The organism is Anaerocolumna sp. (assembly GCF_032079385.1).
GTDB lineage: Bacteria > Bacillota > Clostridia > Lachnospirales > Lachnospiraceae > Anaerocolumna.
This window is the reverse complement of record NZ_DAMAUC010000029.1, coordinates 1-57,230: the sequence shown is the minus strand read 5'-3', so window position 1 is coordinate 57,230 and position 57,230 is coordinate 1. Positions and strand designations below refer to the sequence as shown.

At 36.2% G+C, this 57,230-nt stretch carries 43 protein-coding genes; 13 read left to right on the top strand and 30 right to left on the bottom strand.

Annotated elements, in window-relative coordinates; all coding sequences use genetic code 11:
* Positions 1 to 230: 230 nt before the first annotated feature.
* Both RT261_RS18060 and RT261_RS18055 read right to left on the bottom strand, forming a co-directional pair.
* Positions 231 to 1,415 (bottom strand): iron-containing alcohol dehydrogenase, encoded by a 1,185-nt coding sequence (locus tag RT261_RS18060; RefSeq protein ID WP_313134498.1) that lies wholly within the window; start codon positions 1,413 to 1,415, stop codon positions 231 to 233.
* 263 nt (positions 1,416 to 1,678) lie between these two features.
* The gene (locus RT261_RS18055) at positions 1,679 to 3,394 is read right to left on the bottom strand and encodes a hypothetical protein (RefSeq protein ID WP_313134497.1); all 1,716 of its coding nucleotides are present in this window, start codon (positions 3,392 to 3,394) and stop codon (positions 1,679 to 1,681) included.
* Between the two features lie 376 nt (positions 3,395 to 3,770).
* Here RT261_RS18055 and RT261_RS18050 point away from each other — a divergent pair, with 376 nt between their 5' ends.
* Positions 3,771 to 4,112: a carboxymuconolactone decarboxylase family protein gene (locus RT261_RS18050; protein ID WP_313134496.1), complete on the top strand. Its 342-nt coding sequence runs from the start codon at positions 3,771 to 3,773 to the stop codon at positions 4,110 to 4,112.
* A gap of 325 nt (positions 4,113 to 4,437) precedes the next feature.
* Here RT261_RS18050 and RT261_RS18045 read toward each other — a convergent pair whose 3' ends face one another.
* The 3 genes from RT261_RS18045 to RT261_RS18035 form a co-directional block, all read right to left on the bottom strand.
* On the bottom strand, positions 4,438 to 5,844 hold the full coding sequence (locus tag RT261_RS18045) for an APC family permease (RefSeq protein ID WP_313134495.1): 1,407 nt from the start codon (positions 5,842 to 5,844) through the stop codon (positions 4,438 to 4,440).
* A 369-nt stretch (positions 5,845 to 6,213) separates the two neighbouring features.
* Positions 6,214 to 7,632 carry an FtsW/RodA/SpoVE family cell cycle protein gene (locus RT261_RS18040; RefSeq protein ID WP_313134494.1) on the bottom strand — a complete coding sequence of 473 codons (1,419 nt, stop codon included), beginning with the start codon at positions 7,630 to 7,632 and terminating at the stop codon, positions 6,214 to 6,216.
* Positions 7,616 to 7,963: a PadR family transcriptional regulator gene (locus RT261_RS18035; protein WP_331665528.1), complete on the bottom strand. Its 348-nt coding sequence runs from the start codon at positions 7,961 to 7,963 to the stop codon at positions 7,616 to 7,618. The genes RT261_RS18040 and RT261_RS18035 overlap by 17 nt, the downstream gene beginning before the upstream one ends.
* 338 nt (positions 7,964 to 8,301) lie before the next feature.
* On the opposite strand from RT261_RS18035, the gene RT261_RS18030 reads away from it, so the two are divergent.
* Positions 8,302 to 8,793 carry a hypothetical protein gene (locus tag RT261_RS18030; RefSeq protein ID WP_313134493.1) on the top strand — a complete coding sequence of 164 codons (492 nt, stop codon included), beginning with the start codon at positions 8,302 to 8,304 and terminating at the stop codon, positions 8,791 to 8,793.
* A gap of 124 nt (positions 8,794 to 8,917) precedes the next feature.
* On the opposite strand, the gene dhaM is transcribed toward RT261_RS18030, so the two are convergent.
* The 6 genes from dhaM to RT261_RS18000 form a co-directional block, all read right to left on the bottom strand.
* Positions 8,918 to 9,307 carry a dihydroxyacetone kinase phosphoryl donor subunit DhaM gene (gene dhaM / locus RT261_RS18025; RefSeq protein ID WP_313134492.1) on the bottom strand — a complete coding sequence of 130 codons (390 nt, stop codon included), beginning with the start codon at positions 9,305 to 9,307 and terminating at the stop codon, positions 8,918 to 8,920.
* A gap of 236 nt (positions 9,308 to 9,543) precedes the next feature.
* Positions 9,544 to 10,182 carry a dihydroxyacetone kinase subunit DhaL gene (gene dhaL, locus RT261_RS18020; protein ID WP_313134491.1) on the bottom strand — a complete coding sequence of 213 codons (639 nt, stop codon included), beginning with the start codon at positions 10,180 to 10,182 and terminating at the stop codon, positions 9,544 to 9,546.
* Between the two features lie 73 nt (positions 10,183 to 10,255).
* On the bottom strand, positions 10,256 to 11,254 hold the full coding sequence (gene dhaK / locus RT261_RS18015) for a dihydroxyacetone kinase subunit DhaK (RefSeq protein ID WP_313134490.1): 999 nt from the start codon (positions 11,252 to 11,254) through the stop codon (positions 10,256 to 10,258).
* Between the two features lie 55 nt (positions 11,255 to 11,309).
* Positions 11,310 to 11,876: a glycerol-3-phosphate responsive antiterminator gene (locus RT261_RS18010; RefSeq protein WP_313134489.1), complete on the bottom strand. Its 567-nt coding sequence runs from the start codon at positions 11,874 to 11,876 to the stop codon at positions 11,310 to 11,312.
* Between the two features lie 233 nt (positions 11,877 to 12,109).
* Positions 12,110 to 13,603: a glycerol kinase GlpK gene (glpK, locus tag RT261_RS18005; RefSeq protein WP_313134488.1), complete on the bottom strand. Its 1,494-nt coding sequence runs from the start codon at positions 13,601 to 13,603 to the stop codon at positions 12,110 to 12,112.
* A 47-nt stretch (positions 13,604 to 13,650) separates the two neighbouring features.
* Positions 13,651 to 14,355: an MIP/aquaporin family protein gene (locus RT261_RS18000; protein WP_313134487.1), complete on the bottom strand. Its 705-nt coding sequence runs from the start codon at positions 14,353 to 14,355 to the stop codon at positions 13,651 to 13,653.
* 416 nt (positions 14,356 to 14,771) lie between these two features.
* Between RT261_RS18000 and RT261_RS17995 the strand changes: the two genes are divergently transcribed.
* From RT261_RS17995 to RT261_RS17985, 3 genes are all read left to right on the top strand, one after another.
* On the top strand, positions 14,772 to 14,972 hold the full coding sequence (locus RT261_RS17995; RefSeq protein WP_313134486.1) for a hypothetical protein: 201 nt from the start codon (positions 14,772 to 14,774) through the stop codon (positions 14,970 to 14,972).
* Between the two features lie 103 nt (positions 14,973 to 15,075).
* A complete protein-coding gene (locus tag RT261_RS17990; protein WP_313134485.1) occupies positions 15,076 to 15,585 on the top strand; it encodes a GAF domain-containing protein in 510 nt (169 codons plus the stop codon).
* A gap of 161 nt (positions 15,586 to 15,746) precedes the next feature.
* Positions 15,747 to 17,597: a substrate-binding domain-containing protein gene (locus RT261_RS17985; RefSeq protein ID WP_313134484.1), complete on the top strand. Its 1,851-nt coding sequence runs from the start codon at positions 15,747 to 15,749 to the stop codon at positions 17,595 to 17,597.
* Between the two features lie 163 nt (positions 17,598 to 17,760).
* Here the strand turns inward: RT261_RS17985 and RT261_RS17980 are convergent, their stop codons facing one another.
* From RT261_RS17980 to RT261_RS17915, 14 genes are all read right to left on the bottom strand, one after another.
* A complete protein-coding gene (locus tag RT261_RS17980) occupies positions 17,761 to 19,203 on the bottom strand; it encodes a response regulator transcription factor (RefSeq protein ID WP_313134483.1) in 1,443 nt (480 codons plus the stop codon).
* Between the two features lie 44 nt (positions 19,204 to 19,247).
* Entirely contained in the window at positions 19,248 to 20,924 is a 1,677-nt protein-coding gene (locus tag RT261_RS17975; protein ID WP_313134482.1) for a sensor histidine kinase, read from the bottom strand.
* Positions 20,925 to 21,361: 437 nt separating this feature from the next.
* The gene (locus RT261_RS17970; protein ID WP_313134481.1) at positions 21,362 to 23,074 is read right to left on the bottom strand and encodes an extracellular solute-binding protein; all 1,713 of its coding nucleotides are present in this window, start codon (positions 23,072 to 23,074) and stop codon (positions 21,362 to 21,364) included.
* Between the two features lie 27 nt (positions 23,075 to 23,101).
* Entirely contained in the window at positions 23,102 to 23,998 is an 897-nt protein-coding gene (locus RT261_RS17965; RefSeq protein ID WP_313134480.1) for a carbohydrate ABC transporter permease, read from the bottom strand.
* A 13-nt stretch (positions 23,999 to 24,011) separates the two neighbouring features.
* Positions 24,012 to 24,974, bottom strand: coding sequence for an ABC transporter permease (locus RT261_RS17960; protein ID WP_313134479.1), 963 nt, complete (start codon positions 24,972 to 24,974; stop codon positions 24,012 to 24,014).
* Positions 24,975 to 25,073: 99 nt separating this feature from the next.
* Positions 25,074 to 25,673, bottom strand: a complete 600-nt coding sequence (locus RT261_RS17955; protein WP_313134478.1) for a hypothetical protein — start codon at positions 25,671 to 25,673, stop codon at positions 25,074 to 25,076.
* Between the two features lie 108 nt (positions 25,674 to 25,781).
* Positions 25,782 to 28,970, bottom strand: coding sequence for a hypothetical protein (locus RT261_RS17950; protein ID WP_313134477.1), 3,189 nt, complete (start codon positions 28,968 to 28,970; stop codon positions 25,782 to 25,784).
* A gap of 359 nt (positions 28,971 to 29,329) precedes the next feature.
* Positions 29,330 to 32,371, bottom strand: coding sequence for a family 16 glycosylhydrolase (locus RT261_RS17945; protein ID WP_313134476.1), 3,042 nt, complete (start codon positions 32,369 to 32,371; stop codon positions 29,330 to 29,332).
* Positions 32,372 to 32,783: 412 nt separating this feature from the next.
* A complete protein-coding gene (locus tag RT261_RS17940) occupies positions 32,784 to 34,772 on the bottom strand; it encodes a methyl-accepting chemotaxis protein (protein ID WP_313134475.1) in 1,989 nt (662 codons plus the stop codon).
* 149 nt (positions 34,773 to 34,921) lie between these two features.
* The gene (gene lsrF, locus RT261_RS17935) at positions 34,922 to 35,806 is read right to left on the bottom strand and encodes a 3-hydroxy-5-phosphonooxypentane-2,4-dione thiolase (protein ID WP_313134474.1); all 885 of its coding nucleotides are present in this window, start codon (positions 35,804 to 35,806) and stop codon (positions 34,922 to 34,924) included.
* Positions 35,807 to 36,167: 361 nt separating this feature from the next.
* Positions 36,168 to 37,298 carry a substrate-binding domain-containing protein gene (locus tag RT261_RS17930; RefSeq protein ID WP_313134473.1) on the bottom strand — a complete coding sequence of 377 codons (1,131 nt, stop codon included), beginning with the start codon at positions 37,296 to 37,298 and terminating at the stop codon, positions 36,168 to 36,170.
* 76 nt (positions 37,299 to 37,374) lie between these two features.
* Entirely contained in the window at positions 37,375 to 38,379 is a 1,005-nt protein-coding gene (locus RT261_RS17925; RefSeq protein ID WP_313134472.1) for an ABC transporter permease, read from the bottom strand.
* Complete coding sequence (locus tag RT261_RS17920; RefSeq protein ID WP_313134471.1) at positions 38,372 to 39,385, bottom strand: ABC transporter permease; 1,014 nt, start codon at positions 39,383 to 39,385, stop codon at positions 38,372 to 38,374. The genes RT261_RS17925 and RT261_RS17920 overlap by 8 nt, the downstream gene beginning before the upstream one ends.
* The gene (locus RT261_RS17915; RefSeq protein ID WP_313134470.1) at positions 39,369 to 40,901 is read right to left on the bottom strand and encodes a sugar ABC transporter ATP-binding protein; all 1,533 of its coding nucleotides are present in this window, start codon (positions 40,899 to 40,901) and stop codon (positions 39,369 to 39,371) included. Before RT261_RS17915 ends, RT261_RS17920 begins: the two co-directional genes overlap by 17 nt.
* 421 nt (positions 40,902 to 41,322) lie before the next feature.
* Here RT261_RS17915 and RT261_RS17910 point away from each other — a divergent pair, with 421 nt between their 5' ends.
* The 3 genes from RT261_RS17910 to RT261_RS17900 all read left to right on the top strand — a co-directional run bounded on the left by RT261_RS17910 (position 41,323) and on the right by RT261_RS17900 (position 44,335).
* The gene (locus RT261_RS17910; RefSeq protein ID WP_313134469.1) at positions 41,323 to 42,252 is read left to right on the top strand and encodes a sugar-binding transcriptional regulator; all 930 of its coding nucleotides are present in this window, start codon (positions 41,323 to 41,325) and stop codon (positions 42,250 to 42,252) included.
* A gap of 89 nt (positions 42,253 to 42,341) precedes the next feature.
* Positions 42,342 to 43,910 (top strand): autoinducer-2 kinase, encoded by a 1,569-nt coding sequence (lsrK, locus tag RT261_RS17905; RefSeq protein WP_313134468.1) that lies wholly within the window; start codon positions 42,342 to 42,344, stop codon positions 43,908 to 43,910.
* Between the two features lie 86 nt (positions 43,911 to 43,996).
* Positions 43,997 to 44,335: a cupin domain-containing protein gene (locus RT261_RS17900; RefSeq protein ID WP_313134467.1), complete on the top strand. Its 339-nt coding sequence runs from the start codon at positions 43,997 to 43,999 to the stop codon at positions 44,333 to 44,335.
* Positions 44,336 to 44,463: 128 nt separating this feature from the next.
* Here the strand turns inward: RT261_RS17900 and RT261_RS17895 are convergent, their stop codons facing one another.
* The 3 genes from RT261_RS17895 to RT261_RS17885 form a co-directional block, all read right to left on the bottom strand.
* On the bottom strand, positions 44,464 to 46,413 hold the full coding sequence (locus RT261_RS17895; protein WP_313134466.1) for a fructose-1,6-bisphosphatase: 1,950 nt from the start codon (positions 46,411 to 46,413) through the stop codon (positions 44,464 to 44,466).
* Between the two features lie 102 nt (positions 46,414 to 46,515).
* Entirely contained in the window at positions 46,516 to 47,199 is a 684-nt protein-coding gene (locus tag RT261_RS17890; RefSeq protein ID WP_313134464.1) for an acyltransferase, read from the bottom strand.
* 168 nt (positions 47,200 to 47,367) lie between these two features.
* Positions 47,368 to 49,479: a DNA topoisomerase gene (locus RT261_RS17885; protein WP_313134463.1), complete on the bottom strand. Its 2,112-nt coding sequence runs from the start codon at positions 49,477 to 49,479 to the stop codon at positions 47,368 to 47,370.
* 279 nt (positions 49,480 to 49,758) lie between these two features.
* Between RT261_RS17885 and RT261_RS17880 the strand changes: the two genes are divergently transcribed.
* Genes RT261_RS17880 through RT261_RS17865 form a run of 4 tightly spaced genes read left to right on the top strand, consistent with a single transcriptional unit; the run spans position 49,759 to position 51,690 of the window.
* On the top strand, positions 49,759 to 50,643 hold the full coding sequence (locus RT261_RS17880; protein WP_313134461.1) for a DegV family protein: 885 nt from the start codon (positions 49,759 to 49,761) through the stop codon (positions 50,641 to 50,643).
* A gap of 21 nt (positions 50,644 to 50,664) precedes the next feature.
* Complete coding sequence (locus RT261_RS17875) at positions 50,665 to 51,300, top strand: lactate utilization protein (protein ID WP_313134460.1); 636 nt, start codon at positions 50,665 to 50,667, stop codon at positions 51,298 to 51,300.
* Between the two features lie 27 nt (positions 51,301 to 51,327).
* Complete coding sequence (locus RT261_RS17870; protein ID WP_313134459.1) at positions 51,328 to 51,507, top strand: hypothetical protein; 180 nt, start codon at positions 51,328 to 51,330, stop codon at positions 51,505 to 51,507.
* A 21-nt stretch (positions 51,508 to 51,528) separates the two neighbouring features.
* On the top strand, positions 51,529 to 51,690 hold the full coding sequence (locus RT261_RS17865) for a hypothetical protein (RefSeq protein ID WP_313134458.1): 162 nt from the start codon (positions 51,529 to 51,531) through the stop codon (positions 51,688 to 51,690).
* A gap of 139 nt (positions 51,691 to 51,829) precedes the next feature.
* Here RT261_RS17865 and glyA read toward each other — a convergent pair whose 3' ends face one another.
* Entirely contained in the window at positions 51,830 to 53,068 is a 1,239-nt protein-coding gene (gene glyA / locus RT261_RS17860; RefSeq protein WP_313134457.1) for a serine hydroxymethyltransferase, read from the bottom strand.
* Positions 53,069 to 53,399: 331 nt separating this feature from the next.
* On the opposite strand from glyA, the gene adhE reads away from it, so the two are divergent.
* The gene (gene adhE, locus RT261_RS17855; RefSeq protein WP_313134456.1) at positions 53,400 to 56,024 is read left to right on the top strand and encodes a bifunctional acetaldehyde-CoA/alcohol dehydrogenase; all 2,625 of its coding nucleotides are present in this window, start codon (positions 53,400 to 53,402) and stop codon (positions 56,022 to 56,024) included.
* Between the two features lie 415 nt (positions 56,025 to 56,439).
* Here the strand turns inward: adhE and RT261_RS17850 are convergent, their stop codons facing one another.
* The gene (locus tag RT261_RS17850; protein WP_313134455.1) at positions 56,440 to 56,574 is read right to left on the bottom strand and encodes a hypothetical protein; all 135 of its coding nucleotides are present in this window, start codon (positions 56,572 to 56,574) and stop codon (positions 56,440 to 56,442) included.
* Positions 56,575 to 57,230: the final 656 nt, after the last annotated feature.

Genomic DNA, 57,230 nt, shown 5'->3' with positions numbered 1-57,230 from the left:
ATGGCCGACTAGAGACTCAGTGACGAGTATCGCCCTCTGCGATACTTGTCATGCGTTTTGAGGCTCTACCAAGGCCATGCCGCACGAGGGAAAGGTAGCAAAATTTATCCTATACACCACGTTATCCTTACAAAACATAAATTAAGTCATTATGAAAGCCCCAGTAACACTTTCTGAGTTCTCTATCCCCCCCAAGCAAAGCGTCCTACAGAGATAAATTTTTATTGGGATTATTTATTACTTTCTACGTATATGTTGTAGATATCGTCTTCGTCTAAAACTTTTATGCCACCAATAGTTCTTTTGCCGAAGAAGGTACACTTTACAGCCATTTCTCTCATTTCCTCGTCTGTGGCTTTTCGTCCGATTAACTCCGGTATACTAATTGGCATTCCCAGGGAACAGAAATAGTTTGTGGTAGCCTCTATGGCTGCTAAAGCTGTTTCTTCTGGATTTTCATAGTTTAGATTTAAGTTCCATACATTTACACCATATCGTGCAAATCTCATTACATCTTCTTTATACACATATCCAGCCCAGTCACCCCATATTGCAGCCAGCCCTGCGCCATGTGCTACATCATACTTGCCGCTTAATTCATGCTCCATCTGATGTACCGCCCAGTCTCCCTTACGTCCAAGACCGGTCAAGGTATTATGAGATAAACTTCCTGCCCAAAGAATCTCCGAACGTGCCTCATAATTTTCTGGATCTTTCATACAAACAGTTCCATATTGAATTGTTGTACGTAAAACTGCTTCTGCAATTCTATCTGTCATTTCGTTGATTCCACCTGGTGAAAAATAACGATCCATGGTATGCATCATAATGTCCACAACTCCGCAGGCAGTCTGATATGGCGGTAATGTATAAAGGAGTTCCGGATTCAATAACGTAAAACGAGGGCGGTTAAAATTACAATTATAGCCCTTCTTCAGCCATCCGTCCTCATTCGTAATAACACTGCTTGCACTTGTTTCCGTTCCTGTTGCTGCTAAAGTTATAATATTGCAGTGAGGAAGTCCTGTTTCCGGTACCGCTTTTCCGTCGTATATTTCCCATATATCACCTTTATAGGGAACACCTAAAGCAATTGCCTTAGCAGAATCTATCGCTGATCCGCCTCCTACTCCAAGAACGAAGTCAACACCTGTTTTACGGCAAAGTTCTATGCCTTCTCTTACCAGGGAAAGACGTGGATTGGGCTGCACTCCTCCTAACATAACATAATCAATATTTTCTTTTCTTAAAGAAGCTTCTACACGGTCAAGAAGTCCGCTTTTCTTTGCGCTGCTGCCGCCGTAATGTACTAATACTTTCTTACCGCCCCACTTCCTTATTTCAGAACCTACTCTAAGTTCTACCTCTTTTCCAAAAATAACTTTTGTGGGTGAATAGAATTCAAATTTATTCATTGTTGTCCTCCTTTAAATTAAAAATACTTTGTATGAATTCACATTTTATATGTATTTCTCTGAAACATTTGTGTTTTATACTATCATAATAACATATAAATTAGAAATATAATAATGAATAATAAAAAAAGCCCTGTATCTAGTACTTAGGCGGATTTCGAAGGACCACCGCCCCAACACTTTAACACAGAGCCATCAAAAAACCACAACCTTTTAAAATATCAGCTCTTAAAGGTTGTGGGCTTGTTTGTCACTTATTTATTTTACATATTTTCAAGTAAATAAGAATAATCTTTTATCAACGACTGCAATATCCTATCAAGCTGCTTCTCATCAGAAGATATTACTTCATTTTCATCATAAACATATTCATTGCCGTCTTCATCCCGAACTTGATATTTGTGATTTCCCAATGATAGAAAGCCTGCATTGGCAGAATTATTATATTCCTCTGTATTAGCAAATATGGTTGGTTTCTTAAGATATGGAAATCCCCCTCTTGTACAAAAGGTATGGCAATTATCGCATTCATTGCATCTGTTTTCTATGTGTACAATCTGGTACGGAGCTGCAAAACGGTCATCATATAATTTAATATTGGCACGATTAGGACATACATCCACACACAAACCACAATTTATTTTAAAGCAGTCATAGCAGGGCAGGGTATCTTCCAATATTCTTCCGTCACCCTTATTTTTATAATTTGCATCTGATTTTGCAGCTTCCGCCAATATTTTTATTCCATCTACATCCAGCTGGTCCAATGAAAAAGACTCCACTTTTAATTTACCAATAATATCTTTTGTATTGATATATCCCCGTGGCTTTAAAAGTATGGTAGAAAATGTTACCGGAGCAATGCCTGTTTTTATAACAGGCACTATGTTGTTCTTATCAATACCGCCTGATAATGAAATAGGAATATTACCTTCAAAACTTTCTGCGAATTTTGCTGCTATACCAAGGGCAATGGCATAAAGAGGTTTTCCTGATAAATACATAGTTTCACCGGGTAAAACATCCCTTCCGTTATCAACTGCCAATGTATTGGTTAGCTTTATTCCAACCCTTACCCCATTCTCTTTACCTAATTGTTTCAACTTTGAAATAATGTCAACTGCCTTATCGTATTTTAAATCATTATCAAAGTCTTCTCTTTTGATAATTACTTCCTTATATCCCAAATTATCTAAGATTCCTCTTACATAATCATATCCTAACAAAGTTGGATTACATTTAATAAAAGTATTTATTTTTTTATTAGTTATCAAATGGGTGCCAATATCAATAATTTCTTCCGGCCTGCATCCATGTAGAGTGGATACCGTAACTAAGTTTGTAATATTAGAAGATATTTTACTTATATCCTTCTCTTTAAACCTCTTAAATTCATGAATATTCTTTTTTAATACAGCAAGGCAGGCTTTAAAAGTTTCGGTATTCTTTGCCTCTTTCATATCATCGATAAATTCCGATACTTTTTTAGATTGAATTCCTTCTAAGTCATAACCTACACTTATATTAAATGCAAAATCTTTTATATCCGATATTCCCAATTCAATTGCTATAACCTGTAACAGTACGGAGGCTTTGATATATTCACTTTTTGCTTCTTCTATCGATAATTCCGTTGACCATTCCACATTATAGCCTACATTTCTTGCATCAATGCATGGTTTTTTAATAATCTCCTGCATCTGTTTACCATCTATGATTTGAACCGTTTTTAACTCAAAAAATCTAGAACCGGTTAAATATGCCGATAATATATTCTGAGCCAATTGTGTATGGGGCCCTGCCGCCGGACCAATTGGAGTTCGTAAATACTCGCCGTTAAAATTCATTTCTAAACTTTCATTGCCCGGCTTATAAAAATATTTTTCTTCTATTTCAAATATTTTTCCCTTTGAATAGTAGTCTTTTAAAGTTATGTCAAGGAGACTTTCAAAAGAAAGTATTCTCATTGTATCGCTCATTTTTGATCACCTTTCCATTAAGTAAAATTTATATTTAAGGTTTTCTTCCCTGCTTAATTATATAATTATAAGTACAAAAAAGCGTTTCCTTCATTTTATAGGATTACAGTACCCTACAAATAAAAAATGCTACCGATCTATTCGATAGCATCCCCAAATATTAAATATTTCATTTATATTACTATCATTACCTACTACAATAACTTGTATACTAGAATATAATAAAATCATTAAAATTTCAAGTGTTTTGTTGATAAAATTTCTTAATAAATTTTCTTTAATTTACCCAGAAAGTTATATGTTTTCTATAAAAATCTATCTTCCATATATTAAAATTATAAAAACTGGAAATAATACAAAAAAAGGTGGTGATTAAATGGATCAGGAAATAAACAATTTCAAAGTCATAGAGAAAAATCTGGACTACTTTATTGAGAAACACGGTGAAATCTACGATGCCTATACAAACTATGGGAACTTAGTTCATGAAAAAGGCGGTCCTTTAGACGAGAAAACAAGATGGCTAATTAAAGTTGCATTGTCAACAGAATGTCAAAATGAATTTTCCTTAAGAACACATATCCTAAAAGCGCTAAAAGGCGGATGTACACGAGATGAGATAGAACATTCTATACTCTTAGTAGCACCTACAGCAGGATTTCCAAAAACAATGAGAGGTTTACTAATAGCAAGAGAAGTTCTAAAAGGCGAGAAATAAGGTTTGTCACCTTAAGAATTTAGTATGTTCATTGCTGAGAGTTTATCCATCCTTTACGAAAAAGAATGAACTATCCTTCCATTAATGAGCGGCGGAGAATCTCTAATTATTAGGATTCTCCGCCTTTCAAGATCAGAAAGATATATAATAGTTTAGAATGATATTATGATTTGTAATAACATAATGGCTTAATACGATATTACGATTTATAATAACATAATGGTTTAATACGATATTACGATTTATAATAACATAATGGCTTAATATAATATTGTAATTTATAATAGCATAATGATTCATATGATATTATGATATAAAATGCTTGTTACTGCTTATTAGATTTCTTGTAATACAAGAAGCCAGCTATACATACCATAAAACATATGAACATAAAAATAAGTACATAGAACGGATTTGTTACAATCCCTCCAATTAATATAATCAACGATCCCAGAATAGCAAATACAGGACATATTATTCCTTTGAAAAAGCTATCTATAGTTTTCTCTTTCCACATCATGATTACTTTAATATACAGCACAATATAACAGGTATAGCCAAACACAACCGATATTTCACTAACATCTGATTTGTTTAATATTCCGCTTTTTTGTGTTAAATAATGAAGTGCTAACCAGATAACAGAGGCAGCAAAAGAAATAATGCAGGAGGGAAAGGATAACCCGATCTTAGGCTGTATCTCAACAATCTTCCCGGAATTAGGAATCATTTTCTTACTTGCCAGGGCCTGAGGCATTCTTAAGCTTCCCAAAGTCACTCCATTTACCACACCTAAAACGGAAATAACTATGAATATCACTATAATTTTAGATCCATTGCTTCCTAATATTAATTCACCTGCTCTATTTACGGCATCATTACCGGTTGACATAAGGTATTCTGTACCTAACATATTGCTAAGTCCTAAAAAGTACATTAAATATACTCCTAACACAACCAAAGGACCAATAACAAGTGCAAGTGACATATTCTTTTTCGGATTCTTAACTTCATTCGTAATACTGGTTGCAATCGTCCAACCATCGTAGGAATATGCTATAGGTGTTAAAGCTGCCACCCATCTTAAGCCTACATTGCTTTTTTCAATGATTTCTATTCCTGCCGGTATCTCCGGATTGGGAGCACCCCAAAAGAATCCTATAATAGCAAATCCAATTAAAGGAATCAGTTTAAGTATAGTAGATGCATTTTGAAAATATCCACCTACTTTAACTGATATTATATTAAGTGTATATACCATGGTCATAAGCACCAACCCTAATATAATCTGTGCCTCAAGACCTGCCTGTATATTAAACAAGGAAAAAATATAAAGACTGGCCACCCAGGAAACAACTGCAATTACAGATGGATAATAAACAAAAGTTTGGAACCAGCCAAATCCACTGGCAACTCTTTTGGATATAAAATCTTCATAATAGCCTACAAATCCTCCGTTTTTCTTTGTTCTAACAGAGAATTCTATCAGTGTCAGGCTTCCAAATATAATACTAAATGCTCCAATGCAGAATACCAAAGCACCTAACTTTGCATTTCCTCCTGTATAGATTAGAACATCATCGCTTTTAAAAAATATACCAGAACCAATAACGATTCCAATAATCATTGTGGTTGCTGTAAGTAACCCATAATTTATCTTTGTTTCCTGCCGGCTTTGTGCATTTTCGGCATTGATGTTATTGCTTTTGTTGCGTTCTCTTGCTTTTTCCATCTTGTCTCCTTGTCGGCCTTATATTTTTTTATATATCCTTTTCTTAGAATCTACGTTCTCTTTGTATTCTTTATGTAATATAATTTCTAATTCTAAATACTTAATTCTACATTCCCATACAGCATTTGTCAATTACTTTTTGAAACTTCAATCAGGTCCTGTCCTTAGTTCAAATGGTCAAATTCCGAAAGGCTTGCTTCTATATTAATTCAGTCATAAAAACCCCCTTTTATCTCTTTAAAATAAGAGACAAAGGGGGCTGCTAATATTATTTTTTAATATCTTTTTCTTATTCTCAACTATAATATATGTAGAAAATATATGCGTAGGAAATATATATGTATTATACATGGAAATACATTTTTTGTCTTATCCCTTAAGATTAATAATTAATTTCCCATCTTCATAGGAAATAAATGAACTGTTCTTAGGGCATGGCCTCCAGCCATCCTGAATAATATCCCCGGTTCGAAACACAGAGAGCATGATACCGATTAATCCGGCGTTCAAAAACAATGCTGACCTTCCATAGGATACCAAAGGTAAGGACAACTCTGTTAATAAGCCATATCCAAGATTACCAGCTATATATGAAACAGTCTGCATTACAAAAATCATCAAAATGGATAGAGACACCAGTAAGCCCAATACACTTCGCTGCTTGGATACATAATAGAAGCCCAAAATAGAAAATACAATAAATAAAAGTGTAATACCAATAAATACAATCCATCCATAGTTATGCGTTAATATGGTAAGTATTTGGTCAATGTCAACTCCTGGTCTTAATATGGTAAATATTGAGTTAGTATTAATTCCTGATTTTGATAACTCTATATTGCTCATATTCTGGGGAATGACCCCCTTTCCTATAAATGCTGCTCCGGACATTATTTGGCGTATCATATTAGTCTGAAATCCCTTTGGATTGAAGGAAGGATCCATTAATATTCTAATCCGTTGAAGCCGGTAAGGATAAAGCAGAAACATAGCCATTACTGAAATCCCCCCTAAAACAGTGGGTATAAGAGCCATACGTAAGCACTGTTTTTTATTGCCGCCAAGCCATCCTCTTCTTACTGTAACGAATAATAAAACTAATGCGGAAACTGTATACAACACAAAACCGGTAGTGGACGGAACCAATAATAATATAATTCCGTAGGGCATATAACCAATTACGCAAAGCAATACCCCTTTAGTCCCTTTATTTCCCATTGCATAGATGAGTAGTGAATAAGCAAGTGGAAATATCAAAGCTAAATAAGACAAATTAACCGCAAATCCGGCAAAAATGAACCAGGCTCTTCCGTTTATTCCTGAGGCTAAAGTAAAGCCTGCTATACTAAATAATAAAACTGTAAAATAACATACCTTTGGATATTTTGCCAAAGCCGTAAAATCCAGAAAATAAGCAGCAAAGAATATTATAATAGAAAAAATGTAAGGAACGATGCTGAAGCTATTAAAAGATGACTCAGAACTATCAATTAAATATCTTGCCCCGCCTCCCACAAGTATTAAGGCAATCGACAGCAGAATCAATATCCATTGGGGTTTGGGCTTATGTGTTTTGTCAAGTGCAATCCCTACGCTTACCGCATCACCCATTTGTAAGATAGCCTTCTTTGTTGCAGCCTCCTCTTCTTCCCCTTGGGATAAATAATAATCACGCTGGTCACAAAGATGATCTTCTATCTCCTTTGCTATGCCCGGATGTGCTTTTTTCCATCTAACCTGTTCACAGACGGTTGTACTATATTTTTTAATTTCATCCGTTAAAGGCAATGCTGACACCTCCGTTCAATACCTTATTAACTGCCGCCGTATACTCCATCCACTCCTGCTTTTTCCCTGTCAAAAGCTTTCTGCCTTTGGAGGTTAGATGGTAATACTTTCGAATCTTGGCTCCTTCTGCTTTCTCCTCATAGGACTCTACCATTCCTTCCTTCTCCAGATTGTGTAGAATTGGATATAAGGTACCTGCTTTCAACTGAAAAGTATCATCTGATTTCTTTGACAAAGTATCAATCATCTGATACCCGTACATATCTTGCTCCTCAAGTAATTTTAGTATGAGAGTCGTTGTACTTCCTGTAATCAGGCTTTTATCAATCACAGTATATTGTCCTCCTTTATATATAGATTATCTATACGTTACATTATATGTAGTTGATCTATATATGTCAACATTTTATTTTTATAACTTAGAATGGCCTTAGCGAGTAGTGCTGATAGCATTCATTCCACTGATGTAAGTCATGTCTTTTATTAATAACTAGAAAAAAAGCTGCTGTAAAATAGGCAATTTAATTAGCCAAAAGAGCGACAATGACTTGAAAAAGGCTCCACATTAATATACAATAAATGGAGGAAGAGTTTTATTATGTATAATATTTGTGTTTGTGATAGCGAAAAAAGCACATGTGCTGAATTTAGAATTGCAGGGTGAAATTAATGAGAAAAAGATGGTTCTTTTTAGGTCTTTTTATAATAATAACATTGATAGTATTTTATTTTTTCAGGCCTAATTATATTAAACTTGGGAACGATGAAAAATTGAATAGCCTTCTTATTGCCTACGTTGAAAGTGATCTAAAAGATGGTGAACCAATAATAAAGAATACTGAATATTCGGTAGAGATAAATGATATACGATATGATTATATAAAAGAAATCGTGGAAGAACAAAAATTTTATCATAACATAAAAGGAGTTTTTGATAAAGATAGAGAAGAAAAAGATGTTTCATGGCAAATTCAAATATATACAAATATGACATACATTTTTATTACATCAAATGGAAATGTTAGATTTAATAGATATACAAATGATACAGGTGAAAATACAAAACATGAGGACGTGACGTTATATAGTTTAGGAAGAAATAAAGTTGATAGAGCAGAGGCTATCAAAAAGAGTATTTTAGAAATAGTTCAGGAGAATTAAAGCTCTTTTGCTTTCTGCAAATTAATCTTTATTCGGTACTCATAGGAGGGATAAATAGTCCCTCCTATTATTCTTCATATCACTTGTATAGAATCTGAAAACAAAAATTACCTCGTTACGGTTATTAGGGCATTTTTGCTATACTTAAGGATTTTAATTCTTCTTTGATTTCAGTAAGTGTCTTATTAAGACTGCATTCAATAGCTGCTGTAACTGCTCCCTCTACCAAAGCAGTATCAAGAATTTCCACCTTTTCTCTCATTTCTTCTGTGAGGGATTCTAAGGCTATGTCCGCACTCATATAAGCACTGCCGATATCAAAAAGAATGAGAACTCCATCTTGCGTATACACTTCTTTTATGGCAGTAATTATTTTTTCTGCATCTGTACCCAGTCGTCCGTCGTTGGTCCCGCCTGCTGCTGCAATGGAAACTTCTTCCGCCATTTGTCCTGCCAATTCTTTTAATCCTTCCGCTATTTTTTCGCTATGAGATACGATTACCAGTCCTACCATGCTTTTCTCCTAATTATATACTTTTTGTCAATGTGATGATATACGATCTGCTAAACCACTGTAATATAGTAGGTGATGATATACAATCTGTTAAACACTATAATATAGTTTTATGATAACTGGAAACTATATTAGCTTATCTAATAACTAAAGCTGTATTATTTAACTTTTATAACCCAAAGCTTTAAAGAATTTTTTATCATTTACATATATCCCAAATATATAATTCTACATATTTATTTCTTCATATTTATTTCTTCATATATCGTCTTTAAAATAAGGGCACTTGAGGTGGCTCCCGCATCCTGATGGCCAATGCTGCGTTCCCCCAGATAGCTTGCCCTGCCTTTACGGGCAATAATATCTTTTGTATGTTCCACTCCTTTGTAAGCTGCATCTACTGCTTCTTTTAATGCTTCTTCCGAAGATAACCCAAGTTGAATGGCCTTGCTTAAAGCATAAAGCCCGGGCTCTATGGCATCAACCATGGTTTTATCCTCTAATACAGCTTTCCCTCTCATTTTAATTCCATCTAAAGCTGCTGATAACATCTTTTCAAAATCGACGATATCTATTACTTCTTTGCTGCCTGCTTCCAGTCCGGCTTTCATAAAAGCGGTTCCATATAGTGGCCCTGAAGCACCGCCTACATTAGAAACTAAAGTCATTCCTGTTTTCTTTAGAAGATCTCCTATATTGGCACCGGTATCCTCCTTTAGTTTTTCTCTAACTGCATGGAACCCTTTGCTCATATTTAGACCATGATCTCCGTCTCCTATGGCAGCATCCAGTTCTGTCAGAAATAGCTTATTTTCTTCGATTCTATCTGCTATTTTATTAATTATTTCAATGACCTTTTCTCCATTGATACTCATGTTTACCTCGATTCAGGCGCTTTAGCGCTATTAATAACGGCAGAAATCTTAAGAAGCCCCATCTTCTAGCAAACTATAAAGATTTAAAAGCCGGTGTGTCTGCAGTTGCATCTAATAATGTTTTTAATTCTTTGTCCAATCTTAAGATACTTACAGAACATCCTGCCATTTCTAGAGATGTCATAAATTCGCCTACCAGAGTTTTATATACTTTTATGCCTTTTTCCCAAAGAATTTCATTGACTTTTCTATTTACAATATATAATTCCATTAAAGGAGTGGAAGCTAAACCGTTTACCATAACAGCTACTTCTTCACCGTCCTTTAATTTCATATCTTCTAAGATTTTGCCAACTAAGTGTTCTGTAACTTCATCGGCGGTTTTTAAAGTATCTTTGTGGGTTCCCGGTTCTCCATGAATTCCCATACCGATTTCCATTTCATTTTCTCCTAATGTAAAGTTCGCTTTTCCCGCTGCCGGCACAATACAAGGCGTTAAAGCCATTCCCATACTTCTTACATTATCTATTACCTTCTGAGCAGTTTCTTTTACTTCCTCCAAAGTTGCACCTGTTTCCGCCTTTGCTCCTGCAATTTTATGTACGAATACAGTTCCTGCAATACCCCGTCTGCCTGCGGTATAAGTGCTGTTTTCTACAGCGACATCATCATTTACCACAACATAGTCTACCTTAATCAATTCCATTTCTGCCATTTCTTTTGCCATCTCAAAGTTCATAATATCGCCGGTGTAATTCTTTACAATCAGGAGAACGCCTGCTCCGCCGTCTACTGCCTTAATAGCTTCATATATAGGATCCGGAGTGGGTGATGTAAATACATCTCCTGCAACTGCCCCGTCTAGCATACCTTTTCCTACATATCCCCCATGAGATGGTTCATGTCCGCTGCCGCCGCCGCTGACCAAAGCCACTTTTCCGGTTACTGGTGAATTCTTTCTTACCAATACATTAAATCCCTTTAATTTTCTAACATATTCGGGATGCGCCAATACGATACCTTCTAACATTTCTTCTACTACATTCTCCGGTTGATTGATTAATTTCTTCAATGCGATTGCCCCCTTTGTCTATTTTATACTTTGTATATGACATAGATACCATATGTTACATATACCATACTTCTTCGCAACTGGTGGATATTGCTGTTGCACCTGCCTTTAAGCTTTGCATAACATCCTCCTTGTCCATAATTAAACCGCCGGTGATAATCGGTACTTTTGTTGCTCCAACCAGCTTCTTTGTAATCTTAGGCATGATACCCGGTAAAATCTCAACCGCATTCGGGCACATGTCTTCAATGGAGCCAATACCGGTGTCCAAAGACAAATGATCCAGCATAAACAGCCTTTGGATTACAAACATATTTATATTTTTGGAAGCTTTAACAAGAGTTGTTTTCGTTGTAATAATGCCATCCGGCCTAATATTTTCATGAATGTATTGCAAAGCCAATGCATCTCTTGAGAATCCATCAATTAAATCTACATGCACATAGGATAATTTTCCTGAGTTTCTTACCCTTTCAATATACGACTTTATATTAAAAATATCCGATTTTAATATAAAAATAACCTCACAGGGAGACTTTATTGCATTTTCTAACTGATTACGGTCTTTAATTGCCGCAATGATTGGATTTATCTGCAGTCTATGATAAAACTCATTCTTCATGTAATTTCCCCCTGTTATAAATAACTTGTCTCCATATTAATATTTGTTATTCTATGTATTACTTCAAATCACCCATTACTTAGGAAAATTCAAAACAAGTGATAGCTAATTCGCAGCTCTGCTCTCATAATATAAATTGACTTTCGAGAGTACGAAATGAAATATATAGTATTTCATACTCTCGAAGGTCTAGCATAACCTATATTGGGCAAAGCCTCCTATTTCCTAAACTCTTACTTTTCCCAGTCTCTTGATCTTCCTACTGCTTTATGCCATCCGGCTGTTGCCTTTTCTCTCTTTTCTGCTTCCATGTCAGGAGTAAAAGTTGTAGGGGCAATGCCGCTGGAATTGATATCATCCAAATCTTTCCAGTATCCCACTGCCAAGCCTGCAAGGTAAGCTGCACCTAAAGCTGTAGTTTCAATAACTGCCGGTCTTTCAACAGGTGTATCCAATACATCTGCCTGGAATTGCATTAAGAAATTATTTGCACAAGCACCGCCGTCAACCTTTAATGCCTGCAAACGGATTCCGGAATCTTGTTCCATAGCATTTAATACGTCATAGGTCTGATATGCCATAGATTCTAACGCGGCTCTGATTAAGTGTTCTTTCTTCGCGCCTCTTGTAAGTCCAACAATAGTTCCTCTTGCATATTGATCCCAATAAGGAGCACCAAGTCCTACAAATGCAGGTACTAAATAGACACCATTGGTATCTTCCACTTCTTTAGCATATTTCTCAGAATCTGCGGCATTACTGATAATTTTTAATTCATCACGTAACCATTGAATAACCGCACCACCTACAAAGATACTGCCTTCCAAAGCATATTCCGGTTTTCCGTTATAGCATGCAGCCATAGTGGTCAATAAACCGTTCTTGGATTCCACCGGTTGATTACCTGTATTCATAAGTAAGAAACAACCTGTTCCGTATGTATTCTTAGCCATACCTTCTTTGCAGCATAATTGGCCAAATAAAGCTGCCTGCTGGTCTCCGGCATCTCCGGCGATTGGAATCGGTGAACCAAATACTGCATCGTCGGTTTCGCCATATACTTCACTGGAAGTCTTTACTTCCGGAAGCATGGACGCTGGAATATTTAATTCTTCTAATATTTCTTCATCCCATTTTAAATCATGGATATTATAAATCATGGTTCTGGAAGCATTGGTATAATCCGTCACATGAACTTTACCCTTTGTCAGATTCCAAATTAACCAAGTATCAATATTACCGAATAGTAAATCGCCCTTCTCAGCTAATTCCCTTGCACCGGGAACATTTTCAAGAATCCATCTGATTTTGGTTCCGGAAAAATAAGCGTCTACGATTAAACCGGTCTTATCTTTAATGATTTTATCAAAGCCTTTTGCTTTCAATTGGTCACAATATTCCGCAGTCCTTCTGCATTGCCAAACAATAGCATGATAAATAGGTTCTCCGGTATTCTTATTCCATACAACTGTAGTCTCTCGCTGATTCGTAATACCGATGGCTGCCACATCGTCAGCTTCCAATCCTGCTTTTGCCAATGCTTCTTTGGCAACACCTACCTGTGTTCCCCAGATTTCCATTGCATCATGTTCTACCCAGCCTGCCTTTGGATAAATCTGTGTAAATTCTTTTTGCGCTACTGCTACCATTTCTCCCTGTTTGTTAAATAAAATACATCTTGAACTTGTAGTACCTTGATCCAATGCCATTATAAAATCTTTTCCCATGATTTAATCCTCCATTTTTTCTTAGTTTTTTATTATAAGGTGACCCTCTAGAAAATTACCGTATATAACAGACCTCCAAGTAAACCTCCAATTATTGGTCCTACTACTGGTATCCATGCATAACCCCAATCAGAACCGCCTTTTCCTGCAATGGGAAGAATAGCGTGAGCAATACGAGGTCCCAAATCTCTTGCAGGATTAATTGCATATCCAGTTGGTCCGCCTAAGGAAAGACCGATTATTAAGATTAATAAACCAACTGCGAAGGTTCCAAAACCATCTGCCATCGTTGTTTCCCCAAGACCAAGGATGCCAAATACTAACATGAACGTACCAATGATTTCTGTAATTAAGTTAGCTCCAACGTTTCTGATTGCTGGTGCAGTACAGAATACCCCAAGTTTTGCAGCCTTATCTTCTGTCTCTTTCCAATGTGCAAGATAGGTAAGCCATACTAAAGCTGCGCCTACAATTGCGCCAATAAATTGCGCTGCAATATATGCAGGTACTTTACTCCAGGCAAAGTTACCGATTGCTGCAAGAGCAATGGTTACAGCAGGATTAAAATGTCCACCGCTAATTGGACCAAAAATCCATGCTGCAGTTGCTACTGCTACTGCCCAGGCCATAGTTACTACGATCCATCCCCCATCTTTTGCCTTACTTTTGTTAAGCGCTACACCCGCTACAACACCATCCCCCAACAAAATCAGTGTTGCAGTTCCTAGAAGTTCTGCTAAAAAAGTTGACATAAATACCTCCTATTATATTTTGATTTTTTATAATTAAATCTATGTACAAGCCTTAGCACATAGACATAATTTTGATAAAAAACTTTTCAACAAAATAATTGTTTATTTTTATCGAAAAATAGCAAAAAGCCACTATTATAAAGAGTGTTTGCTCTTTATAATAATGGCTTCTCTTCTCTCCGCCTCAATATGAAGTTTACTTTCTGGTTCATTATATTCGAAACATGTCTATAAAAGACCTTAAATGGACAAACAATTCTTTTAGCTGCGTTATTTTTTTGCCAGGTTTTATAATTTATATTAGGACAACTTATTAATATTTTAATAAACACATTACATTATAAAATTGATGAATAAAGACATACTATACTCTGTAACTAATGAATCCAAATAAAAATACAGAAAGGGATGGTTATATGGAAAATTATTTAAATCACCCGGAAGTACCAATCGGTTTAGGAATGGCTCTGGCAAAGAATCCTTCCGCAATGAACTATTTTTCTAATCTGGATGCAGATAGTCAAAGACGGATTATTGACCAAACCCACTCCGTTCGTTCCAAGGAAGAAATGGACTCATTTGTATCAAGCTTTTCAAGCGGAAACAGTTTTCGATAATAACAAATAGTTCTAATAAATGAATTCCTTGATTGACAGAAATAAATGAGATATACTTGTGTAAAAGTTTATCTCATTTATTTTTATAAAAAAGGAGCCGGCTATGAAAGAAATAAATTCCATGTATCCTTCGGATAAGAAGGAGTGTTATTCTTTAATACATTCACAGTTAAAATCCATTCTGGAAGATGAGCCATATGTCATTCCAAATTTAAGCAATACTTCTGCCCTTCTCAATGAAGCTTTAGCAGATATTAATTGGGTAGGATTTTATCTCATACATAATAATGAATTACTTTTAGGGCCTTTTCAGGGCAAAATTGCATGTGTCCACATAGCAATCGGAAGAGGTGTATGTGGAACTGCTGTTTTAAAAGACGAAACTCAGTTGATACCGGATGTTCATGAGTTTCCCGGACATATTGCCTGTGATAGTGCCTCAAAGTCAGAAGTTGTAATTCCCATTCATAGTGATGGAAGAGTTGTTGGTGTATTAGATATAGATAGTCCTATTACCCAAAGATTTGATGAAATGGATAAAGAAGGATTGGAGGAAATAGTTAGAATTTTAGAGACAAGTTGTAATTGGAAGGATTCTATTTTCATTGGTTAAACACACGAAACACCTGTTTTGTATTTCTTATTTGTATTTTTACCTTGTTGTATCCTTTTGCCCTTAATTTATTTATTATGCAATATAGGAAAAATATGCTATAATGTTTACATTATATAAGCTGCACGAAATATGCAATTATTGATTCAGGGGTGTTTATAATGCAAAACAAGAAAAAAATAGCTTTATTTATTTCTCATATATTTGGGGAATATCAAAGAAATCTATGTACTGGTATTATCACCAAAGCTATGGAGTATGGCTATCATGTAGATATCTTTACTTCTAATGACGGGGAGACCACAGAAGAACTTGGCCAAGGTGAAAGCAGCATACTAAAGATACCTAATTATTCCTCTTATCGGGGAGTAATTTTCGCTTCTGGTACATATATTGAATCTGGCTTGAAAAATCGAATTTTGCAAACGATAAAAGAAAACTGTTCCTGCCCCATTTTGAATATAAACCAAGAGCCGTCGGAATTCTATACTCTCTCCATCGATAATATTCAACCAATGAAAGAATTAGTTTCCCATCTAATAACTGCACATAAATACCAAAGGATTTCTTTCTTAGCCAACAAACACGATGAATTGGTTTCACTCCAAAGAATCCAATCCTATCAGGAAACTATGAATGACTATAATCTTTCCTGGTCAAACAATACAATTGCATGGTGTTATCCAAATCTTGACTCCGTCAGAGAAGCTGTTACAGCCCTTTTAAGTAATCCGGAGGGGCAGCCGGAAGTAATCGTCTGCTACAATGATAAGATTGCACTTATGGTATTCAAAGTTCTAACTGAAAAAGGGTTTAAGATACCCAATGACATTGCACTTACCGGTTACGATAATCTCGCGGCTGCCCGCCATAATATTCCACCTATTACCTCCGTGGAATTCCCTGTGAAGGAGCTTGGTGAACTTGCCATGGACACCCTGATTCGTATCCATGGGGGAGAGAAACCAGATCCGGTCATCACCATATCCGCTCACCCGGTTATTCTTTCTTCCTGCGGTTGTGTCAATCCATCTATTCAGCAAAATAGTCATTACAACTTAACCCTTATTGATACTATCGCCAGACGGGAACGGGAAATGATAACCGATATTAATCTCTCCTCTTCTTTATTAAACATTACTGATATAGATGAAGGAATGGACGTATTAGCTGCATTTACAGACACTATAGAAGACCTTGAGGGCTTTTATATATGTCTCTATCCTGATTGGGATTCGTTGTCCAATTCCATACTTAATATTACTGACAGTGATGATGAAACTGGATATTCCAATGATTTAAAACTACTAAAAATGGGTATTAAAAATGGGAAGCGGATTCCAGAGTGTAGTTTTAGTAATAACATACTCCTCCCCGCTTCCGTATACCATAGCAGCTCTATTGCTTTTCTATATATGCCGCTCTATTTTAAAGACAGAAACTTTGGTTATATCGCTCTTTCCTACAAAAATCATAATATTCAGCATACCTTCAGCATAATGCTATGGTTACGAAATATAAATAATATGCTTCAGACTATAATAAGCAATTATGAGCGTACCGCGCTAATTAACCGTCTGGAAACTCTTTATCTAAAAGATGAGCTTACACATTTATGGAATATGAAAGGCTTAAAGAAATATTGCGAATCCCTGATTATAGAAAGCAACGGTTCGGACAAACCTATCATGGTAATCACTCTCCATATAGATTGTCTGGAACAGATTCAAACACAATTTGGTTTAAAAGAAGCTGAACTTTGTATTTTGGTTTTAGCAAGGGCCATAGAGAGTAATCTGACCGCCACTCACTTTTGTTCACGCTCAGAAAAGAATACCTTTCATTTATTATTAAAGGATGCTACGGAAGAAGATGCAATTGTACTAACAAAAAAGATAATTAAATATTTACAGAATTATCAGATTATCCATAAGAAGGCCTATTCCATGTCCATTCGTTACTCCAGCCATTCTTATGTTTCGGATAAACTGTATACATTATTCGAAGAATAAATATAATATTTGATGAACTAAGGGCCTGGCAGCTGTTATTTTGTAGAATTTTTTAATGGAAGTCAAAATGGATATCCGCATCCGCGCAGGTCCCTTGCTCATTTAAGAATCGGGGGCTGTTACTTTATTTTGTAATAGCCCTCTTTGTGTTATCTATATTGTTTTAGTTTCCAAGCAGCGCATTTTTTCGGTACTCGGTAGGTGAAACTCCACAATGTCCTTTAAAAATCTTCATAAAATACTTATCATTATCATAACCCACCACTTTACTGACATCAGCAATTTTCATATCCGTTGTGGCTAATAATCGCTTTGCTTCATCCATCCGAATTTGCTTTAAGTAATTAACAAAATTACATCCTGTATACTGCTTGAAAACATAAGAGAACAGAGAATAATTCATGGAAATATGATTGGATACCACTGCCATGTTTAAATCTTTTTTATAATTGTCCTTAATATACATAAGGGCAGACTGAATCTTTTGTTTGTTGCGATAATCTTCAAATTGAATTAGCAGACATTTATTCAGATCTCTGATCCAACTCTTAATATGGGTTATATACTGGGATAAATTGTTATACTGTAATAAATCCTCTGCAACTTCTTCATTCCCTGACTCTTTAAGGACATTTCGATAGATTGTATATGCCTTTTGCTTAATAGAAGAAAATATTTCTATGAATGCGGCATCAGAAATCTTACTTATCTTAAACTGGTAACAAATATGATCCAGTAATTTAAGAGCCTCCTCACATTTATCCGTTCCTATCATCTGAATAAGTTGATCAATCTCTTGTTCCGGATAAATCACATCTTCCTTTTTAACTCTTTTGTCATAAATTATGAAATTACTATCTGATAGAAAAGCCTGTCTTCTGGCTATAACTGCTTCTTTATATGCTTCTTTCATCTGCTCAAGACCTATATGTACTTGACTGCATCCCACATAATACCCCCGCAGCTCTGATTTTACAATCCTATCTTTTTGCAGATTATCCACAATAAATATCCCTTGTCCATTCACATCATGCAGAAAAGTAACCCCATCCGTTTCTTCAAACTCATTACTATAATTCGTACAATATACAATATATTCTCCCTCAAAAAAGCTGGAGGAAAACTGATTTAAGATGAGTTCACACTCTTTTGTATCCATATCATCATTTAACATCAATTGCTTTAATTGTTGATATCCAATGTTAAGCATGGTATCTTTTTTATTCTGCCTTCTGACCAGTTCTTCTTCCAGTTTGGTAAGTATTCCTGATAACTGTGTTCTCTCTATTGGTTTCAAAAGATAATCCTTCACTCCATTGCGAAGGAGTTCAACAGCATAAGAAAAATCATCATATCCACTCACTACTATAATTAATGGTACATGATTACATGCTTGAATCTCTTTTACTAAAGTTATCCCATCCATCTTTGGCATTCTTATATCTGTGATTACTACATCAATCTCCTGACTGCGAATAATCTCCAATGCTTCCAATCCATTCTTACACTCCATTACCATCGAAATAGGCACTCCGGAGCGTAATGCCATAGCTTTTATTCCCTGCCTTATTAATTTTTCATCTTCAACAATTAATAAAGTATTCATAACAACCTCGATTCCGGCACTTTTGCACCATTGGATAACGACAACTAAACCCTTGGTTGGAAAGGTATTCTCATAGAAACCTTTGTATAACAACCATGTTTGGAGGAAACCATTAATCCGTATTCTTTCCCAAAATGAATTTGGATTCGATCCTGAACATTCTTCAGACCAATACCAGTACCAGTTCCTCCGCTTATTTCTATATCTTCTTCAATTTTCTCTCTTAAAGCCTTTACTTCCTCTTCCGTCATACCTTTTCCTTGATCCGTTATCTCAATAATAAAATCTTGTAACATAACAATACCTTTAATATAGATATTCGTATCCTCTGCGATATCTTCAATTCCATGGCAGATTGCATTCTCCACAATGGGCTGTAATGACATCTTAGGAATCTCCTGTTCCCATAATACTTCCGGTATATTAAGGGATAGATAGATTTCATAGTCAAACCTTAGATTCATTAGTGCTATGTATTTTTGTATATACTCAATCTCTTGTCTTACAGTTACATTCTTTGCAAGTCCCTGCATACTATAACGCAGCATAATTCCAAGGGAGGTTACCGCATCTGCAATATCATACTTTTCCTCAATCTCTGCCATCATCTTAACGGACTCCAGTACATTATAGATAAAATGTGCATTGATTTGATTCTGTAAAGCCCGGATTTCCGAGTTTTTAGCAAGGATTTCACGTTCCAGATTATCTTTCATAAGTAATTTAATCTTATCTAACATAATTTGAATTTGATTTGCCAATTCTCCTAATTCATCTGAGCCACAATTTGGCACCACAACATTCAGGTTTCCTCCCTGTACCTCTTTCAGTGTTTTAAACAACATATAAAAACGTTTTACCATTGTCTTAACAACAAAATGAATAACCAGAACTAACAACAGCATAATTCCAAGCAAAATCAATAAATACAACCAGCTTACCTTAGTTAACGTATTGCTTAATTTGTCTAAAGAAATTACTTCAATATAACTTCCATTCAATTCTGGAATTGGTTTCGAAGTTATAATCATATTTTCTCCATGAAGCCTTACTTTCTTACTAACTTCCTGATTAACCTCCGCTTCTGACATAATATCTTCCACCAAGTGGTTCCAACGGTTCTCTTCTCCCCTATGGTAATAACAGTCTCCACGCTGATCTACAAAACATTTCCACCTTGCCTCCTTATATTCAAACAACCCCGGGAAGACATTTTCCATTCTTACGGCAACTTCAATATATCCTAAGTTTCCATAGGTATAATCCGGAATCTTAGTAGTCAGTGACATAATATGATTGGTTGGATTGGTAGACAAACTAAACAGATCATCCGTATAATCAAAAAGCCAGGACTTCTGTAATTTCTCATCCTCAGTAATCTGAATATTTTTCATTCTATGTTTTTGAAATAAAATAGGCACCATTTCTAACATAGTGTCATTATCCACGTACACATGAATCTGGTACAGATACGGATTGCTATTTACCAGACGTTCCATACTGACAATATCTTCTCTGCTGAAACGTATCATATCTTCAACAGAAATCTTTTCACCTGAGTAAATCCGTTCCAAATAATTAGTTAAATTACTATTATTCAAAAATACTTGTGTTGACATATTACATAGTTCTACTGTTTTTTGAACATTGGCATAGATTTGATTCACAGAAGACTTTGCCAAAAAGATTTTATCATTTTTTTCTTTTTCTTTTAAATTCATTATAATAACCAGAAACAGAACTAGTATTGGTATAAACGCAAAACAAAAGACTGTTAAAGAAATCTTATGCGTTATTTTCAGCTTATTTGTCCAACAATATTTCCGTTTTCCCATCTACATCTCTCTTCCCGGTTACCCTATTCTTAGTTCTTAATTTTTTATATTTTAAGATATTTCTTATCTGTATTTTATAGTTACATACTATCATACTTCAACATAGAATCCAATTCTTTCTGTTATTTTATAACAAATATTGGATGCTGCATTCATAGACCAAATCAAACTGAAAATTAGGGCTGCTACAAAAGATAAACCATTTGCTACAGCCCTAAAATCCTGATATTCAGTCTAAACGGATATTCCACCTGCCTACAGGCAAGTTTTTACTTTTACATTAACTCTTTGAATCAATTCGGAGTCAGATATGTGACATCACATTAATTAACCCCTAATTTCTGTTTAGCTTCATTCATTAATTCTGTTTTCTTTTCAAGAAGTGTATCCAGTCCATAATCTTTTCTCTTTTGGATAAATGCGTCCCAGATCTTATCAAATTCTGATTCTGACTTTGCTAATAGCAGCTGTGGTAATACAACGCCCCATTCATTATCAATCTTAGATTGAATATCCATTTCTTCTGTATCTGCTGGTAATGAAATATCATATTGTGAAGTTGTCATAGTATACGGGTATGTCCATCGCTCCATTTGTCCAAGTGGTTCTGGAGTAGGCGGCGTCCATTTTAATGCCATAGCATTATCTTGGAACATCCAGAATGTTGAATCCGCACCATATTGTTTGTCATAAGCAGCACGATCTGTATTAGCCAATTCTTTTACGTCATCATGCATCTTTTCTACACCATTTGCATCATAATCCCAAGTTTCCCCTTCAACACCTAGCCAAGTCATATGCTGTCCATGCTCACTCATAAGGTATGAGAATAATTGAATGGCGCGATCCGGATTCTTACAGTTTTTAGAGATCATGTTCACACACCAGCCGTTGATACCGGTACCTGGTAATGTATAAGCATCACCTTTTGAATTCTTAGGTCCATCTATTGCAATATAGATACTGTTTGGATCCTGTGCGTATAATATCTTTTGTTGATTTTGTAAATCTGTTCTTTGATATAACATACAGAAATAACGTCCCTGAGCAATCTTTTCTTCCATCTGTGCTCTTTTATCAATGAAGATATCATCTGCTAAATATCCTTCTTCTCCAAGTTCACGGAATGTTTTTAACCAGCGAACTAATTCAGTATCTGCATAACGGTCATAATATTTTCCATCCTTTTCATATGGAATTGCTAAGAAGTTACTTAAGTATTGGTCAAAGGAAAAATTACCAATTGTTCCAAACTCATGCGCGCCTACTGGAATTAATGGCTGCCCGTTCACTTCCGGGAATTGTTCTGCTGCTGCCTTAACCGCTGCCTTGAAGCCTTCTGGAGTAGTCATATCCGGACTTCCAATTGCTTCATAGATATCTTTTTTTACCAGGAAAGTTTGATTGGAAGCGATATTATCATATTTTTCATAATCTTGTGGGGAGAAAGAAGAGTTTGGATATCCATAGATATGGCCATCCTCTTTCGTAAACCAGCCCACACGCCCCTGATCCGCTACTTCAAACCAATATGGGTCATATTCCTTTGCAAGTTCATCTAATGCATAAACCATTTCATCTTCAATTATCTGATTTACCTGACCTTCCCACCAACCAATTGTCAAGATATCAGGCAATGTATCCGATGCGATTAATGAATTTAATTTTTCAGCTTCATTACCAGCTGGTACGATAAATTCAATGTTGCATCCTGTTTCTTCTGTAATTTTCTTAGATACTAAATTTTCACCCCATGGAGTGGTAAACCATGAAAAATTAATATACCAGGTAAAATCTACTTTTTCATCAGCATTTTGCTGCCAACCTGGTGTAACCTCTCCGGTTTTAGCTGCATCGGCTGAATCTGCAGTATCTGTAGAATCTGTGGTATCAGTAGAAACTGTGGTATCCCCTACTGTAGACTCTGTTTCTTTCGTATCCTTGTTATTATCTTTTTTGCCACTACAGCCAACAACCGAAAACATCATTATAGCTGCAAGTAACAATGCAATACCTTTTTGGAATTGCTTTTTCATAGTGTTTCCTCCCTTTTACATTATAATTTATTCCTTAACTGCTCCTATCATCATACCTTTAACAAAATATTTCTGTAAGAATGGATAGACACAGCAGATAGGCAAAGTAGTAATAACCATAGCCGCTAATTTAATTGATGTAGATGTTGTATCTGAAGTCTGAATCTGTACTGATACACTTCCGGCCATCTGCGAAGATTGCACCTGGGCCACCAACCTATATAAAAATGTCTGAATTGGCTCTAAATCGGTACGATTGGTCATATACATCAGACCTCCAAAGTAATCGTTCCATTGACCTACTCCTGCAAACAATGCGATAGTTGCAAATACAGGTTTCGATAATGGCATAATAATTTTCCGAAAGATTGTTAAATCATTTGCGCCATCTATTTTAGCTGACTCCTCCAAAGCTTCCGGAATCTCTTTAAAGAAGTTAATAAAGATTAACAAATTAAAGAAGTTAAATGCTGCTGGAATTATGTAAACTAAGAAATTATTTAACAAATTTAATTTTTTGAACAAAAGGAACGTTGGTATCAACCCACCAGAGAAAAACATAGTTATTGTTCCTATTGCCATATAATACTTTCTGCCAATTAACCTGGATTTTGATAACGGATATGCTACCATAGCCGTGAATAATACATTGAGAGTTGTACCGATCAGTGTCTTTGCTATTGTTACTGTAAATGCCTGTACAACGCTGCCATTTGAAAAAACACTTTTATAATTTTTAATAGAAAATTGTCTGGGCCACCAATAGATTCCACCCTGAAGTGCATCTGTTGCATCATTAAATGAGTTTACTATTACATACCAAATTGGATATAAACAAATAAAACAGATTAATATCATAAATATAATATTAAGAGTATTAAAGATCTTAGTTCCACGAGAATGCTTCATTTTACTTTTTGTCATTATTGAATCCCTCCTAGTATAATGATCTGCCCAAGAACTTTTTACTTGTTTTGTTCGTAATGACAAGTAATATCAAAGCAATTACCGATTTAAAAAGTCCCACTGCCGTTGCATAGGAATACTTACCCATGGTCATACCAACCTGATATACATAGGTATCAATAACCTGGCTTCGTGATACGTTAATCTGATTCTTAAGAATCAATATCTGATCAAAGTTTGAATTTAATAAACCGGATACTTGTAAGATAAGCATTAAAGCAATGGTTCCGGTAATAGATGGTAAGGTGATTTTTAAAATCTTCTGTATCTTTGTTGCACCATCCACCGTTGCCGCTTCGTACATCTGCTGATCCACTCCCGCAATTGCTGCCAGATAAATAATTGCCGACCATCCCAGTTCCTTCCACACATCCGAGATTACGGATAATCCCCAGAAGTATTTTGGATCACCAAGGAAAGAAACTGGTTCCTTTATTATATGTAGGGCAACTAAAAAATCATTAATCACCCCTGTTTTCGATAGCCAGGTTACCATAATTCCACCAAGTACAACCCAGGATAGGAAGTGAGGCAGATAAGAGATTGTTTGTACAATCTTCTTAAATCTTAAATTTCGTAATTCATTTAATAATAATGCAAAAATAATTGGTAGTGGAAATCCAATAATCAGTTTTAGCAGACTGATACCTAAGGTATTCTGCAGGATATTGACAAAATTATCATCCATAAAAAATTCTTTAAAATATTGTAATCCAACCCATGGAGCTTCTGCGATTGTTTTTGTAATTTTAAACTTTTTAAAAGCAATTACAATTCCCCCCATTGGAATGTAATTGAAGATTATCATCCAAATCACACCTAACAATGCCATTGCATGAAGGTATTTTTGATTTGCTAATTGCTTGAAAAAACTTCTTTTGCTTCTGTATTTTGGTTTCTTCTGTTTTTTCGTTATCACAGCCATATCTGCCATGTCCATCCCTCCGTTGTTTTTATATCTTAATTATAACGGGTATCTGTTTTGTAGTTAATGATCCTAATTTTAAATAGGTGTCATTTTTTTAGTATTACTTTAAAACATAACCGAATTCCAAACTTTTTTCTGTATTGTAACCTGGTGCCCTTCTTTCATTTGTTCATATAACTCTTTCTCATTTAAATCCGTATCCTCGAAAATAGTTTGATAATATCTTGCTGCCAGCGCAATTTTCTCCTGTATATGAACTAATTTTTCTTCTGTCAGACCAGTATTTTTCTGATCATCTTCCGGTATTGTCACTAGAATATTCTCCGTTTTTTTCTGGCTGTCAGTAATTTCCTCCTCCGTCAATTCATACCCTTTCTTAAGGGCCTGCTGATATAGAAGTTCATAACGAATGGCATTATCCATTGCCTCCTGCTTCATTACTTCTCCAATGGTTCTTCCATCTCCATACTCTCTCTTCATATAGTCTGGGTCGTTCATAAATGCTGCATATAACTGACCTTGCATTCTGGATAGTGTTAAATGATACAACACTTCATCCAGATAAATTTGTTTATTATCAATTGTTAAAACCACTGTTTTTGCAGGATCATAATTTTTCTCATTTCTTGTAAAGAAGGCTATCCCCAATCCAAGAATCAATATACTAGTAACGATGCATATACTGATGATCTTTCTTTTTTTCATTTTTATAACCATTCTCCTTTCAAAGTCTGGAGACTTTGTGCGTAGCACTAATCTCCGGTTGAAAGAATAAAATTCTTTCAACCTTCCCTTTCATTTTTCTCTACAATCCTACTCTTGATCAATACAGCTTATATCTCCAATTAAGTACTGGATCTCCAAAGCTTCACCATCTCGGATTCGAAGGGCTGAGGCTCCAGTAATAACGCCACCTGTATAGGAGGTTCTTGTTCCATCTTCCCAGACAACGTCTGCTGTATGAACAACATATCTTCCCGGAATTACATCCATCCTGCTGCTAAACCTATAGCAAACTTTGGTCTTGCCAAATAATACGGCTTCCACTTTACCATCTTCTGATAACAGATAGCTTGGAATAGCTGGCTGTAATTCCATTACAAGTTCATCATCTTTTATTGCAAATGGTGTTTCTCCAAACATCATAATCTGCCACATATTAAGAAATTCAGCTGTTGAACCGCTTAGCCTTGCTACAAAACCTTTTCCATGAATTCCTTCATTGGGATTCGCGCTGCTAGCCAGGAATGAAGAATTCTCCAAAACACTTCTGCCATATGTCTCATACTTTAGAAATGGTACACATGCATTATGAAAATCTTCAAAGAATTCTGAATATAAGCCGGCTTTAAGAAGTTCTAAGAGATACTTGTATTCCATATGTAACCATATGGATTCATTCTCTAACCAGCCTGGTGTGAATGCTTTACAACGTCCAAGCTCGTAGGATGCCTCCTGTAATGAGGTATTTACCTTATACATGGATAATTTTTGATCATATAGATTACTTGCCTTTACCTTATGATACAAAGACTTCTTCTTGTCTTCTTTATCTACAATCTTCAAATAACGAACTGGACCCTCTAAGAAGTAAGGCATTCTCACGACCTTAAATTTCTTTGGAACAATTTCTCCCTCTTCTTCCCTATATTTTGTTACATCATAACTAAAATATGTTGGGCATAAGCCCTCCCCATAAGCAATTGCTTTTTTAATTCCTCTCTCTACCATTTGTAACCAGTTTTCCAGCAATTTCACCAAATATCCATTGGAGAGAGCTCTTTTCTCTCCCGATACACCGAAAGCCGTCTTTTCTCTATATAGTTCTTTACAATCATTACTTGCATTCCAAAAATCTAACTGTAGTTTGTTATCTTCATCCATATGCGTATCAACTTCTTTATTTAATTGATCAGTAATGGATTCTAAGGCTTCCATTAATTCGGCTAATTCGCTGAAAACAATCACTGCTTGACGATAAGTACCCAGTTTCTCAAGAGCAAATTTTAACATTCTGGCAAGCTCATATGTCTCAGCCATGGAAGAACCAAAGATTCCAGGAAGTCCATTTAGCGCATCATACCAGCCTGGCTTTCCTCCTTCCATCTCTATTCCCATTCCATAGGGATCAAGTGCTGCGTATTTTAAAGTAGTAAGCAGTAAAATCTTTTCCATTAAGGTTCCTGTTGCTACTTCTCCATTTCCATAGGAGCTTCTTAATTTTTTATTTTTGCAATCTTTCTTTCTCGTCTTATCAAGGAAATTATATTGTCGGATTCCTCGATCCGTTTTCACATAACGCTTCTTTCTTGGTAAAAGTGTTACCCTTGTTTCAAAATACGTATAGCTGGAATCTTCAAATAAAAGTGCCTTCTCATTCTCCGGATATACATGAAGATATTCTTCCACTAAATCTAAATTATATGTCCAATGATCACTCCAGTATCCCTCTCCAAAGGAACCAAATGTCTCTCCATCCGCCTCTTGGAGTACCATCTCAATAAACTCCTGTTCACGTTCCTTATCATCCCACTGACATTCCTCTACTGTCATAAAAAGCTTGCCTGGAGTAAACTTACTTTCAAGAAGTTTTAATATCTTTAACTTACTTGCCTCCGGTACGATTCTGAGAACTTTCTCAACCTGGGTTAGTTCTAATGTATAACTTACCTGCTCTACAGATAAAGGATTGTAACCATCAATTTGTATCAAATTATAGAAGGTTTTTATGTTGGTATCTTTTACATAAGGGTGGAAGCGGACATCTTCCCTCCGGTTCTGGTTTACATCACGGAAATTTCCATTTCCCTGAGAATAATATTCAGGTAACATGCGGAAATAATTATAATCCCTTTCAATATCACCATGCTTTCTTGAATATAAATAAAAGATTTTGTTTTCCGCTAATTGAATTGGATATCCCCCACGAAGCACATTATCAAGATAGGTCTGTTTGCAGTATTCATCGAACAATTCATTTCCCGTCTTTGTTTCAATGGCACAACATATCTCTTCTATTAATGCATTGCCTTCTTGCTGTTTTTCAAGATAATAATCCGACTCCAACCACTTTTCATTGTAAATACTAAGAATTGTTTTACTCTCTACCTGTCCGAATAGTTCATAAAGGCAGATTTCTTCCCCTGATTTTATTGTTCTTTTATCTGCAAAGAAACAACAAGGTAAGTTATTCTGTGTTACTTGTTTTTTCTTAACTAACTCCGCCAACGATTCATTCTTTAGGCCTACCGCTGCATCAAGCCCTGTATCATAATCAAATACAACCAAAGGATCAACAATTGCTGCTAGTTCTTCTCCAAATTCGTTGATGGCATGGGCAAAGTTTCCTCCTTCTATTCCTTGTACACTGGCTGTATCCTCCATACTAACACGAACTCTGAAATACGGTGTCTTCGTCTCCACATCCTCCACCTGCATCCAGGCCTTCGTTGTCTGACCCATCTCTTTCAAAGACCCCATATTGACTCCATAAGGAATTAATGCCGGCATACCGTCTAAGACTTCAATAGTACATTCCTTATCCGACTTATTCTTTATGCTTACTTTTCGTACCAGGGCACCTACTTTTTCCCCTGGCAAAGTGTAATATGTTACGCAAGTCTCTATTTGATATAATTCATCATAATGTGTAATCTTTAGATCATTCCTGCCAATTGCCATACTTGTGTTACTGGAATCTGTTTTAAATGGTTCAAAATAACTACCATCTTTCTTAACAAAGGTACGGAAGCCTTGTATCTTAATATTCTGGTAGGCCTGATGTGCTGGAAAGAATTCCATAATCGCCCGATCCTTACAATCCACACCAAAACTGGTAACTGCCTGCCCACGATTTACATAATAACACCAGATTGGAATTCCCTTCTTACCACTAATGCCCGGCAGAAAGCTGGAAAAGGTTGTTTGTCTACCATAATTATCTATTCTATATCTTTTTTCCATGTCTAATTTATTCTGACCTAAATCATTGTGTTCGATCATCTTCTGTCTCCTTTTACATTAACCTTACTCATATAATTCATTATAAAGACAACAGAGTTGGAATAAAGGTAGGTAATTTTTTATTAGGTCTACATTTTTTATTTTTAATTGGATTGCCATAGGACTAGTCGTTAAAAAAGGATGGGCAAAGAGTTTGCAGTACAAACTCTCTCGTCAAGAATGATAAAGAAAAAAAGTACTTGATCTAGTTATTTCATATACCCCCTTGTGCCATACACAAGGAGGCATATATTCGATCAAATACTCTTATTTTAATATACGAATAATATTATGAAAAAGTTTATGCCAATAAAGCTTATTCTATCAAGTGCTATGATTCTATCATTTTTATGGTCTTATCAATTTTTATGTCCCATCACCTTAACATCCCACAGTGAATACCCGTATGGTAAAGCTCTCTCAATCCCCTGGAATTTAATGTACTTGGCATTTCTCTCTGCGATATCTATTGTTTCAATACCCCCACTTCCATTGGTTTGCTTGTATACTCTGGTATAATTGGTACCATCCATGGATACAAGGATATCGTACTGTTTACCATAAGCAGCCTCCCAATTAAGTACTAACTGGTTAATTCCATAGGTTGCACCTAAGTCAATGATAAACCAAGCATCATCAGAGAAATTAGAGGACCATCTGGTAGTTGTACTGTTGTCCGTTAAGTTGCTTTCACTAAATTCGGCCCCTTCCGTTCCCGAAGCGGTTACGAATTTGCCAAGTGCCACATTGGTATTGGTTACAGGTGGGTTCGTATTGCCGCCCTCTGGTGTTCCCTGGGTCACTCCATGAATATACGTGAAAGTCTGTGTATCCAGAGCACCATTTCCGGGGTTGTAGGTAAAGAAATATTCCACAACATCCCCTTGCTTTACCGGATCAACAGGATAGGTAAAGTTGCCGCTTCCACTATTTTTCATGGCTACATTAATCAAACCACCGTTATTAATCTTGTAATGTAAATCTGCAAAGGTTGCACCGTTAACGTAGAATTCTAACTTGTCATGGATTCTTTTCAGGCCCTTTACCTCATCACCAACCACGTATACCGTGGATGTTGTTTTCACCATAACCTGGCAGCTGGCTGTTTTATTTCCATCAGCCGTCTTTACTGTAATTGTGGTTGCACCTATCCCTACAGCAGTAACTTTGCCTGTCTGGTCAACGGTTGCAATACTAGAATCTGCACTGGACCAGATTACCTGCTTGTTATTGGCATTACTTGGTGTAACTGTGTGGTTTAACTGAACCGTCTCACCGATGGCTGAAAGGGAAGCGGTCTGCTTGTCAAGGGTAACTCCTGTTACTGGTACAACGTTTGGTTCAGGCCAGTCAGCATTCTTATATACACGTACGTAATCCACCTGCATACTTGCTGGAAGATCCCCTGGTTTTGGTGCAATCCCGCCATCAAACCAGCCTCCCACCGCAAGATTCATAATGATATAGAATTCCTGGTCAAAAGGTGCATTATTATTGGAAGGCGCACTATTGGAATACCATTGGTCATTGGTTGCTTTAAAGAAGCATACACCATCAACATACCATTTAATGTTATCCTCCTCCCATACAACACTGTAAACATGGTAATCGGAGTCTATTGTCTGCCCCCCAGGTAAGGAGTAGTCGCCGCCAATATAAGTGTTAGCCGGCCACTGACCACCAAAGTGGATTGCACCGCTCACTGCTCCTGTTAAACGTCCTCTGGCTTCCATAACATCTAACTCACCGGAAGCTGCCCAGGTTCCATAGGTATCATCATTAGGCAGCAGCCAAAGGGCTGGCCACATGCCGTCTCCTTTTGGAAGCTTTGCACGGAAGTCGATTCTTCCATACTTGAAGGTAAAGTTATCCTTTGTTGTAATTTTACCAGAAGAGTAAGGTGCTACACGGCTTGGATCCTGTGGAAATGTCTTAGGATCCTCCAGGGCTGTAATCGTTAATTTACCATTACTTACGGAAACATTTCGTCCACTATCCGTATAATGCTCAAGCTCATTATTGCCCCAGCCCCAAGTGCCTGGGTCATCGTTGAGGTAGTACCCGGTGTTATAATTCCAGACACTGGTATCTAATAAAGTACCATTAAACTCATCACCCCATATCATTTTCATACCAACAATATCTGGATTTTCAGGTGTTGATAGTGGGATATTTCCCATATCTGATACATCTGGTCTTGGTGCCTCCGGGTTTCCGATAAAGATGTAGTATACATAGTTTCCACCGATGCTTCCACCCTTCTGTCCATTCAATGGATATCCGATTCTCAATTCCATATCCACTTGAATCGGTTGGAACCACAGTCCATATATGTAATCTACCCAGTAGCCCCATTGATTCTTATCCGATAGATTATTATATCCATTTCCGGAGTAACTGAAGCTGCTTTTACTGTAATCACTTAGTTCAACCCAACTGCCATTTACTTTTATCTCATAGACAAATTTATCAAGTTCTGAACTGATTGGAGCTCCACCATCGATCTTAGGTAAAGGGATCCCAATCCCCCCAGACTCATTCGCGGTATAAGTGGTTCCATCATATGGGATGATCAGATAATTATTTCTAACAGGTTCATTATAAGTAATGGTATAGATTAAGGATGCATGGGAAGTCTTGGATTCCAGTTTTACATTTATAGATTCCGTTACTGTGAACCAGTAACCACCTCCCCCATCCGTAAACTGACCAAAGTTCTTATCATAGATCCAGCCACTGGCTGCGTTGTTATCAATATCGATCCATTCACTGGCTATGATTGGTTTTACATAGACCTTTAAATCATCAGCTACAGCAGCATAAGTGATGGCGGCATCACCATTGAAGATAGGATATGTAAACCCTGTTCCTCCTGTAACACCTGCAGTGATATTAGGCCCCTGAGTAGCAGTCATAGAAGTTATAGTAGTCTTAGGTAAATCAGTAAATACTAAAGTATAATCCAAGGTAACTCCTGTGGATTTGGAAGCCAATTGAAGGTAGGTAGTCTTTGAAACCACGAACCAATACCCATTAAAACCTCCATCGCTCCAATTCCCCCAATTTACATTGTAAGCGAAATCCGTATTATCAATATTTACCCAGCTTCCATTCACCTTTACATTAACGGTTAAATCACTTGCTACATCTGCCCAAGTGGCTGCACCCCCGTTAAATATAGGCATAACAAATCCATAGCTTGCCTGCCCAACACCTGATTTCGATATGACAGGACCATCCGTTGCTGAAAAATAGGACATAGAGGTAATCCCTGTAGCTGCCTGCACCTGCTGACTCTTACTAAGCGGGGTGACCATACTGCAAATGGCTAATATGGTTACCAACATAAGACCACGTACTCTTTTGTATAAGGTTTTTTCCTTCTTTTTAAATCGCTTCATTGTAAACCTCCTTTAAATAGTTTTTGCTTGATGTCAGTAGAAATAGGCTTTATACATGTTAATAAGCTTTTTTCTTGCCCGTGGTGATACTTTTATCTTATTAGAAAATTTATACATTTTAAAGAAATCTTTTTTCATTTAGGTATATATATTTTAGAATTGATGTGATTTTTCATTCATATTTGTATAAAGATAAGATAAACATTTTGACTGAAATCCGAAAGTTTAAGCCCGATTGAAATGGAGATATTCATTAAATCCATTTCAATCGGGCTTTTTAAAGAATTTTACAAGACTTTATTTTATATAGAAGTTTTAGATTGAAAACTCAGGTTATTTCTCTCCAGAGTCGTTATACCTTTTATAACTTCTTTTTGCCACTGAAGCGTTAAAAATCAATGGGTAACCTATGCTAACAATGGAATCTCTTAATAATCCTCTGTAAGCTTTGAGCTAGAATTGCCAACTCCTCACTGGCATTTGCAATGTCATTCATGGATTCCGTCTGCACTTCCATAGAGGAAGAAGTTTCTTCTGATGAAGCAGAATTCTCTTCTGCAATGGCAGAAAGATTTTGTAAAGAATCCAAAATCTGATTCTTCATCTTATCCATTTCTTCTCCGGAAATCCTTAATTGCTCAGCTGTACGGATTACCACTTTCATAGCAGTATCCGTCAGAACGAACTCCTCTTTACTGTTTTTAACACTGATGTTTTGTTCTTCCACAATGGAAGCTACTCTTTCCACTGAATTTACAGCATTCATAGAATTGTTGTGCAATTCTAAAACAATATCTTCAATTACTTTTGCTGAATTCGCAGACTGTTCTGCTAATTTTCTAATTTCCTCTGCTACCACTGCAAAACCTTTGCCTGCTTCTCCTGCTCTTGCAGCCTCTATAGCGGCATTTAATGCCAGCAAATTTGTTTCTTCTGCAATGGAATCAATAACATTGCTGGCTTCACCAATTCTAAGAGAACTTTCATTGGTTAATTGTATCACCTTGTATATTTCTTTTGTTTCATTACTGCATTCTTCTGTTATCTGCAGCAATTTATCAATTTCACTAATTCCTTGATTTACTGCAATTGAAACCTTTCCCGCTTCTTCATTTAATGCAATGGCTTTCTCATAATTACTGCTGATTACATCTCCTAACAAAATTGCTTTGGCAGAACCATCTTCCGTATTCTGCGCCTGCCAGGAGGCTCCATTGGCGATTTCTTCCACCGTTTTTGTTACTTCATCTATCGCTGCAACTGCATTTTGTGATGTTGCTGTTAACTCTTCCGATGAAGCTGACACTTGTTCAGATACATTACTAACTTCCAATATTATTTTTCTGAAATTATTTGTTATACTTTCTACCGCATTTGCAAATGTTCCTATTTCATCTTTCTTCTTAAGATATTTTTTAGGAACATCTATCGTTATATCTAATTGAGAGATTACTTTTAAATGCTCTACTACTTTCACAATAGGTGTGACAAAAGATTTACCGATTAAATAAGTAAATAGGATACTTACTATTAAAGTAATAATAATGATAATTCCATTGGTACGTACCAAACCGGGAATGCTTTTTAAAACTTCATTCTGATTGGCAGTAAGCACCATAATCCAATCTGTATTTGGTACAGAAGCATATCCAAAATACACTTTTTCACCATCTAAAGTATATTCACTGGTGCCTGTCTTCTCCCGGATAATCTGTTCCATAGCAAGTGCTTCTAATTGTTTACTTTCATCTTCCTTTGCTAAATGAATAGCATTATATTGACTAAGAACCTTATTCCGGTCGGGATGGGCAATGATGGTTCCCTCGGTATTTAGCAGATAGGAGCTTCCCATTTCACCATATCCGATATCATCGGTAATATCGCTTAAAGTATTGCCGTCTCTTCTGCCTAACAAAGCACCTACCACATTCCCCTCATATTCAATGGGGGTAGCAAATATTAAAATTACTGTATTGGATTTAAAGTCAACAGAAAAGCTTAACACTTTTTCTTCCCCTTCTAATACTTTTCTTAGAGGGTCTGACTCTTGTATTTGGGTTGTAGTTCCACTTGAATATTTAACTTTCCCATCGGGCTCCATAACTCCTAAGTCATGAAACTCCGTTGCTTTTAATTGATCACTTAAGATAGTCTTTTGTTTCTTCCAGTCCATATCCTGTATATCATTAAGAGAAGCTAAGGTTTCTAATACCTGTGTTTCTTTTTCCATTCTGCTATAGGTAGTATTGGCAGCTTCCTTTGCTAAAGCAACCAGGGATTCTTTTGACTCTCCTGTTACCGTATTGACAGCCACAAGTATGCTTATAATTCCGATGGCAGAGGAAGATATTAATATTAGAACGGAAAACCAAATTATTAATTTTGTTTTAATTGATTTCATTTGCATAATCACCTTCACAGTATATGTAATACATAATAACCTCGATTCCGGCGCTATTGCGTCTTATCATGCTGTAATGTAAAGCACTTTAGAGGCTGTTACATACTTCAACATGTAGCAGCCTCCTATTTGCTTATTTTTTTTATATACTAATTATTCTTTTTCATATCCAGGAAATACTGGTAAGCTTCTTTATCCGTAGCATTTTTATGTACAATCATTCCAACTGCACCGGCCATAGCCGCTGGATCAAGACTTTGGAATATGTTGCGTCCCATATCAATACCGGCAGCACCTTCAGAAATTGCACGATAGCACATAGTTAACGCTTCCTCTTCCGGTAATTTCTTACCTCCTGCAACTACAATAGGAACCGGACAAGCCGCCGTAATTTCTTCAAAATCTTCGCAATAATAGGTTTTAACAATATGTGCACCTAATTCAGGAAGGATACGGGTTGCCAACTTAAAGAAACGGCTGGTACGTTCCATTTGTTTTCCAACTGCAACAACACCCATAGTTGGAATACCATATTGAATACCTGCATCTACTGTTTTACATAGATTATCTAAACTTTCCTTTTCGCCATCTGCACCAACAAAGGTTTGAACAGCCATACAAGCTGCGTTCATACGAACAGCATCTTCAATGCTTACACCAATTACTTCATGACTTAAATCATCTTTTAATATAGAGGAACCGCAGCTTACACGTAAAGCTACTGCCTTTCCGGTACTAGGTGAGATACAGGTACGAAGCGCTCCACGGGTAGCCATTAATACATCTATATGATCAAGAACCGGTGGAATCACCAAATCCAATCTTTCAAGTCCTGCAGTGGATCCCATAAAGTATCCATGATCAAACGCAAGCATAACAGTACGTCCGCTTTCCGGATTGAAGATACTGGATAAACGGGTTTTCATACCCCAATCTACATCTGCCATCCCTTTTACATGAAATCCTCCTTGCTTAGCAAAAGGTTTATTAACATGATAGTCCTTTGCAACCTTTAATCCATCTACATCTGCCATAATATTTTCCTCCTTTAATATAGTTACAAAAAGAATGTATCTTAATGTCTTCATTGTTTTCAATTTCGGTATAACGTTTCATTTAGCCTTTTCTTCTTCACATTTTCATATTGCCTTATAGAACTGTTTACTTTGAGATATTCTAAATATCATTTATTAATTCTTTCTGCTTACTTTAAATTAAATCATTACTAACTTGATGAAACCTTGTGAAAGTATTTCCAATGCCTTAAGCTTAGCCTGTATCCTGTTTCATAAAGCAGGAAGTTTCCAGTACAGCAAAGCGGATTGGAAATACCTTTCACAAAATAGTTACATTAAAATACTTTTATAATAATTAAAATAATACCTTCACTTTTAATTAGAAATCATAATTATCCATGTTATTAATATCAAATACGGTTCTTTCAGGCAGTAACACAACACCGGAATCATCTGCTGCATATGCATCCGGATCTAATACCGTATTAGGCATAACTTCTACTGTACCGATTTCAGGAATATCAATCTTATCCCCAACTTTAAATGTATTACCTGCTGCTAACCAATAAGCAAGATATGTTCCCATAGCACCTTGAATCTGGCAATCCCATAACCCCCATCTTTCAAGAATACCTGCGCGGCAATAGTCTTTCATGGAGTTTGGAGCTGCAAAGCCTGTAATAACAACGTCTTTAGAAGTTAATCCAAGGTTTTGTGCTGCCTGTGCCTGACCTGGTAAAGCGGTTGAGTCATTACAAATGATAGCTGTAATATCCGGATGTGCTGTTAATATGGATTCACCAACAGAAATCGCTTTTTCAGCATCTTGTTCGCTGTAATAATTGTTCGGTGCCACATTGGTCCAGTTAGGATATTTTTCTTTAATATAAGCTTCGCCTGCTACCTGCCATGAATTCTGGTCAGCAACGGTAGCCTGTGAATAATGCCAGGCATATGTAATTCCTTCTGCATTCGGATCTTCCATTCCTTCAGCTGCCATATCAACTAACATCTGTCCTAATTGTTCCGGAGTTCCCTGAGAAACCATTAAAGAACGTGCATCACCGCTAACGTCTGAATCCCAGGTAACAACTGCAAGTCCTGCCTCTTTTGCTTTCTTCATAGCTGCATCCAATCCTGTTGCATCAACGGAGGATACACATACACCATTTGATCCCTGAGAAATTGCGTTGTTAATAATCGCTACCTGATTCGCTACGGAAGCTTCTGGATTACCGTCATATTTAACAGAATATCCACCCACTTTTTTCGCATATTCCTGTGCACCAACATTTGCAGATTCAAAGAATGCATTTCCTGATAATTTTGGAACAAATGTAACTGAAATATCACCTGATTTTGTTTCTTCGCCTGCACTTGATTTTGTGTCTGCCTTTGTTTCCTGTGAACTTGTTTCCTTTCCGGCATCCGGTCCTTTTTTACCACATGCACTTAATAAAGTTGCAGCCATAGCCGCACAGATTAAAACACTTATTAATCTTTTTTTCATCCCTTTTCCTCCTCAAATAACATGATATAGTTTTTATTATTATAAAAATATAATAATCATTTTAAATGGCATTCCATTATGCCCTTTTTAGTAATTTACCTACTTTTCTCATTAGGCCATGATTACAGGAAATAGTCCGGGCAGCAACTGCCACTACTAACAGTAAGCCAATGGGGATGTCCAAATATTGTGTAGGTAATCCTGCCATAACTAAACCAAATCTCATAATACCAATTACGATAGCCGCTAAGGCGGTTCCTATAACTCCTCCTTTTCCTCCTAAATTAGAGGTTCCGCCAAGAACAACAGCTGTTATAATTGGAAGAGTTAATTCTTTACCTAAATCAGCCCTTGCTGATCCAAGATAACTTGTTAATACTATACCTGCTGCTGATGCACTCATACCTGATAAAATATAGGTACTCATAATAATCAGCTTTGTTTTAATACCGGAATATATGGCTGCATTTCTATTAATTCCGCATAAGAATACATATCTGCCATACTTTGTTTTATGTAAAAGAATGTAACTAAATACAATTAATACGATAAAGATAATAACCTGATTGGGTATTCCAAGTACATTTCCGGAAGCTAATTTAATAAAAGAACTTGGAAATCCGCTTATTCCTTCAAAAGCGCTTGAAGAAGATAAGTTTACTACTGCCAATGCCAATCCTGAGTACAAAAACTGCCCGCCCAATGTAACAACCATGGCCTGCACCCCGGTAAAAGCTACGAAAAATCCGCTTATTGCTCCGCAAAGTCCTCCTAACAGGATTGCAACAAATACTGCTGCCCATATATTTAATCCGGCATCCTGCCACAATACCCCAAGGGTAATAGAGGTTAATCCAACAATAGAGCCGGCTTGAATATCCATTCCCCCTGTAATCAGTACAAAGGTAACAAATAAAGATATAACGCATATGGATATAAAGTCGTTAATACTTCCAAGTAAAACTTTTGCCTGCAAAAACTTTGGATTCAGCAAACCAAATATTATTATTTCCGTGAGCAGTATTAAAACCAGAGCACTCTCCCAACGGAACAATTTATTCTTCCATACTTTTTTATTCATTGCTTCCACCTCCCACTTCTTCTAAAGTTCTTGCTGATAGTCGTTTCCTTCGGGCCTTTTCAGCTAAGCGTCTCTGAATTAAGGAGTCTGCAACCACAATAACAATAAGTAATATGCCTGTAATTGTGTTATCATAGTCTGATGAAAATTGTAAAAATACTAATACACGGCTGATAGAGGACATAATAACAGAACCTATTGCTGCACCGATTACCGTTCCCACTCCTCCGGTTAAACTAATACCGCCTAACACACATGCCGCAATTGCTTTCATTTCATACCCGTTTCCCGCTGTAGGTGTTACAAAACCAACACGGCTCACATACATAAGACCCGCCAAAGCGGCAAATATTCCACTTGCTATGTAAGCAGCTACTTTGGTTCCCTCAACGGGAATTCCAATTAAAGTTGCACCTGACATATTATCTCCAACTGCTGCGAAATATTTTCCTCTTTTGGTCTTAGAAAGTATCAAATGTACAACAGCGGTTAAAACTACGGTTCCTAATAGAAAATAAGTTAACGTTCCCATAAAGTTGGCCTGGGATAATGATTTAAAAGCAAAAGGAACATTTTCCACCCATTTTCCATCGGTATATACATATATAGACCCTCTGACTACACCATTTACACCCAAAGTCATTATAATAGAAGGAACTTTAAACACCGTAACTCCTATTCCATTTATGACACCTATTACTACTCCCACTGCTATTGCTGCAGCAATTGCCACACCCCATGATCTTCCATCTCTTAAGAAAGTAGCGGATACGGCAGCTGATAATCCTAACGTTGCACCAATGGAAACATCAATTTCACCGCTAAGTATTACAAATGCAATCCCAACCGCCATAAGAATGTAAACAACACTGCCGTTAAAAGTTAAGAAAAGATTCTTCATCTGTAAAAATGCCGGATTCATTGCTCCTACTATTAAAAACATTGCAACTAGAAATGCGAGTGAGGAAATCTCTCTGGCTTTAAAAATCCTATTCACCAATTTCATAATCTTCACCCTCCTCGTATACTCCAAATGAAGCAGCTGTCAGATTATCCAATGTAATCTTTTTCTTGTTAAATCTATAATTAATTCTTCCCTGATACATAGTAACCACCCGGTCACTTAGTTCGACTATTTCTTCAAAATCAGAGGAAATCAATAAAACTGCTACTCCCTGTTTCTTTAATTGATTAATAATTGCATATACATCACATCTTGCGCCAGCATCAATACCTCTTGTAGGTTCATCCAGTATTACAATCTTTGGAGATGTGGAAAGTACCCTTGCTATAACTGCTTTTTGCTGGTTACCGCCGGATAGAGAACCCATAATTTGATCCTGACCGGTTACTTTAATTCTAAAATCTTTGATATATTGATCTGCCAATTTCTTTTCCCCATGTGTATTAAGGAAGAACTTGCTGCTGTTTCTAAGATAGGCAGATGATATATTAATTCCCACTTCTCCGGTTTTAAATATTCCATTCAGATATCTGTCCTCCGGAACATAATTTAATCCTTTATCCAGCACTCGCCTTGTAGAAAGACTTGTTATATCTTCCCCATCTAGAAGTACCTTTCCCGATTTTACTTCGTCCATTCCAAAGACGGTGGTGGCAAATTCGGTTCTGCCTGCACCTACTACGCCGGCTACTCCTAGAATTTCACCGGGGTATACTTCTAAGTCTATATTCCTGAATCCATATCCACTTAGACCTTTTACCTCTAATACCGGTTTTAGTTTTGCATATTCTATCTCATCTTCTGATTTTTCCGTATTTTTGATTTTAGCCTCAGAAGGGAGTAAGCCTTTTATTAAATCCTCTTTGGTAAAGTTAATAACCGGACCCTTTAGGGTAATCATTCCATCTCGCATAATAGCAACATGAGTGGCTATTTCAAAAACTTCCGTAAGCCGGTGGGTTATGTAAAAGATACATATTCCCTTTTTCTTTAAATCTTCTATAAGATGGAATAAAGATTTTATTTCATTAAAGGTTAAAGATGAGGTAGGTTCATCTAAGATAAGGATATTTGCATTTCTTAACAATCCTCTTACTATTTCAACCAACTGCTGTTCTGCAATGGATAATGTGTTGGCTTTTCTGTCCAGCCTGATTTCCCAGCCAAGCTGATTCATAATATCTACAATTTTTTTATGTAATTCTTTCTTTTTATCAGTAAAGCCTATGGCAATATTTTCTTCTACTGACATATTTGGAAATAACATCGGTTCCTGAGGTACTAGATAAATGCCATGAGCTAAAGCAACAGAGGGCTTTGACATATTTACTTTTTCACCATCCAAGTAAATAGTACCTGCATCCGGTTGATAAATTCCCATAATAATCTTCATCAACGTGCTTTTTCCTGCTCCATTTCCACCAATTAAGGCTATTACTTCTCCTGAATGAACATCTAAATCAATTCCTTTTAATACGGAATTGGAAGAAAAGCATTTACAAATACCCCGAATTGATATCATCGCATTGCTAATAGGTGGTTCCCCAATTGTTCCCATTTTGCCTCCTCCTATCTACTTGCTAAACAATTTATACACTTTTATCGTTACATTTGTTTTGATGTGTATATTTTGTTTACTATTACGTCTCAATAATAATCCATTTTAAATCCATTGTCAATATATAATATTACATTTTTGATTAATAATTTTGAAATTTCATTGCAGTTTATTGTGATTATTAATAAATATCCAACTTTCTTCTTATTATATGTTATACATAATAAATAACATATTTTCCAGGCATATGAACTTATATTGTAATTTTGTTTCTTTTAACTCTTAAGTTTATTATTGACTTTTTATTTGGATACTGCTATACTATATCCATAAGTTATCAAATGTTTCATATCAAAACTTTTGTTAACAACAATTTGTTTCTATTTGTTTTTATCACCAACTAAGCAGCGGGAGAATCTATATGGATAAAATGGAAAAAGAATTCGAAGAAATATTAATGGCCAAGGTCGCTTGGTATTATTACATGGAAGATATGACCCAGCAAAATATTGCAGAACATCTGGGCATGTCACGTATGAGGGTTATTAAGCTCTTAGAAAAAGCTAGAAAAACCGGTATTGTTCAATTTCAGATACGTTCCAATCAAAATAAGAAACTAGATTTAGAACGGGAATTAGTACAGAAATTTAATTTAAAAGATACATATATTGTACCTACAAATCCAAATAAAGAAGAAATCAATGAAACCATAGCAAAAGGTGCTGCTATGTATATAGGTAATCGAATAACTGATAACAGTTTTATTAACTTCGGTTATGGCGATACCCCGTCAAGAACTTTAAATCATTTAGCCTCCAATGTAGATTGCGCTGTATCCTATGTTTCCTTAACAGGAGGAGTTCACTACTATTTACCAAATGCACAATCTAGTATATTCAGTGCCAAACTATATTTAATGCCCTCCCCTTTGATTGCATCCTCCCAGGAAATGGCTGAAGCCATCAAGAACGAAGCTTCCATACAGGAAATTTCAAACATGACCAAACTGGCAAGTATGACAATCGTAGGTATTGGCGCAATGAATGATAATGCTACAATTATTAAATCCGGCATCCTAAGTCCAAATGATTTTCTTTTATTGGGCATGAAGGGCGCTGTAGGTGACATACTTTCTCATTTCATAGATAAAGATGGAAACCTGATAGAAAATGAATACGAATCCCGGCTGATCAGTACTTCCTTACCTACTATAAGGGAACTTGATAATGTAATTGGTGTTGCGGCTGGGGAAAATAAAATAACCGCAATCCGAGCCGCTTTAAAGGGCGGGTATATCGATGTACTTATTACAGATGAAGATACTGCCCGTAACTTAGTAGAACAAAATTAACATCTTGGGGAAAACAAATTAGAGTATGATTCATGAAATGAATTAAAATCTGATAAATATAATGTTAATCATGTTAGGAGGTATATTTAATGGGTGGTAGCAAATATTTAATGGCCATTGATGCCGGTACAGGAAGTGTCAGGGCTGTAATATTTGATACAGATGGTAATCAAATAGCTGTATCCGCAAGAGAATGGGAACACAAAGAGGATTCCCGTTTTCCTGGTTCTATGGATTTTGATTGGGTTTACAATTGGAAGCTGGCTTCTTCCTGTATTAAAGAGGTAATTGCACAATGTGCCATTCATCCAAAGGACATTGCAGCCATTTCCACTACTTGTATGAGAGAAGGTATTGTTTTATATGACAAGGAGGGAAATGAAATATGGGCATGCGCCAATGTGGATGCCCGTTCTAATGATGAAGTGATTGAATTAATCAACAAATCCTCTACTTTAGAACAGGAAATCTATAAAGTATCCGGCCAGACATTTGCACTTGGTGCTCTTCCCCGTATCCTTTGGGTCAAGAATAAAATGCCTGAGATTTATGAAAGAACTGCTGTGGTAACCATGTTCAATGATTGGCTGATATATAAACTGACAGGAGTTTTATCAACAGAACCCAGTAATGGCTGCACAACTGGTATTTTTGATTTGAAAAGCAGAATGTGGGATACTTCCATTGCAGAAAAATGTGGTTTGCGAACAGATATTTTCCCTAAGGTTTACGAAAGCAGCTCCATTGTAGCTTATGTAACTAAAGAGGCTGCTGCTGAAACCGGATTAACGGAAGGGATTCCTGTAGTTGCCGGCGGCGGAGATGCACAACTTGGCAGTATTGGAGTGGGTGTTGTGGCACCAAACCAGGCTGCTGTTTTCGGCGGAAGCTTCTGGCAATACGAATTTAACACTAATAATGTAAAAACCGATGACAAATGCCGTGTACGTGTTAATTGCCATGCCATACCGAAGCTTTGGCAATATGAAGCCTTAGCCTTTTATCCGGGGTTGATTATGCGTTGGTACCGTGATGGCTTCTGTCAGCTGGAAAAACAAAAATCAGAAGAAACAGGAAAAGATACTTATGAATTTATGAATGAAGAAGCAGAAAAGATTCCTGCCGGTTCTTATGGTATGTTATGTACATTCTCAGATGTTATGAATTACATATGCTGGAAGCATGCAGCACCTGCTTTCACAAACTTTCAAATTAATCCCGAAAAGTTTAACCGCTATACTTTTTACCGTGCAATTATGGAAAATGCCGCAATGGTAACAAAAGGCAACATGGATTTAGTATCTCAGCTTACCGGTATAAAGCCATCTGAAATCATCTTTGCCTCTGGTGCTTCCAAAAGTTCCTTATGGTGCCAGATAGTGGCTGATGTTTTAGGACTGCCGGTTCATGTTCCAAAAGTAAAAGAAGCAACTGCCCTTGGAGCTGCTATATTAGCAGGTATCGGTGTTGGAATTTATGAAGATGTGGAATCCGCGGCTAAGAAAATCGTTAAGATTGAAAATACATATTATCCAAATCAGGAAAATCACACAATTTACAACAATTTATATACAAACTGGAGAGAAATATATTCAGCGCAGTTATCTCTTAGTGATAAAAAGCTAACGAAGCATATGTGGAATGCTCCCGGAGTATAACATAGCAAAATTATAGTTCAGATTACTGATTAAAAATAACTTTCAGGAATTCTAGTTGTAGGTAACTAATTGAAGGAGGAGAATAAATGTTTATTATTGATGAAAAAGATAGGGAATATCGCTTTGGTGACAGCGGGCCAAAATATTTGATGAAAGGGCCCCGTTCGAATTTTGCAGTTGTGCAATTCCAAGCCGGTCAGGACTTTAAAGCACATTATCACAATGTGATGGAGGAAAACTTCTTTATATTAGAAGGAGAAGTTGATATCTTCGTTGATGGTATAAAGCATACGGTAAAAAAAGGACAATTAATTCATATCGAGCCCAATGAGGTTCATTATGTAGTTAATAATTCCAATTCTGTTGTTAAAATGATATCTACTCTTGCACCCTATATGGATGCAGATAAAGTAGAAGTTGATTGACCTTCCATAAAAAACCTTATTAAAAGGGCCTGCGGCCTATTAAATTATTCTCTTCACATATAATAATTTAATAGGCCGCAGGCCCTTTTACTCTCACTGAAACTATGTACCAAATATCGGTATCTTAATTAATTCTTTTCCTTAATGGTTCCGTCTTTATATGCTTTTAATAATTCTTCCAGACTTTCAATCTTTTCTGCAATCTTCTTTCCCACATCAGTTTTTGCCACCGTAACCCTCTCATTCATTATCTCTACAGACATGATCTTAGGAGTGTTGTCTCGAACAATTCCATTTTGATCATTTTGAAAAGGTTTATGTTCTGCTAAACTCAGCTGTTTCGAATTATATATTAAAGTATATCCTGCAATTCCTGTTTTAGGCTGATAAGCTTTGGATATTCCACCGTCAATAAAGAATAATTTTCCATTTGCTTTTACAGGCTTTTCACCTTTTATGATTTTAACCGGTACATGACCATTAATAATATGCCCTGATTTGGAATCCATTCCAAATTCTTCTAATATCATATTGCATACATCTTCATCCAAACTAACCCTGTAATAGGGATCTAAATTTTCTTCCGAAGGCTCTTTTTCTCCAATGAAATAATTTTCAAAAGCTGCCATTTTACTTTTTCCAAACAAAGGTGATTTCGGCCCACACCACAGATACCACATAAAGTCAGTTGCTTCTTCCTTATCCGGTGCATTTCTAGGCAGATTATAAGCATTGTAAGCTAACTGGGTTATATGGTCTAAATACTCTTTTCCTTTATAGAATTTATCACCAATTTTAACCCGTGCAAATGTTCCATTGTTTTGCATGGGTATGCAGCCGTGATAAAGGAGGTTATTATTAATACACTTATAAATACCTCCGTTGGAATAGAGGAACTTAATATGTTTCTCTAACAATCTGCTGCGGGAAAAAGAAGCGGCAAGGGTATGAATTAAAACTCCCTCTTCATCTGTTAAGCTTAAAGGGTCTTCAGGAGATATAGTAGGAAAGTTCTTATCTATTAATTCATAGGTAATGCCATTTATATCAATCGTTCCTTTTTCGTAATTAATTCTTTCCAGTATATTTCTATCGTCCATTCCGTATTCCGGATGCTTCTTTATCAATCGGCCTTCCAATTTAAATTGGATAATTGTTATGGCTTTATGCATTTTTGCCGCCAGTTGAACATCTACATAATCATATTTATTTTCGTCCAGAATATGAGGTAAGAATCTTTCACAGGGATCCTCTTTGTAGGTTTCCAATGCAAAAATAGAAAGTGCTCGTAAATTAATGCCATAGCCATCTTCTAATAAATCAAAGGTATTGTAGCTGACTCCCATCCGAATTACATTAGCCATACAGGCTAAATTCCCTGATGCCGCTCCCATCCAGGATATATCATGATTTCCCCATTCAATATCCACATCATGAAAGTTGATTAATTCATTCATAATAATGTCAGGTCTTGGACCTCTGTCGTATACATCCCCTATAATATGTAAGCTGTCGATACTAAGGTGCTGTATCAGAACACATATTTTACATATGAACTTTTCAGCCATGCCGGCATCAATAATAGAATGTATGATTTTACTGTAATAGCTTTTTTTATTAATGTCCAGATGGTCACCGTGTAATAATTCATCAATGATATAGGCAAAATCCGCCGGCATCTTTTTTCTTACTTTTGACCTGGTATATTTTCTGGATACCTCCTTACAGACTTGTACCAGGCGGTACATGGTAACTTTACACCAGTCTTCAAAATTATCAATTTGGCACTTGATATTCTCAAGTTCTTCCTCAGGATAGTAAATTAATGTAGCTAGTTGGCTGCATTCTTCATCAGATATGGAATTCTCAAATATGTTATCAATCTTTGCTCTTATCATACCGGAGGCACTTTTAAGCAAATGTAAAAAAGGTTCGTATTCTCCGTGAAGGTCACTAAAGAAATATTCTGTCCCCTTTGGCAAGCACTGAATTGCCTTTAGGTTGATTATCTCACTGGCCGCTGAGCCAATGGTGGGATACTCAACGGACAGCAGCTCCAGATATTTTTGATCAAACATACAATACTCCCATCTTTACGCCTTGCGTATTTAATAACATTTTCGCTTTTTTACTTTCATTTCGTCAGCTTTTATGTAAATTTATTACTATCTTTGTTCTTACTACCCAAGGAAGTTTTCATGTAAAGAGATAATCTCTCCCTGCTTTTTATATATACTTTTCTCAGGTACAAAGCCTCTTACCATGGATAAAGGATATACATGCGCACCTTTTCCTACTACGGTACCCGGATTCAACACACTATTACAGCCTACTTCTACATTGTCTCCAAGCATAGCTCCCATTTTCTTTAACCCTGTTTTTAACTTTTCGCCTTTATAATTTATAGTTACCAATGTTTTATCCGATTTAACATTAGATGTAATGGAGCCCGCCCCCATATGTGCTTTGTATCCTAAGATGGAATCTCCAACATAATTATAATGGGGTACCTGTACTTTATTAAATAGAATTACATTCTTTAGTTCTGTGGAATTGCCTACAACCGCTCCTTCACCTACAATGGCATTACCTCGTATAAATGCACAATGACGTACCTCTGCATCTTTTCCGATAATGGCAGGTCCGTTAATATAAGCAGTTGGCGCTACCTTGGCTGTTTTTGCAATCCATATATTCTCCCCAGCTTTATCATATTCTTCCTCAGAGAGCTGATTGCCAAGAGCTATTATAAATTCTCCGATCTTTGATAATACCTCCCAGGGATAAGTAACTCCATTAAATATATCTCTTGCTATTGTTTGGGTGGTATCATACATATTACTAATTTGCATATCTTTATACATAGTTTTTCCTTCCTGCACTGATTATAATTATATAATATTCATAAGTTTTTATGCTGTCAACAAAATATAAGGCGGTACTTGAATGAATTTTTCCGCTACAAACCCCTCAAATGCAGAAGATGCAACTTTACATATCTTATGTTTCAATAAGTCATTTACATATTATTTTTATTTATAATTCTTCGCTGTTTCATTAAAGTATTGTAATAATACTCTTTGATTATTTAATCCTTTCACTCCATTCGTCATTCGACTTACGAAGCCTTCCAGTTTCTCCATGTATTCTTCTTTGGTGATGCTGCCTTCCGAAACATAAGTAAGGCCCTTTTCCCAGCTTGCTGTTAATTCTGCATTCAACAAAGACTTAATAGAGCAGTTCACCACATCATAAATCATTTCCCCTAACTGGGCAGGCGTTACTATCTGGGTCTTCTTATTCAGATTCAAATAATCAATCTTAATTAATTTATTCAGGATCTCAGCACGTGTTGCACTGGTGCCAATGCCGCTTCCCTTAATTTGTGCACGTAATTCTTCATCTTCAATAAGCTGACCTGCATTCTCCATAGCCAGTATTAAAGAACCTGAATTATAACGTTTTGGCGGAGCAGTTTCCCCTTCCTTTATAGTCATGGCTTTAAGAGGTAATAACATACCTTTTTTCAGTCCTTTCATCACTTCAAAGAAACCGGTGTCAAAACTTTCTTCCTCTTCTTCTCCCTGATTATCTTTATTATCTGTATTCTCCTTAGAGGTCTTTTGATTGGCATCAGTAGAAGGGTTCTTTTTAAAGGAATGATTTATCACTTTCAAGTATCCTTCGTCCACCAATACTTTAAAGGAGGAGAAAAAGCATTCACTTTTTATTTTTGTAGTTAAACTAATCTTTTGATAAACTGCCGGGGGATAGAATATACTTAAAAATCTGCGTACGATAGTTTCATAAACTTTACCACTTGTTGCTGATAAAGTATTTAAATTATTAAGTCCCTGTCCGGTAGGTATAATAGCATAATGGTCTGTTATTTGCTTATCATTTACATATCTGGTCTTTGCAATGTTTTTATAGCTGCCTTTTTCAAGAATCTCAGCAGCATATTCTTTCCCATGAATATATCCCCGCAATCCTCCGATATTTTTATGTATTTCCTTACTTACTGCGGTGGATAATACCCTTGCGTCTGTTCTTGGGTAAGTTACCAGCTTCTTTTCGTAAAGCTCCTGAGTAATTTTTAAGGTTTCATCCGGACTGATCTTAAATAATTTAGAACATTCATTTTGAAGTTCGGCAAGGTTATAAAGCAAAGGAGGATTCTTATTCTCCTTCTTCTTTTCTATGCTGACAATTTCTGCTTGAAGCAGTTCTTCTTCTGGAATTGTGTCTGTTAAACTGGTTTTTCCATTTTCATTTTGCTCTATTAGATTCGGTTCCCTATCAATCAGCTGCCTGATTAATTCTTCTGCATCCTTACGCTCTTTGAACCCATTTTCCTTGTATAATAAAGGTGAATTAAAGTATTTTGATCCTTCTATAGCTCTGAATTCACCATCAAAAGTTCTTCCGGAGGCATCTAAAGTACTTAGAACCCTATAAAAAGGTGTTTTAACAAATGCCCGTATTTCCCGTTCTCTTCTAACTACCATCCCCAGAACACACGTCATAACCCGGCCTACAGAGACAGCAGAGCGTTTACCGTTTCCTAAATAATTATTAATGTTATAACCGTATTTTAAAGTCAGTATACGGGAGAAATTAATTCCCATCAGGTAATCTTCTTTTGCCCGTAAATAAGCAGCATCGGATAAATTATCATAAGCATCTAAAGGCTTTGCTTCTCTGATTCCTCTTAGAATCTCTTCCTCTGTTTGAGAGTCAATCCATACACGCCTTTTATCTTTATCCGCAGGTACCCCTGCCATCTGATCCACCAATCGATAGATATATTCTCCTTCTCTTCCTGAGTCAGTGCACACATAAATACGGTCTATATCAGTACGGTTTAATAAGGTTTTCACTACATTAAATTGTTTGCTTACATTGGGAATCACTTCGTAGCGAAAGGTTTTTGGCAGAAAAGGCAGGGTTTCCACTGTCCACTTTTTTAAAGCAGGATCATAACTTTCCGGATAGCTCATAGTTACAAGATGGCCTACACACCAGGTTACAATAGAGGTGTCTGATTCCATATATCCATTCTGCTTCTTAAAGTTATCCTTAAGTGCCTTGGCAAATTCCTGTGCTACACTGGGTTTTTCCGAGATGTATAAACTTTTAGACATGTATCTTATCCAACTTTCTCTTAACTTTCATTTTAAATCTCTAATAATTTACTCTCTCTATCATAGCATAATTGTTAAGTTTTTAAAAGTGCAAACAATTTTGCCCATTTGCCCATTTGCTCATTTGTAAAATATTTGCCCATTTATAAAAATAGTGATATGTATTTGTGAACAATGGGAGATTAAAAGACAGTACGTGATTATAAGTTATATTTTACTGTACTTTTTCCGCTAAATTGTATATAATTATTGTAAATATAATACGATAAGGAGTTCAGTATGAGTGAATTCGAATTATTTAGCGACTCATCTTGCGATGTACCCCAAGAAATAATTAATGAACAAAAGATTACCTTAATTCCCTTTTATGTCACCTTTGATCAGGAAAATTATTTTAAAGAAAATACAGAAATAAGTAATGAAAAATTTTATAATATATTAACCTCACAGAATGTGTTTCCAAAAACTTCATTGCCATCCGTTCATGATTATATCAATCATTTTGAACCGGTCATTCAAAGAGGTCATGATGTACTGTGCCTTTGTCTGACTCAAAAATTCAGCGGTTCTTATCAATCTGCTGTAAATGCAAAGTCAATTTTAGAAGAAAAATATCCGGAAGCCAAAATTCATATACTGGACTCCATTCAGGCGACTGCCGGTCAGGGAATTGTATTACTTCAACTAGCATATATGCAAAATGCCGGTTACTCCATTGAGGATACCGTAAAGCGTTTTCATGAAATAAAAGATACTTCAAGAATTATGTTTACTGTTGATACCTTAGAATATCTGGCCAAAGGCGGGCGGATAGGCAAAGTAGCTTCTCTTGCCGGGACCCTGTTAAACATAAAACCAATGATTCAGTTACATGACGGCGAATTAATACCATACTCCAATATAAGAGGACGTAAAAAAGCACTTCAAAAAATATTGTTCATGACAGAAGAGTATTTTAAAGAGACAGGCGAAACATATGAGGATTATGATTTTTGCCTTGCCAATGCCACAACAGTAGAAGATACCCGTTATGTACAAGAGCTATTGGAAGAATTAATTGGCCGCAAAGTTACGTACCCTGTCTTTCAAATTGGGGTGACCATTGGAACAAATACCGGTCCTGGTGCTGTAGGAGTATGTTTTGTTAAAAAATATAATGCCTAAAAAATATTAGGAGGAGTGTTCATGTTACCGAAGAAACAAAACTATGAGAACTTAGCTGACAGTCTTATAGAAAAATTTAATCTGCGTGGTATAGAAGGTTACTTTTGTGAAAACAAAGAAGAAGCACTTACGATGGCAAAACGATTTTTAACGCCTGGCTGTTCTGTTTCCTGGGGAGGTTCTGAAACCTTACGAGAAATAGGACTTCTGCAGGAGTTAGAAGCTTCTGATTACATACTATACGATAGGTCTTCTGCAAAAACTCAAGAAGAAAGAGATGCTATGTATGGCAAAATAGTAACTTGTGATTACTTCTTTATGAGTTCTAATGCCATTACTTTAGATGGCCAGCTGATTAATATTGATGGTACCGGTAACCGGGTTGCCTGCCTTATTACAGGACCTCAAAATGTAATCCTAGTTGCAGGTATGAATAAAATAGTAACTGATGTAAACACTGGTATTGAACGTGTTAGAAACATGGCAACTCCGCCAAATGCTATACGATTGAATAAACATACACCATGTGCAGAACTGGGTCGATGTGCCAACTGCCTGACGGAAGACTGTCTGTGTTGCCAGATTGTAATTACAAGAAAATCCCGAATTCCGGGAAGAATCAAAGTAATTCTGGTTGGTGAAGAACTTGGATATTAATAAATAATTTGCTCAAGGAGGATTCTTATGTGTAAGATGTGTAAGGGAAAAAACAACGCTCTTGTAGAAAAATCAGGTTCATCTCTTAATATTGATGTAACCAAAATTGTAAAATATGTTTGCATTGCAGGTGTGATGATTGTAGCCATCATATTTGGAACAAGGTGCTATTTAAAAATGATAAACAAAGACAAGGAACTTGACTAATAAATTATACCTTTCAGGAAATTGGACCTTCAAAAGTGTGGAATATCTGTATTAATCCCTGCTTTCGAAGGTCATTTTTCATTTGTTTGTTTCATTAAAGACGGTATGGGGTACCGTGTAGACTTTTTAGCAAAGGAAGCCACAGAATTCCCCTTTGAGTTTGATATTGTTATTACAGAATAATTCAGGAATAGCAACCTTGCTAAATCCTTGGGAACATACTTCATAGTCTATAGTTTTATATTATATGAAATACGGTAAACTGGGCCGTCGTATTATTAAATAATAATACGACGGCCCAGTTTAAACTAAACACCCTTTATTAATATAAGGGATATTTGTCAGTTAATATCTTAACTAATTCCATTGCTTTTGCTTTATTAGCTTCCACATCTTTGATTAGCAGTGCAATTGCCTCTGCAATTACATCCATATCCTCTGTATTCATTCCTCTTGTTGTAACAGCAGGTGTTCCAAGTCTGATACCGCTTGTTACATTAGGAGATGCAGGATCATTTGGAATGGTGTTTTTATTACATGTAATTTTGGCAGCATCCAATAATTTTTCTGCATCTTTTCCGGTAACCCCTTTATTTGTCAGGTCTACTAACATAAGGTGGTTATCTGTACCACCGGATACGATCTTAAATCCTCTATCCATTAAACCTTTGCACAAAGCCTGTGCATTGTCAATAATCCTACCTGCATAGTCTTTAAAGCTTGGATCCAATGCTTCTTTAAAACAAACTGCTTTTGCTGCAATTACATGCATTAATGGTCCACCTTGAATTCCAGGGAAAATAGATTTATTCAGCTTATGTTCTGTAGCAAATTCTTCACTGGATAGAATCATACCGCCTCTTGGTCCTCTTAATGTTTTATGTGTTGTAGTGGTTACCACATGAGCATATGGTATTGGACTTTCATGATAGCCTGCTGCAACCAACCCTGCAATATGTGCCATATCTACCATAAGAAAAGCACCTACTTCATCCGCCACTTCTCTAAATTTCTTAAAGTCAATCTTTCTTCCGTAGGCACTGGCACCTGCAATAATCATCTTAGGCTTACATTCATGAGCGATTCTTCTTAATTCATCATAATCTATAAATCCTTCATCATTTACACCATAAGGAACGATATTATAATATGTTCCTGACATATTTACCGGGCTGCCATGGGTTAAATGTCCTCCATGAGCCAAATTCATGCCCAGTACTGTTTCACCCGGTTTTACTAACGCAAAATAAACTGCCATATTAGCTTGGGCGCCAGAATGGGGCTGTACATTTGCATAAGTACATCCGAATAATTTCTTAGCACGTTCAATCGCTAAATTTTCAGCGATATCTACATATTCACATCCGCCGTAATATCTTTTTCCCGGATATCCTTCTGCATATTTATTCGTTAAAGGACTTCCCATAGCTGCCATAACTGCCTTGCTTACAAAGTTCTCAGATGCAATTAATTCGATATGGTCATTCTGTCTTCCTATTTCCTTTTTCATCGCTTCCGCAAGCTCGGGATCATAAGCTTTAATATCTTCAAACGAGTACATTTCTCTACCTCCACTGACTTTTTGTTGTATTATAGCATATAAAATTGAATATTAAAAGTTATATTTCCACAGTATGCTTAATAAGCATTCCTAATATATAAATATGCACTATACATAATATATAAACCAATTATTATTTTCCAAAAATTGTTTCATTAATATGATTAGAAATTATATAATTCAGAATTATTTATTGGTATTTTTATTTTTTCTTTCGTAATAATATCAACATGATTAAAAAAATAACTCTTTACAAGTATAATTTTATCTGCTATATTTTTAACTGAACCAATTGTTAAATTTTTAACAAACAAACTAGGAGGTTACTAATATGACAAAAAATACACAGCCTACACCCCAGGAACATGTTGACAATTTAGTAAAGAATGCCCTTATAGCATTAGATGAGCTTTTATTATTAGATCAGGAACAAATTGATAACATCGTCCATGAAATGGCCCTTGCGGGATTGGCAAAACAACAAGAACTTGCAAAAATGGCAATAGAAGAAACCAAGAGAGGTATTTACGAGGATAAAATAACTAAAAATATATTTGCTACAGAATATGTATGGCATTCCATAAAACATCAGAAAACTGTAGGAATCATTGAAGATATCGAAGAAGAAGATTATATGACCGTTGCTGAACCTGTTGGCGTGGTAGCTGGTGTAACACCGGTAACAAATCCTACTTCCACAACTATGTTCAAATGCCTTTCCAGTTTAAAAGGCAGAAACCCTATTATCTTTGGTTTTCATCCAGGAGCTCAAAAGTGTTCCACAGCAGCTGCAAAAACCTTATTAGATGCTGCCATAAAAGCAGGTGCACCAAAGAATTGTATCCAATGGGTGGAATATCCATCCTTAGAAGCTACTCAGGCATTAATGCTGCATCCTAAAGTATCTATGATATTAGCTACCGGAGGAGCTGGTATGGTTAAACAAGCTTATTCCGCCGGAAAACCTGCCCTTGGCGTAGGTCCGGGTAATGTACCTTGCTTTATAGAAAAAACTGCTAATCTAAAACGCTCAGTAACAGATTTAGTTTTATCAAAATCATTTGATAATGGTATGATATGTGCTTCTGAACAGGCTGTTATTATAGAAGCTTCTGTTTATGCGGAAGTAGTAGGTTTAATGAAGAAAGCAGGATGCTATTTTGCTACCAAAGATGAGATCAAACTTTTGGAACCGGTAGTCATTAATCCTGAAACCGGTAATGTTAATCCTGCAATTGTAGGAAAATCTCCAGCTGCAATTGCTGCTATGGCTGGAATAAAAATTCCTTCCGAAATAAAAGTACTGTGTACTGAATTAGAGGGAGTTGGTCCGGAATATCCACTGTCTAAAGAAAAATTATCACCTGTTCTTGCTGTATTAAAGGCAGAAAATGTAGAGAAGGGCTTCCAATATTGTGAAAAAATGATTGAACTTGGCGGACTTGGCCATTCTTCCGTTATTCACTCCAATAATAATGATGTTATCAACGAATTCTCTTCAAGAATGAAAACCGGACGAATCATCGTGAATTCTCCTTCTACTCATGGAGCAATCGGTGATCTGTACAATACCAACGTTCCTTCTCTTACTCTTGGCTGTGGTACCTATGGCGGTAACTCCACCACTCATAACGTATCCGCCAGAGATTTAGTAAATTACAAACGAGTAGCTAAGAGGAGAGTTAATATGCAATGGTTTAAGATTCCATCCAAAATATATTTTGAATCTGGTTCCGTCTCCTATTTAGCTAAGATGCCAGAAATATCAAAAGCATTTATTGTTACCGATCCATCCATGACAGAATTAGGTTATGTTAACAAGATATTATATCAATTAAGAAAACGTACTGATTATGTACATTGTGAAATATTTGACCAGGTTGAACCGGACCCTAGCTTGGAAACCATCTTAAAAGGTGTGGATTCCATGAAAAAATTTAATCCTGATGTAATTATTGCTCTGGGCGGTGGTTCTGCAATTGATGCAGCAAAGGGAATGTGGCTGTTTTATGAACACCCGGAAGCAGATTTTAAAAATATGTCTCTAAAATTCTTAGATATACGTAAGAGAGCATATAAATTCCCTTCCTTAGGAAATAAAACTAAATTTGTAGCAATCCCTACCACATCCGGTACAGGTTCCGAGGTAACCTCCTTTGCAGTTATCTCTGATAAAGTTGAAAATAAGAAATATCCTCTGGCAGATTATGAATTAACTCCAGATGTAGCAATTATTGACCCTGATTTTGTAATGACGGTTCCAAAGAAATCCACTGCCTGGACTGGTATGGACGTACTAACTCATGCTATAGAAGCATATGTTTCTGTACTTGCATCCGATTATACTGATGCTCTTGCTATACACGCAATTGATATGGTATTCCAGTACTTAAAAGCCTCCTACGATCAAGGTGCAGCTAACCCTCTTGCTAGGGAAAAGATGCATAATGCTTCTACTATGGCAGGTATGGCTTTTACCAACGCTTTTCTTGGAATCAACCATTCACTTGCTCACAAACTAGGCGGAGAATATCACATTCCTCATGGTTGCGCAAATGCGATCCTGCTTCCTCATGTAGTCCGCTATAACGGCGAAGGATGCCCAACCAAATTTAACTCTTTCCCTAAATATGAAAGTTATATCGTAGGCGATAAAATATTCGTATTAATGAAGAAGCTTGGATTTGCTCCAAAAGATAATAATGACGCAGTCGAAATGTTAGCTCAAAAAGTTGAAGAGCTGAATAAATATCTCGGAATCCCTGCAACTTTAAAAGAATATGGCCTGGACGAAACCGACTTCCTAAACAAATTACCAGCTCTTGCCGATCTTGCTTTTGGTGATCAATGTACCACTGCTAATCCAAGACTACCTTTAGTTTCTGAGCTGGAAGACCTTTATCGAGTTGCCTACTACGGTAAAGGCAAAGTACCAAAAAAATCAGACGTTAAATAAAATTTGTTGCAGTAGGACGTTTTGCGTGGAGGGGTGTAGAGAACTCAGAAAGAGTTACCGGGGCTTTCATAATGACTTAATTTATGTTTTGTAAGGATAACGTGGTGTATAGGATAAATTTTGCTACCTTTCCCTCGTGCGGCATGGCCTTCTCGGTCGGATGACGCCAAATTTATCCTATACACCACGTTATCCTGATTTACTTTATCGAAAGTCATTACGAAAACCCCAGTAACACTTTCTGAGTTCAATTTACGTTGTCTGGCAAAGCTGTTTTACTAAATTTATTTAATAAATTAGCAGATAACTTAGAAATACAAGTAAAATACACTCAATCTGTTATGCCAACAGTGGACTTGTGTCAATAACGTAGACACAAAAAGTTTAACATCCTATGCAGCAGCTTCAAGTACTCCTAAACGGCTATGCAGAATAATACCTTTTGTATCTTCACATTTATGCAGGCATTTTCTACTGCTTTAGCAGCTAATTCAGCTGTCATTGAAGTTTCATATGCATAGCTAATAATCTTTTTACTATAGAGATCCATTACTGAAGCAAGACAAGTCCATCCGTCTTTTATGAATATAAGTAATGTCTGTACACCACTTTTTGTTAATACTAGATGCTTGAAAATCTCTATTTAAGATGTTATCTTTTTCTACTATACTCGATTTAGAAGAATGTGGTCGAAATTTTTTTACTACAATTGAGCGAAGCCCCATTGATGACATGTAACGCTGAACTCTTTTAAGACGAACCTTCTTACCGGTTTCTTTAAGATTTTTGGAGTGCCATATCAGGATTTACTTTCCGTATAAAATTTACGGATTTCTTCCTTCTCAGATACCTTAACTGAAGATAATTCTTTTATCCTTTATAAATCGTTACACCATACTCGCCACTGAGATAGCTTACTGAGCTACCTGATTGATAAAGATCAACTATCTGTTGTTTTAATTCTTCTGAATAACGGTTACCATTCTTGGACATTGTTTAACACACAATACATTGATGTCAATAGTAATGACGGACTAGACTGAGAATTTAAGAAATATTTTTTCTATCACAAAATACTATAAATCTTATAAAAAATCTACCTATTTCAATACACAGCTTTGCCCTTCATAAACTAAATTGACCATAGAGAGTAGGGGATATTGTATATTGCTAGTGACTTTGAGAAATTCGCTAATGGTTCTTATA

Coding starts and splice junctions, on each gene's coding strand:
- RT261_RS18060 (WP_313134498.1), bottom strand. CDS start 1,415: ATGAATAAATTTGAATTCTATTCACCCACAAAAGTTATTTTTGGAAAA.
- RT261_RS18055 (WP_313134497.1), bottom strand. CDS start 3,394: ATGAGCGATACAATGAGAATACTTTCTTTTGAAAGTCTCCTTGACATA.
- RT261_RS18050 (WP_313134496.1), top strand. CDS start 3,771: ATGGATCAGGAAATAAACAATTTCAAAGTCATAGAGAAAAATCTGGAC.
- RT261_RS18045 (WP_313134495.1), bottom strand. CDS start 5,844: ATGGAAAAAGCAAGAGAACGCAACAAAAGCAATAACATCAATGCCGAA.
- RT261_RS18030 (WP_313134493.1), top strand. CDS start 8,302: ATGAGAAAAAGATGGTTCTTTTTAGGTCTTTTTATAATAATAACATTG.
- dhaM (WP_313134492.1), bottom strand. CDS start 9,307: ATGGTAGGACTGGTAATCGTATCTCATAGCGAAAAAATAGCGGAAGGA.
- dhaL (WP_313134491.1), bottom strand. CDS start 10,182: ATGAGTATCAATGGAGAAAAGGTCATTGAAATAATTAATAAAATAGCA.
- RT261_RS18010 (WP_313134489.1), bottom strand. CDS start 11,876: ATGAAGAATGAGTTTTATCATAGACTGCAGATAAATCCAATCATTGCG.
- glpK (WP_313134488.1), bottom strand. CDS start 13,603: ATGGGAAAAGATTTTATAATGGCATTGGATCAAGGTACTACAAGTTCA.
- RT261_RS18000 (WP_313134487.1), bottom strand. CDS start 14,355: ATGTCAACTTTTTTAGCAGAACTTCTAGGAACTGCAACACTGATTTTG.
- RT261_RS17995 (WP_313134486.1), top strand. CDS start 14,772: ATGGAAAATTATTTAAATCACCCGGAAGTACCAATCGGTTTAGGAATG.
- RT261_RS17990 (WP_313134485.1), top strand. CDS start 15,076: ATGAAAGAAATAAATTCCATGTATCCTTCGGATAAGAAGGAGTGTTAT.
- RT261_RS17985 (WP_313134484.1), top strand. CDS start 15,747: ATGCAAAACAAGAAAAAAATAGCTTTATTTATTTCTCATATATTTGGG.
- RT261_RS17980 (WP_313134483.1), bottom strand. CDS start 19,203: ATGAATACTTTATTAATTGTTGAAGATGAAAAATTAATAAGGCAGGGA.
- RT261_RS17975 (WP_313134482.1), bottom strand. CDS start 20,924: ATGAATTTAAAAGAAAAAGAAAAAAATGATAAAATCTTTTTGGCAAAG.
- RT261_RS17970 (WP_313134481.1), bottom strand. CDS start 23,074: ATGAAAAAGCAATTCCAAAAAGGTATTGCATTGTTACTTGCAGCTATA.
- RT261_RS17965 (WP_313134480.1), bottom strand. CDS start 23,998: ATGACAAAAAGTAAAATGAAGCATTCTCGTGGAACTAAGATCTTTAAT.
- RT261_RS17960 (WP_313134479.1), bottom strand. CDS start 24,974: ATGGCAGATATGGCTGTGATAACGAAAAAACAGAAGAAACCAAAATAC.
- RT261_RS17955 (WP_313134478.1), bottom strand. CDS start 25,673: ATGAAAAAAAGAAAGATCATCAGTATATGCATCGTTACTAGTATATTG.
- RT261_RS17950 (WP_313134477.1), bottom strand. CDS start 28,970: ATGATCGAACACAATGATTTAGGTCAGAATAAATTAGACATGGAAAAA.
- RT261_RS17945 (WP_313134476.1), bottom strand. CDS start 32,371: ATGAAGCGATTTAAAAAGAAGGAAAAAACCTTATACAAAAGAGTACGT.
- RT261_RS17940 (WP_313134475.1), bottom strand. CDS start 34,772: ATGAAATCAATTAAAACAAAATTAATAATTTGGTTTTCCGTTCTAATA.
- lsrF (WP_313134474.1), bottom strand. CDS start 35,806: ATGGCAGATGTAGATGGATTAAAGGTTGCAAAGGACTATCATGTTAAT.
- RT261_RS17930 (WP_313134473.1), bottom strand. CDS start 37,298: ATGAAAAAAAGATTAATAAGTGTTTTAATCTGTGCGGCTATGGCTGCA.
- RT261_RS17925 (WP_313134472.1), bottom strand. CDS start 38,379: ATGAATAAAAAAGTATGGAAGAATAAATTGTTCCGTTGGGAGAGTGCT.
- RT261_RS17920 (WP_313134471.1), bottom strand. CDS start 39,385: ATGAAATTGGTGAATAGGATTTTTAAAGCCAGAGAGATTTCCTCACTC.
- RT261_RS17915 (WP_313134470.1), bottom strand. CDS start 40,901: ATGGGAACAATTGGGGAACCACCTATTAGCAATGCGATGATATCAATT.
- RT261_RS17910 (WP_313134469.1), top strand. CDS start 41,323: ATGGATAAAATGGAAAAAGAATTCGAAGAAATATTAATGGCCAAGGTC.
- lsrK (WP_313134468.1), top strand. CDS start 42,342: ATGGGTGGTAGCAAATATTTAATGGCCATTGATGCCGGTACAGGAAGT.
- RT261_RS17900 (WP_313134467.1), top strand. CDS start 43,997: ATGTTTATTATTGATGAAAAAGATAGGGAATATCGCTTTGGTGACAGC.
- RT261_RS17895 (WP_313134466.1), bottom strand. CDS start 46,413: ATGTTTGATCAAAAATATCTGGAGCTGCTGTCCGTTGAGTATCCCACC.
- RT261_RS17890 (WP_313134464.1), bottom strand. CDS start 47,199: ATGTATAAAGATATGCAAATTAGTAATATGTATGATACCACCCAAACA.
- RT261_RS17885 (WP_313134463.1), bottom strand. CDS start 49,479: ATGTCTAAAAGTTTATACATCTCGGAAAAACCCAGTGTAGCACAGGAA.
- RT261_RS17880 (WP_313134461.1), top strand. CDS start 49,759: ATGAGTGAATTCGAATTATTTAGCGACTCATCTTGCGATGTACCCCAA.
- RT261_RS17875 (WP_313134460.1), top strand. CDS start 50,665: ATGTTACCGAAGAAACAAAACTATGAGAACTTAGCTGACAGTCTTATA.
- RT261_RS17870 (WP_313134459.1), top strand. CDS start 51,328: ATGTGTAAGATGTGTAAGGGAAAAAACAACGCTCTTGTAGAAAAATCA.
- glyA (WP_313134457.1), bottom strand. CDS start 53,068: ATGTACTCGTTTGAAGATATTAAAGCTTATGATCCCGAGCTTGCGGAA.
- adhE (WP_313134456.1), top strand. CDS start 53,400: ATGACAAAAAATACACAGCCTACACCCCAGGAACATGTTGACAATTTA.
- RT261_RS17850 (WP_313134455.1), bottom strand. CDS start 56,574: ATGGATCTCTATAGTAAAAAGATTATTAGCTATGCATATGAAACTTCA.